This is a genomic window from Streptomyces sp. NPDC004788 (assembly GCF_053601115.1).
The window spans coordinates 1-57162 of the sequence record NZ_JBSGBF010000047.1 but is presented as its reverse complement, the minus strand read 5'-3'; the positions used below and the strand labels follow the sequence as shown (position 1 = coordinate 57162).

General features: G+C 72.3%; 49 protein-coding genes. 20 read left to right on the top strand and 29 right to left on the bottom strand.

Annotated features, from left to right (window positions below; genetic code table 11):
* Nucleotides 1-138: 138 nt before the first annotated feature.
* Nucleotides 139-537, bottom strand: coding sequence for a cytochrome c oxidase subunit 4 (locus tag ACWEJX_RS21375; protein WP_451608994.1), 399 nt, complete (start codon nucleotides 535-537; stop codon nucleotides 139-141).
* A complete protein-coding gene (gene ctaD / locus ACWEJX_RS21370; protein WP_451608993.1) occupies nucleotides 534-2273 on the bottom strand; it encodes an aa3-type cytochrome oxidase subunit I in 1740 nt (579 codons plus the stop codon). The genes ACWEJX_RS21375 and ctaD overlap by 4 nt, the downstream gene beginning before the upstream one ends.
* Nucleotides 2274-2549: 276 nt before the next feature.
* Between ctaD and ACWEJX_RS21365 the strand changes: the two genes are divergently transcribed.
* Nucleotides 2550-2825: an isoamylase early set domain-containing protein gene (locus ACWEJX_RS21365; protein ID WP_451608992.1), complete on the top strand. Its 276-nt coding sequence runs from the start codon at nucleotides 2550-2552 to the stop codon at nucleotides 2823-2825.
* 92 nt (nucleotides 2826-2917) lie between these two features.
* Here ACWEJX_RS21365 and hypE read toward each other — a convergent pair whose 3' ends face one another.
* The 16 genes from hypE to ACWEJX_RS21285 form a co-directional block, all read right to left on the bottom strand.
* A complete protein-coding gene (gene hypE / locus ACWEJX_RS21360) occupies nucleotides 2918-3958 on the bottom strand; it encodes a hydrogenase expression/formation protein HypE (protein ID WP_451608997.1) in 1041 nt (346 codons plus the stop codon).
* Between the two features lie 49 nt (nucleotides 3959-4007).
* On the bottom strand, nucleotides 4008-5192 hold the full coding sequence (gene hypD / locus ACWEJX_RS21355) for a hydrogenase formation protein HypD (protein WP_451608991.1): 1185 nt from the start codon (nucleotides 5190-5192) through the stop codon (nucleotides 4008-4010).
* Nucleotides 5189-5509: a HypC/HybG/HupF family hydrogenase formation chaperone gene (locus ACWEJX_RS21350; RefSeq protein WP_451608990.1), complete on the bottom strand. Its 321-nt coding sequence runs from the start codon at nucleotides 5507-5509 to the stop codon at nucleotides 5189-5191. Before ACWEJX_RS21350 ends, hypD begins: the two co-directional genes overlap by 4 nt.
* A 10-nt stretch (nucleotides 5510-5519) precedes the next feature.
* Nucleotides 5520-7925, bottom strand: coding sequence for a carbamoyltransferase HypF (gene hypF, locus ACWEJX_RS21345; RefSeq protein WP_451608989.1), 2406 nt, complete (start codon nucleotides 7923-7925; stop codon nucleotides 5520-5522).
* Complete coding sequence (gene hypB, locus ACWEJX_RS21340; protein ID WP_451608988.1) at nucleotides 7922-8617, bottom strand: hydrogenase nickel incorporation protein HypB; 696 nt, start codon at nucleotides 8615-8617, stop codon at nucleotides 7922-7924. The genes hypF and hypB overlap by 4 nt, the downstream gene beginning before the upstream one ends.
* Complete coding sequence (locus ACWEJX_RS21335; protein WP_451608987.1) at nucleotides 8605-9015, bottom strand: hydrogenase maturation nickel metallochaperone HypA/HybF; 411 nt, start codon at nucleotides 9013-9015, stop codon at nucleotides 8605-8607. Before ACWEJX_RS21335 ends, hypB begins: the two co-directional genes overlap by 13 nt.
* Nucleotides 9016-9217: 202 nt before the next feature.
* Nucleotides 9218-9337, bottom strand: coding sequence for a DUF6893 family small protein (locus ACWEJX_RS21330; protein ID WP_451608986.1), 120 nt, complete (start codon nucleotides 9335-9337; stop codon nucleotides 9218-9220).
* Nucleotides 9338-9356: 19 nt separating this feature from the next.
* Entirely contained in the window at nucleotides 9357-9884 is a 528-nt protein-coding gene (locus tag ACWEJX_RS21325; RefSeq protein WP_451608985.1) for a hydrogenase maturation protease, read from the bottom strand.
* The gene (locus ACWEJX_RS21320) at nucleotides 9881-11278 is read right to left on the bottom strand and encodes a hypothetical protein (RefSeq protein ID WP_451608984.1); all 1398 of its coding nucleotides are present in this window, start codon (nucleotides 11276-11278) and stop codon (nucleotides 9881-9883) included. The genes ACWEJX_RS21325 and ACWEJX_RS21320 overlap by 4 nt, the downstream gene beginning before the upstream one ends.
* A complete protein-coding gene (locus tag ACWEJX_RS21315) occupies nucleotides 11275-11913 on the bottom strand; it encodes a DUF6084 family protein (RefSeq protein WP_451608983.1) in 639 nt (212 codons plus the stop codon). The genes ACWEJX_RS21320 and ACWEJX_RS21315 overlap by 4 nt, the downstream gene beginning before the upstream one ends.
* Nucleotides 11910-12566, bottom strand: a complete 657-nt coding sequence (locus tag ACWEJX_RS21310; RefSeq protein ID WP_451608982.1) for a DUF5947 family protein — start codon at nucleotides 12564-12566, stop codon at nucleotides 11910-11912. The genes ACWEJX_RS21315 and ACWEJX_RS21310 overlap by 4 nt, the downstream gene beginning before the upstream one ends.
* Complete coding sequence (locus tag ACWEJX_RS21305) at nucleotides 12563-13123, bottom strand: hypothetical protein (protein WP_451608981.1); 561 nt, start codon at nucleotides 13121-13123, stop codon at nucleotides 12563-12565. Before ACWEJX_RS21305 ends, ACWEJX_RS21310 begins: the two co-directional genes overlap by 4 nt.
* Entirely contained in the window at nucleotides 13120-14904 is a 1785-nt protein-coding gene (locus ACWEJX_RS21300; RefSeq protein ID WP_451608980.1) for a nickel-dependent hydrogenase large subunit, read from the bottom strand. The genes ACWEJX_RS21305 and ACWEJX_RS21300 overlap by 4 nt, the downstream gene beginning before the upstream one ends.
* 96 nt (nucleotides 14905-15000) lie before the next feature.
* Nucleotides 15001-16083 (bottom strand): NADH-quinone oxidoreductase subunit B family protein, encoded by a 1083-nt coding sequence (locus ACWEJX_RS21295; protein WP_451608979.1) that lies wholly within the window; start codon nucleotides 16081-16083, stop codon nucleotides 15001-15003.
* 53 nt (nucleotides 16084-16136) lie between these two features.
* Nucleotides 16137-17861, bottom strand: coding sequence for a hydrogenase maturation protein (locus ACWEJX_RS21290; protein ID WP_451608978.1), 1725 nt, complete (start codon nucleotides 17859-17861; stop codon nucleotides 16137-16139).
* Nucleotides 17862-18146: 285 nt separating this feature from the next.
* Nucleotides 18147-18422 carry a hypothetical protein gene (locus ACWEJX_RS21285; protein ID WP_451608977.1) on the bottom strand — a complete coding sequence of 92 codons (276 nt, stop codon included), beginning with the start codon at nucleotides 18420-18422 and terminating at the stop codon, nucleotides 18147-18149.
* A gap of 379 nt (nucleotides 18423-18801) precedes the next feature.
* Between ACWEJX_RS21285 and ACWEJX_RS21280 the strand changes: the two genes are divergently transcribed.
* From ACWEJX_RS21280 to ACWEJX_RS21265, 4 genes are all read left to right on the top strand, one after another.
* On the top strand, nucleotides 18802-19317 hold the full coding sequence (locus ACWEJX_RS21280; RefSeq protein ID WP_451608976.1) for a tetratricopeptide repeat protein: 516 nt from the start codon (nucleotides 18802-18804) through the stop codon (nucleotides 19315-19317).
* 93 nt (nucleotides 19318-19410) lie between these two features.
* On the top strand, nucleotides 19411-21903 hold the full coding sequence (locus tag ACWEJX_RS21275) for a penicillin acylase family protein (protein ID WP_451608975.1): 2493 nt from the start codon (nucleotides 19411-19413) through the stop codon (nucleotides 21901-21903).
* A 165-nt stretch (nucleotides 21904-22068) separates the two neighbouring features.
* Nucleotides 22069-23112: an alpha/beta hydrolase gene (locus tag ACWEJX_RS21270; protein WP_451608996.1), complete on the top strand. Its 1044-nt coding sequence runs from the start codon at nucleotides 22069-22071 to the stop codon at nucleotides 23110-23112.
* Nucleotides 23113-23199: 87 nt separating this feature from the next.
* The gene (locus ACWEJX_RS21265; protein WP_451608974.1) at nucleotides 23200-23865 is read left to right on the top strand and encodes a cutinase family protein; all 666 of its coding nucleotides are present in this window, start codon (nucleotides 23200-23202) and stop codon (nucleotides 23863-23865) included.
* Nucleotides 23866-23987: 122 nt separating this feature from the next.
* On the opposite strand, the gene ACWEJX_RS21260 is transcribed toward ACWEJX_RS21265, so the two are convergent.
* Entirely contained in the window at nucleotides 23988-25046 is a 1059-nt protein-coding gene (locus tag ACWEJX_RS21260; protein ID WP_451608973.1) for a BTAD domain-containing putative transcriptional regulator, read from the bottom strand.
* A 494-nt stretch (nucleotides 25047-25540) separates the two neighbouring features.
* Here ACWEJX_RS21260 and ACWEJX_RS21255 point away from each other — a divergent pair, with 494 nt between their 5' ends.
* The 4 genes from ACWEJX_RS21255 (at nucleotide 25541) to ACWEJX_RS21240 (ending at nucleotide 30051) form a co-directional block, all read left to right on the top strand.
* Complete coding sequence (locus ACWEJX_RS21255; RefSeq protein ID WP_451608972.1) at nucleotides 25541-26356, top strand: serine/threonine protein kinase; 816 nt, start codon at nucleotides 25541-25543, stop codon at nucleotides 26354-26356.
* On the top strand, nucleotides 26353-27792 hold the full coding sequence (locus tag ACWEJX_RS21250; protein WP_451608971.1) for a serine/threonine-protein kinase: 1440 nt from the start codon (nucleotides 26353-26355) through the stop codon (nucleotides 27790-27792). The genes ACWEJX_RS21255 and ACWEJX_RS21250 overlap by 4 nt, the downstream gene beginning before the upstream one ends.
* Before the next feature lie 257 nt (nucleotides 27793-28049).
* The gene (locus ACWEJX_RS21245) at nucleotides 28050-29024 is read left to right on the top strand and encodes an LGFP repeat-containing protein (protein ID WP_451608970.1); all 975 of its coding nucleotides are present in this window, start codon (nucleotides 28050-28052) and stop codon (nucleotides 29022-29024) included.
* A gap of 13 nt (nucleotides 29025-29037) precedes the next feature.
* Entirely contained in the window at nucleotides 29038-30051 is a 1014-nt protein-coding gene (locus tag ACWEJX_RS21240) for an NlpC/P60 family protein (protein ID WP_451608969.1), read from the top strand.
* A gap of 73 nt (nucleotides 30052-30124) precedes the next feature.
* Here the strand turns inward: ACWEJX_RS21240 and ACWEJX_RS21235 are convergent, their stop codons facing one another.
* Entirely contained in the window at nucleotides 30125-31396 is a 1272-nt protein-coding gene (locus ACWEJX_RS21235; RefSeq protein WP_451608968.1) for a DUF4185 domain-containing protein, read from the bottom strand.
* A gap of 631 nt (nucleotides 31397-32027) precedes the next feature.
* Nucleotides 32028-32942 (bottom strand): pirin family protein, encoded by a 915-nt coding sequence (locus ACWEJX_RS21230; protein ID WP_451608967.1) that lies wholly within the window; start codon nucleotides 32940-32942, stop codon nucleotides 32028-32030.
* Between the two features lie 85 nt (nucleotides 32943-33027).
* Between ACWEJX_RS21230 and ACWEJX_RS21225 the strand changes: the two genes are divergently transcribed.
* The gene (locus ACWEJX_RS21225) at nucleotides 33028-33534 is read left to right on the top strand and encodes a carboxymuconolactone decarboxylase family protein (RefSeq protein WP_451608966.1); all 507 of its coding nucleotides are present in this window, start codon (nucleotides 33028-33030) and stop codon (nucleotides 33532-33534) included.
* 16 nt (nucleotides 33535-33550) lie between these two features.
* Here ACWEJX_RS21225 and ACWEJX_RS21220 read toward each other — a convergent pair whose 3' ends face one another.
* From ACWEJX_RS21220 to ACWEJX_RS21205, 4 genes are all read right to left on the bottom strand, one after another.
* Entirely contained in the window at nucleotides 33551-34279 is a 729-nt protein-coding gene (locus ACWEJX_RS21220) for a YoaK family protein (protein ID WP_451608965.1), read from the bottom strand.
* Nucleotides 34280-34356: 77 nt separating this feature from the next.
* Nucleotides 34357-35685, bottom strand: a complete 1329-nt coding sequence (locus ACWEJX_RS21215; RefSeq protein WP_451608964.1) for a radical SAM protein — start codon at nucleotides 35683-35685, stop codon at nucleotides 34357-34359.
* Between the two features lie 170 nt (nucleotides 35686-35855).
* Complete coding sequence (locus ACWEJX_RS21210; protein WP_451608963.1) at nucleotides 35856-36776, bottom strand: phosphatase domain-containing protein; 921 nt, start codon at nucleotides 36774-36776, stop codon at nucleotides 35856-35858.
* Nucleotides 36773-38005, bottom strand: coding sequence for a T4 RnlA family RNA ligase (locus ACWEJX_RS21205; protein ID WP_451608962.1), 1233 nt, complete (start codon nucleotides 38003-38005; stop codon nucleotides 36773-36775). The genes ACWEJX_RS21210 and ACWEJX_RS21205 overlap by 4 nt, the downstream gene beginning before the upstream one ends.
* Nucleotides 38006-38220: 215 nt before the next feature.
* On the opposite strand from ACWEJX_RS21205, the gene ACWEJX_RS21200 reads away from it, so the two are divergent.
* From ACWEJX_RS21200 to ACWEJX_RS21190, 3 genes are all read left to right on the top strand, one after another.
* Entirely contained in the window at nucleotides 38221-38508 is a 288-nt protein-coding gene (locus tag ACWEJX_RS21200) for a hypothetical protein (RefSeq protein WP_451608961.1), read from the top strand.
* A gap of 53 nt (nucleotides 38509-38561) precedes the next feature.
* A complete protein-coding gene (locus ACWEJX_RS21195; RefSeq protein ID WP_451608960.1) occupies nucleotides 38562-39230 on the top strand; it encodes a class I SAM-dependent methyltransferase in 669 nt (222 codons plus the stop codon).
* Nucleotides 39231-39342: 112 nt separating this feature from the next.
* Entirely contained in the window at nucleotides 39343-40626 is a 1284-nt protein-coding gene (locus ACWEJX_RS21190; RefSeq protein WP_451608995.1) for an amidohydrolase, read from the top strand.
* Between the two features lie 22 nt (nucleotides 40627-40648).
* Here ACWEJX_RS21190 and ACWEJX_RS21185 read toward each other — a convergent pair whose 3' ends face one another.
* Nucleotides 40649-42697, bottom strand: a complete 2049-nt coding sequence (locus ACWEJX_RS21185) for a prolyl oligopeptidase family serine peptidase (RefSeq protein ID WP_451608959.1) — start codon at nucleotides 42695-42697, stop codon at nucleotides 40649-40651.
* A gap of 235 nt (nucleotides 42698-42932) precedes the next feature.
* Here ACWEJX_RS21185 and ACWEJX_RS21180 point away from each other — a divergent pair, with 235 nt between their 5' ends.
* Nucleotides 42933-44987, top strand: a complete 2055-nt coding sequence (locus tag ACWEJX_RS21180) for a phosphocholine-specific phospholipase C (RefSeq protein ID WP_451608958.1) — start codon at nucleotides 42933-42935, stop codon at nucleotides 44985-44987.
* A 34-nt stretch (nucleotides 44988-45021) separates the two neighbouring features.
* Here ACWEJX_RS21180 and ACWEJX_RS21175 read toward each other — a convergent pair whose 3' ends face one another.
* Nucleotides 45022-45177 (bottom strand): hypothetical protein, encoded by a 156-nt coding sequence (locus ACWEJX_RS21175; protein WP_451608957.1) that lies wholly within the window; start codon nucleotides 45175-45177, stop codon nucleotides 45022-45024.
* Nucleotides 45178-45358: 181 nt separating this feature from the next.
* Here ACWEJX_RS21175 and ACWEJX_RS21170 point away from each other — a divergent pair, with 181 nt between their 5' ends.
* A complete protein-coding gene (locus ACWEJX_RS21170) occupies nucleotides 45359-46726 on the top strand; it encodes an NAD(P)/FAD-dependent oxidoreductase (RefSeq protein ID WP_451608956.1) in 1368 nt (455 codons plus the stop codon).
* A gap of 202 nt (nucleotides 46727-46928) precedes the next feature.
* On the opposite strand, the gene ACWEJX_RS21165 is transcribed toward ACWEJX_RS21170, so the two are convergent.
* On the bottom strand, nucleotides 46929-47726 hold the full coding sequence (locus tag ACWEJX_RS21165; RefSeq protein WP_451608955.1) for a hypothetical protein: 798 nt from the start codon (nucleotides 47724-47726) through the stop codon (nucleotides 46929-46931).
* Nucleotides 47727-47878: 152 nt separating this feature from the next.
* Here ACWEJX_RS21165 and ACWEJX_RS21160 point away from each other — a divergent pair, with 152 nt between their 5' ends.
* From ACWEJX_RS21160 to ACWEJX_RS21145, 4 genes are all read left to right on the top strand, one after another.
* Nucleotides 47879-48478 carry a GNAT family N-acetyltransferase gene (locus ACWEJX_RS21160; RefSeq protein WP_451608954.1) on the top strand — a complete coding sequence of 200 codons (600 nt, stop codon included), beginning with the start codon at nucleotides 47879-47881 and terminating at the stop codon, nucleotides 48476-48478.
* 84 nt (nucleotides 48479-48562) lie between these two features.
* Complete coding sequence (locus ACWEJX_RS21155) at nucleotides 48563-50308, top strand: hypothetical protein (RefSeq protein WP_451608953.1); 1746 nt, start codon at nucleotides 48563-48565, stop codon at nucleotides 50306-50308.
* A gap of 98 nt (nucleotides 50309-50406) precedes the next feature.
* Nucleotides 50407-51486, top strand: coding sequence for an NAD(P)H-dependent amine dehydrogenase family protein (locus ACWEJX_RS21150; protein ID WP_451608952.1), 1080 nt, complete (start codon nucleotides 50407-50409; stop codon nucleotides 51484-51486).
* Nucleotides 51483-51962 carry a carboxymuconolactone decarboxylase family protein gene (locus tag ACWEJX_RS21145; RefSeq protein ID WP_451608951.1) on the top strand — a complete coding sequence of 160 codons (480 nt, stop codon included), beginning with the start codon at nucleotides 51483-51485 and terminating at the stop codon, nucleotides 51960-51962. Before ACWEJX_RS21150 ends, ACWEJX_RS21145 begins: the two co-directional genes overlap by 4 nt.
* Before the next feature lie 116 nt (nucleotides 51963-52078).
* Here the strand turns inward: ACWEJX_RS21145 and ACWEJX_RS21140 are convergent, their stop codons facing one another.
* Nucleotides 52079-53677 carry a GMC oxidoreductase gene (locus ACWEJX_RS21140; RefSeq protein ID WP_451608950.1) on the bottom strand — a complete coding sequence of 533 codons (1599 nt, stop codon included), beginning with the start codon at nucleotides 53675-53677 and terminating at the stop codon, nucleotides 52079-52081.
* A 409-nt stretch (nucleotides 53678-54086) separates the two neighbouring features.
* Between ACWEJX_RS21140 and ACWEJX_RS21135 the strand changes: the two genes are divergently transcribed.
* A complete protein-coding gene (locus ACWEJX_RS21135; protein WP_451608949.1) occupies nucleotides 54087-57104 on the top strand; it encodes a protease pro-enzyme activation domain-containing protein in 3018 nt (1005 codons plus the stop codon).
* The last annotated feature ends 58 nt before the right edge of the window (nucleotides 57105-57162 follow it).

The window sequence follows — 57162 nt, the reverse complement described above, 5'->3', positions numbered from 1 at the left end:
GGACCGGTCGACACCCGGTCCGCCCGCCCCGCCCCCGCTTCCCGCCCCCGCTTCCCGCCCCCGCTTCCCGCTCCCTCGTCCGAGGCCGAGCCGAGGCCGAGCCGAGGCCGAGTCCCAGTCCGGGTCCGAGTCCGTCCGCTAGCGCCGGCCCTCGTCGCCGGCGTACTGGAACACGAAGCCCGCGACACCCGCCCCGACCAGGCCCGCCCCGATCAGGAACAGCCACAGGGCGTACACCGCACCCACGGCGAGCACGCTCGCCCCGGCGGCGATCAGCACGGGCCAGGGGCTGTGCGGGGGGAAGAAGTCCAGCGGTCCGGAGCGGTCCCGTACCTCCCCGTCCGGGCGGTCCTCGGGGCGCTGCCCGATCAGCTGGTGCCGGCGGGAGAAGAAGAAGGTCACGAGCAGTGCCATGAAGGTGGCGACGGTGAGCGCCGCCGTCCCCGCCGGCTCCGCCCCGGACCACAGCGCGTACAGCACGTCCACGACGAGGAAGAACCCCGCCACGCCCGCGAACACGACGGCCTCGGTCTTCATGCGCGCCCCTCCTTCGACGGACCCTCGGAACTGTGGAGCGTGTCGGCGGTGCCGGCCTCGGTCTCCGGATGGTTCAGGTCGAAGGCCGGGGAGTCGGAACGGACACGGGGGATCGCGGCGAAGTTGTGCCGCGGCGGAGGACAGGAGGTCGCCCACTCCAGGGAACGGCCGTACCCCCACGGGTCGTCGGTGCCGACGCGGGGCGCCCTCGTCGCGGTGCGCCACACGTTGTAGAGGAAGGGCAGGGTCGACAGCCCCAGGAGGAAGGCGCCGATGGAGGACACCGTGTTGAGGACGGTGAAGCCGTCGGCGTCGAGGTAGTCGGCGTAGCGCCGCGGCATGCCGGACTCTCCCAGCCAGTGCTGGACCAGGAAGGTCGTCTGGAAGCCGGTGAAGAGGCTCCAGAAGTGGATCCGGCCCAGCCGTTCGTCGAGCAGGCGCCCGGTCCACTTGGGCCACCAGAAGTAGAAGCCCGCGAACATCGCGAAGACCACCGTGCCGAACAGGACGTAGTGCAGGTGGGCGACGATGAAGTACGAGTCGGTGAGGTGGAAGTCGAGCGGCGGCGAGGCGATCAGCACCCCGCTCAGGCCGCCGAGCAGGAAGGTGACCAGGAAGCCGACCGAGAACAGCATCGGTGTCTCGAAGGAGAGACTGCCGTGCCACATCGTGCCGATCCAGTTGAAGAACTTGATCCCCGTGGGCACGGCGATGAGGAAGGACATGAGGGAGAAGAAGGGCAGCAGGACCGCGCCGGTGGCGAACATGTGGTGCGCCCATACGACGGCCGAGAGCATCGTGATGGTGACGGTGGCGCCCACCATGCCGACGTAGCCGAAGAGCGGTTTCCTGCTGAAGACGGGGATGATCTCGCTGATGATGCCGAAGAACGGCAGCGCGACGATGTAGACCTCCGGGTGGCCGAAGAACCAGAACAGGTGCTGCCAGAGCAACGCGCCGCCGGCTGCCGAGTCGTAGACGTGCGCGCCGAGCTTCCGCTGCGCCTCGAGGGCGAGCAGGGCGGCCGTGAGCACCGGGAAGGCGAGCAGCGCGAGGATGGAGGTGAAGAGCACGTTCCAGGTGAAGATCGGCATCCGGAACATCGTCATGCCCGGGGCGCGCAGGCAGACGATGGTGGTGATGAAGTTGACGGCGGTCAGCGTGGTGCTCACGCCGGACAGGACCAGGCCCATGGTCCACAGGTCGCCGCCCGGGCCGGGTGAGAACACCGGGCCGTTCAGCGGGGCGTAGGCGAACCAGCCGAACGACGCGGCGCCGCCGGGTACGACGAGGCCCGACACGACGACGAGTCCGCCGCCGAGGTAGAGCCAGTAGGTGAGGGCGTTCAGCCGTGGGAAGGCCATGTCCGGGGCGCCGATCTGCAGCGGCATCACCGCGTTGGCGAATCCGGCGAACATGGGCGTGGCGAACAGCAGCATCATCACCGTGCCGTGCACGGTGAACAGCTGGTTGTACTGGGCTGCGCTCACAATCTGGAGTCCTGGTCGGGCGAGCTCCGCGCGCATCAGCATGGCGAGCGTGCCGGCCAGCAGGAAGAACCCGAACGAGGTGACCATGTAGAGGTAGCCGATCACCTTGTGGTCGGTGGTCGTCAGCAGCCCCATGATGCGCACGCCCGTGCCGAGCGGGCCGCGGGGGGTCTCCTCCGGCGTCTCCGGCTCTGTCGCGCTCCACTCCGGCACTTCTCGCGGCGGTCCTGTGGCGTCCCGTTCCATGCGTTGTCCACCCCAATGCCTCGGTGTGCGGTCGGTGCACCGATCCTGGTTCCTCGACGTCTCCGAGGAGCCGACGCGGGGGGCGACACGCACCGGAATTCACCGGTTCACCGCCGCGCTCGTTGACGTGTCCGCCGCTGCGTCCGTCCACACAGCCGACGCCGCACCACCGGACCGGGTGACCACGTGCCTCGTGTCGGGCGCGTACGACGGCGGTCGGGGGCGCCGCGGCCGAGGATGCACCCGTCGCAGTCATCTCTTCCGACAGGAGCCGACATGCTCGAACGCAAGAAGGTCAAAGGCCGTACCCAGGTCACCTTCGTCCTGCCCGACCACACCCCGGAAGGCCCTGTCAGCGTCGTCGGGGACTTCAACCACTGGAACCCCCACGCCCACCCGCTGGCACCGCGTGGTGACGGCACCCGCGCCGCCACGGTCACCCTGCCCGCCCACACCAGCCATGCCTTCCGCTACCTCGCGGCGGACGACCACTGGTTCGACGAGGAGGCCGCCGACCACCACGACGGCACCAACAGCCGTCTGAACACGTGAACACGTGAACACGTGAAAATGTGACGCCTGACGCCTGACGCCGTCCCGGTGGGCGACGACACCGCGCCGTTCGCCGCCCACGGGTTCCAGGCTCAACAGATCCGCGGCAGCTGCTCCCCGAGCGGCATGTCCACCACGCGGGTGCCTCCGAGGCCGGTACGGGCGACGACCATGCCGGGGTGCTCCTCCACGGTCTCGCCGATGACGGTCGCGCCCGCCCCGAGCGGGTGGGCGCGCATCGCGGCCAGTACGGGCTCCGCGTGCTCGCGCGGTACGAACGCCACCAGCTTGCCCTCGTTCGCGACGTACATCGGGTCGAGGCCGAGGATCGCGCAGGCGTTGGCCACGGCCTCCGGCACGGGTACGGCGCGCTCCTGGAGGACCACGCCGGTGCCCGAGGCGGCCGCGATCTCGTTGAGCGAGGCGGCCAGTCCGCCGCGGGTGGGGTCGCGCAGCACGTGGAGATCCGGCGTGACCGCGAGCATCGCCTCGACGAGACCGCCCAGTGCCGCGCAGTCGCTCTCGATCTCGACGCCGAACTCCAGGCCCTCGCGCACGCTCATGACGGCCACGCCGTGGACGCCGACGGGCCCGCTGACGATCACCACGTCACCGGGGACGACGCGCTGTGGGCGGAGATCCACACCGTCGGGCACGAGGCCGATCCCGGAGGTGTTGATGTAGACGCCGTCCCCGTGGCCGGCCTCCACGACCTTGGTGTCGCCGGTGACGACCTGGACTCCGGCCGTGCGCGCGGCCGCGCCGAGGGCGTTCGCCACCCGGGCGACGACGTCCGTCCCGACGCCTTCCTCGAGGATGAAGCCGCAGGAGAGGTAGGCCGCCCTGGCCCCGCTCGTCGCGAGGTCGTTCACGGTTCCGTTGACGGCCAGGTCGCCGATGCTGCCGCCGGGGAAGAAGAGCGGACGCACCACGAAGGTGTCGGTGGAGAAGGCCAGCCGGGCGCCGCCGAGTTCGAGCGCGGCGGCGTCCGTGGTGACCGAGAGCGCCGGCCCGCCGAAGGCGGGCGCGAAGATCTGCTCGACGAGCTCGGCGGAGAGCGCGCCGCCACCCCCGTGGCCCATCACGATCTGCGCCTGGTCCCGCAGAGGTGCCGGGCAGGTCCAGGCGAGCATGTCCGGCGCCTGGTCCGGGGTGGTCGGGACGGTGGTGCCCGTGGTCGTGTCAGACAACGGAACTTCCTTCCAGGGGCGGGACGTTCGAGGACGGAGCGCCGGGGACCGGAACTCCCGGTGCCGGGGTCCGCCGCCCCGGAGAGCCGAGGTCGAGCCGCCGGTAGAGGTAGTAGGCGGCGCAGGCGCCCTCGCTGGAGACCATCGTGGCGCCCAGCGGGGAGCGGGGCGTGCACAGGGTGCCGAACGCCTCGCACTCGTGCGGCTTGAGCAGGCCCTGCAGCACCTCTCCGCTGCGGCATTCGGCCGGTTCGCGGGTGTCGATGCCCTCGACGGAGAAGCGGATCTCCGCGTCGTAGTCGCGGTAGCGCTCCGAGAGCCGCCAGCCGCTGTCCGGGATGACACCGATGCCGCGCCAGGACCGGTCGGTGACCTCGAAGACGTCGTCGAGCATGGCCCGGGCGGCCGGGTTGCCGTCGGTGCGCACGGCGCGGGGGTAGGCGTTGTCGACGGTGTGCTCCCCCCGTTCCAGTTGCAGCACCGTTCTCCGTACCCCTTCGAGGATGTCCAGGGGCTCGAAGCCGGTGACGACGATGGGCACCCGGTGGCGTGCGGCGAGTTCGGGGTACTCCGCCGTTCCCATCACGCTGCAGACGTGGCCGGCGGCGAGGAAGCCCTGTACGCGACAGTCCGGGGACCGCATGATCGCCTCGATCGCGGGCGGCACCCGGACGTGGGAGACCAGCAGGCTGAAGTTGCGGATGCCCAGCCTGCGGGCCTGATGGACCGTCATCGCGTTGGGCGGGGCGGTGGTCTCGAAGCCGATGCCGAAGAACACGACCTCGTGCCCGGGGTTCTGCTCGGCGATCCGCAGGGCGTCGAGCGGGGAGTAGACGACCCGGACGTCGCCGCCCCGCGCGCGCACCTGGAAGAGGTCCCGGCCCGTGCCGGGCACCCGCAGCATGTCCCCGAAGGAGCAGAAGATCACGCCGGGGCGTGAGGCGATCTCCAGGGCCTTGTCGATGACCTCCAGCGGTGTCACGCACACCGGACAGCCGGGGCCGTGGATCAACTCGATCTGCTCGGGCAGGAGTTGGTCGATGCCGTGCCGGATGATGCTGTGGGTCTGGCCGCCGCAGACCTCCATCAGCGCCCACGGCCGGGTCACCGTCGCATGGATCTCGTCGAGCAGCCGCCGGGCCAGCTCGGGGTCCTGGAACTCGTCGATGTACTTCACCGGTGCACCTCTCCGGCGACGCCCTCGGGCGCCTGCCGTTCGCCGTCGGTCGTCTCGGCGGCCGTCTCCCACGGGTCGCCGAACTCCTCCTGGAGCATGCCGAGGGTCTCGAACAGCTCCAGCGTCCTCCTGGCCGACTCCTCGTCCAGACGTTGCAGGGCGAATCCGACGTGGACGATCGCGTACTCGCCCACCTTCAGGTCGGGCAGGTACTCCAGGCAGACCTCCTTGACCACGCCGCCGAAGTCGACGGTGGCCATCCGGGTGCCGTCCCGGTCCTCGACGTCCAGCACCCTTCCGGGGACCGCCAGACACATGTGCGTCTCCTCACTGTCGCTGTCGTGGTCGCGCGCCGGGGGCCGGGCCGGTGGTGACACGTGCGGCCACGACCAGCTGGCCGAGGGCCAGCCCACCGTCGTTCGGTGGGACCATGCGGTGGCGGAGGACGGTGAAGCCGTCCTGGCGCAGCGCGCGGTCGCAGGCCGAGGCCAGGACCGTGTTGGCGAACACTCCCCCGGTCAACGCGACGGTGGCCACGCCGAGTTCGCTCCGGGCCGCGGCGCAGACCGTGTGCACCAGTCGGGCCACGGCGTGGTGGAACCGGGCCGCGACGAGGGCCGCCGGAGTACCGCCGCGCACGTCGTCGGCGATCGCGGCGAGCAGGGGGGCGGCGTCGGCCGGGAGCGGGCGGCCCGGCCGTGGTGGGGCCGGCAGGCAGAAGGCGTAGCGCGCGTCGTCCTGCGCGGCCGGCGCGCGGAGAGCCGCGGCCTCCAGCTCGACGGCCGCCTGCGCCTCGTGGCCGGCGAGGTGGCGGATCCCCGCGAGGGAGGCGACGGCGTCGAAGAGGCGGCCCATGCTCGATGTCGGTACGCAGTTCAGTCCCCGCGCCAACTGCTGTTCGAGGACGCGCAGTTCACCGGGCGGGCAGGCCGCCACGCAGGGCAGCGCGGGGTCGAACGGGAGGCCGGCGGCGTGCAGGTGTGCGAGGGCCATGCGGTACGGGCGCCGGACGGTCGCGTCCCCGCCGGGAAGCGGGACATAGGCGAGGTGCGCGAACCGCGAGAACCCCTGGTAGTCCGCGAGCAGGAACTCGCCGCCCCACACGGCGCCGTCGAGGCCGTATCCGGTGCCGTCGAAGGCGACCCCGAGCACGGGGTGGCTGCCGTCGAGCCCGTTCTCGGCCATGGCGGAGGCGATGTGCGCGTGGTGGTGCTGCACGCTCACGACCGGGCGCCCCGCCGCGTGCCGGGCGGCCCAGCGCGTGGACCGGTACGCGGGGTGGTGGTCCACGGCGAGCAGGCCGGGTCCGACGCCCGTGACGGATTCCAGCTGCCGCTCGGCCGAGGTGAGGGCCAGCTGTGTCGCCAGGGTGTCCATGTCGCCGATGTGTGCGGACAGCCAGGCCTGGCGGCCCTGGCCGAGGCAGAACGCGTTCTTCAGGTCCCCGCCGACGGCGAGCGCGGGGGCGACCTCGACCGGCAGGGTGAGCGGCAGCGGGGCGTAGCCGCGGGAGCGGCGCAGGACGAGCGGTTCGCCGTCACGGACGCGTACGACGGAGTCGTCGCAGGGGACGTGGATCGGGCGGTCGTGCGTCAGCCAGGCGTCCGCCAGACCGGCGAACTTGACGAGCGCGTCCGCGTCGTCCGTGACGATGGGTTCGCCGGACAGGTTTCCGCTGGTCATGACCAGGAGCCGGGGCCCCGGCTCGGGGGTGCCGACTCCCAGGAGCAGGTGGTGCACCGGGGTGTACGGGAGCATGACGCCGAGGTCCGGACTGCCGGGGGCCACCTCCGGCGCCGGGAGGGGGCCGGAAGGCGGCGGGGTGTCACGGCGTCGCAGGAGGACGACGGGGCGGACGCGCCCGGTGAGGAGTTCACGCTCCGCCGGGCCGAGGTGCACCAGGGGCTCGATGTCCGCGAGCTCCGCCGCCATCAGCGCGAAGGGTTTGGTCGGGCGGGCCTTGCGCCGGCGCAGTTCGGCGACCGCCGTCGGGTTCGTGGCGTCGCAGGCCAGGTGGTATCCGCCCAGGCCCTTGACCGCGAGGATCGCACCGGCCGCGAGCATCCGCCGGGCGACGGTCACCGGGTCGACGCGCGGGTCCGCCGCGGCCGACTGGCCCGGTCCGGCGACCAGCCGCAGCCGGGGGCCGCACCTCGGGCAGGCCACGGGCTGCGCGTGGAACCGCCGGTCCGCCGGGTCCGCGTACTCCCGCGCGCAGTCGGGGCACAGGGGGAAGCCGGCCATGGTCGTGTGGGCGCGGTCGTAGGGCAGGCCGGTGACGATGGTGAACCGGGGCCCGCAGTGGGTGCACGTGACGAAGGGGTGCAGATGTCTCCGGTCGGCGGGGTCGGCGAGTTCCGCGAGGCAGTCGTCGCAGGTGGCCGTGTCCGGCGGGACGAGGGTCCGGACGGCGCCGTCCTGGCACGAGGGGACGATGGTGAACCCGCTGTCGCCGCGTACGGTGACGCCGGTCGTCTCGACGGACTCCACCCGGGCCAGTGGCGGCGCCTCGGGCCCGACGCGCGCGCAGAACGCCGCCACGTCCTCGGGGTCTCCCTCGATCTCGGCCACGACGCCGTCGGGGGTGTTGGTGACGTGGCCGGACAGCCGCAGGCCGGTGGCGAGGGCGTAGACGTACGGCCGGAAGCCGACGCCCTGGACGACTCCGCGCACGACGACGCGGTGGCGCAGGGCGGGCGTCGGAGGCGCGGCGACCGGTCGTACGGCGGTCACGCGCCGGCCCGGGCCATCACGGGGGTGTGGGTGTCGGCGCCCTCGGCCGCGGCCAGCGCCCGGTCGAGGAGCGTCCCGGCGCCGCGCCCGTCGCGCGCGGAGGTGAGGAGGACCTCGACGCCGGGGTTGACCTGTTCCACGTTGCGGCGGAAGGCCGCCTCGTCGAACTCGGCGGCCGCGGCCAGGTCGGTCTTCGTGACGACCACCAGCTGGGCGAGGCCGAAGGCGGTGGGGTACTTCAGGGGCTTGTCCTCGCCCTCGGTGACGGAGGCGAGGACGACCCGGAGCGATTCACCGAGGTCGTAGCCGGCCGGGCAGACGAGGTTGCCCACGTTCTCCACGAACAGCAGCCGGGTGGCCTCGGGCAGCCAGTCGTGCAGGTGCCGGGCGACCATGTCGGCCTCCAGGTGGCACAGGCCGTCGGTGTGCACCTGCCTGACGGGGACGCCGGCCCGGGCCAGGCGTTCGGCGTCGTTCTCGGTGGCCAGGTCCGCGGTGAGCGCGGCGGTGCTGACGCCCTGTTCGACGGAGAGCCGCAGTGTGTGCTCCAGCAGGGCGGTCTTCCCGCTGCCGGGGCTGGAGAGCAGGTTGACCACCGTCGTGCCGCGGGCGGTCAGTTCGGCGCGCAGGATGCCCGCCGCGGCATCGTTCCTCGCGAGGATCGCCCGCTGCAGGTCGACTACTCGGCACATGATCGGCTCTTCTCCGTGGTGGGTTCGCTGCGTGGTGCGCCGGTCGCGGCGGGATCGGTCCAGCGGACCTCCCGGATCCGCAGTTCGCGTCCGGAGACGAGCTCGACGGCCGCTCCCCCGCAGCCGGGGCAGAGCAGCCGGGGCGGCATGCCGACCTCCCAGACCCGGGAGCAGGGCTCGCAGCGTGCGGTCCCCGGTACCGTCGTCGTGATCAGTTCGGCGCCCTCGACGAGGGTTCCGGCGCAGGCGAGTTCGAAGCAGAAGTGGAGCGAGTCGGCGACGATGCCGGCCAGCTCTCCCGTCTCCAGGCGGATGCTGACGACCCCGGTGGCCCCGCGGGACCGCGCGGCCGTCTCGACCTGGTCGACGACGGCCAGCGCGACGGACATCTCGTGCATCGCTCTCCGTCCGGGGCCGGGGTGGGGTGTCTCTGGGCCGCCATTACAGGACGGGAGGAGTGGGGGTTGCCGCCCGGCTCGCCGGGAGAGCCCGGGGCTGTCGTCCGTTCGGTGCAGCCGGACCGGGCAGCGGTGGTCACGATCCGACGGGGCGCGACAGTCACAACCTGCCGGTCGCATCCCGCTGGTCACATCCCGCTGGTCACATCCGGCTGATGCGCACGTAGCGCTGGATGTCGGGGAGGACGCCCTTGAGGAGGGCCAGGACGGCCAGGGTGGCGGTGACGGCGACGAAGGTGGTGCCGATGGCGTTCTTGTTCATGCTGCTCTCCGTGTCGGGCTTAGACGACGACTTCCCGGCTGACCAGTTCGGTCACCATGCGGACCGCCTCGGGCAGTGCGGCGGCGACCTGCGGGCTGAGTCCCACTCCTTCGTCGAGGCAGGCGGGTTCGCAGCCGACGACGAGGATCCTGCGCGGCGGCGTGGCGCCCGTTCCCGCGCACAGGGTGTCCAGCAGGGCGAGGACGGCGTCGGGCGCCATGCGGTGGCCGTCGAGCGGCACGGCGTGGGGGTCGGCGGGCCGCCCGTCCGGCTCCGTGGCGTCGATCAGGTAGAGCGTCCCCGGCGCGCCGCCCCGGGCGGTGGCGTCGACGAGGACGAGGGTGTCCCAGCCGTCGAGGAGCCGGTAGGCGAGGTGGACGCCGCGGATCCCGACGTCCGACACCTCGACGTGGGGCGGCAGTCGCCGTCCGGCGAGGAGGCGTACGGTCTCGACGCCGAAGCCGTCGTCGCCGAGGAAGACGTTGCCGACGCCCGCCACGAGGGTGCGCGGGGCGGAGCGGGGCTCGCGGGACTCGGGGTGGTTCACACGTCCTCCAGTGCGTGCACCTCGTCGGGCTGGAAGTAGAGGAACCGGCCCTGTTCGCGCCGGATGTCGGCGCCCGGATCGTCCTCCAGGGTCACCGCGATGTGCACGCCGCCGTCGACGTCGTGCAGCACGGCTTCGACCAGGGCGCTGCGGCCGTCCACGAACAGGTCCTGGGCGTCCGTACGGCGCAGCCGGGGGCGGAGGAGCACCCTGCTGCCCGCACGCACGGCGTGTCCGTCGACGAGGACGTGGTCGCGGGCCGGATCGACGGAGGTGTCGCCCGCCGGGTCCCACCACGGGGTGTCCGGTACGAGGAGGTCGGCACCCGGCGGGTGCTGGGGCGCGGTGACCTCCCGCAGGCTGCGTACGGCTCCGTGCAGGCGCTCCAGCACCTCCGGCGGCATGGTGTCCGCCAGATCGATCACGGCCGCGGCGCGTGCGTCGGTTCCCCGGGCCTCGCGCTTCTCCTCGTCGGTGAGGGCCGCGGTGCGCAGGGCGAGGATCTCGTCGATCTCGGTGGCGTCGTAGAGCGCTCCCGGGCTCTCGGGGGCGATGGCCGGGTGGTCGTCGAGGATGATCGGCGAGGAGAGGACGAGGTCGGCGCGGCCGGGTTCGCCCGCCAGGACGGGCCAGGTGTGCCGGTTGTCGCAGGCGGCCACCGCGCCCTTGGCCCATTCCGGCGGGTCGGTCATGGACAGGAAGGACCCGGCGTCTAGGCGGAGCAGGGTGTGTGTGGCGACGAGGGAGTGGGCGAGCGCCGCGTGCCGGTCGGCGTCCGGCAGGGGCTTCCAGTCACTGGTGTTCTGGACCGTGACGGACAGCCGCCTGACCCGGTACGGGCCGTCGAGTTCCGCCGCCGAGATCCGCACGGTGCCGCTGATCGCCTCGCGGCGGCGGACGAGCCGGCCGCGGAGGCGGCCGTCGGCGTCGGTGACCTCCTCGGTCTCCTGGGCGGCGGGGCGGGTGAAGGGCACGGTCACGCCCTCGCCGTCCAGTGCGCCGACGGGGACGGCGAGGGCGATCCGCTCCTCGACGCCTTCGTCCCACGTCGGCAGGACCCGGTCGGAAAGGCGCAGTTCGGTGACGGGAACGTGGCCGCCGTCGTCGCGGAGTTCCTCCACGGTCCGCCGCTGGACGTGCAGGAAGCGGACCTCCAGGGCGAGTTCGGCACCCTGTCGGGGCTCCATCAGGCACGCGGTGTGCTGCGCGGAGTGCTCGCCGGCGGCGTTCCAGGACGGCGGTACGAGGACGCCGAACTGCCAGCGGAACCTGTTCTTCGCGGCCGACGCCCGGTACGGGTAGAGCACGTACCCCTCGAAGAGGACGGCGTCGGCGACCTGCCGGGCGACGGCGAGTCGTGCCTCGGTGCCGGGGGTGAAGACGGTGGTGGTCATCGGGTCCGCTCCCCCGCCCCTTCGAGCAGGGCCTCGACCGTGGCCTGCCAGGACGGCAGGGCCCGGCGCGACCGGTAGGCGAGCAGGGCGTCCATCGCGTCGTTCGGGAGCCGGATCCAGCCGCAGCCCGGGAAGTGCTGGTCGATCATCTCGCGCCAGACCTTCACGGGCATCCGGTGGACGACCTCCTTGTCCCAGGGCACGGGCTCGACGTGGAAGCCGCCGGCGCCGGTGAAGGCGGTCCCGGAGAACAGCAGGAGCAGCGGCACCTCGCCGCCGGACAGCGCCCGGAAGTAGCGGGTCGCGGCGATGTCGGTGTCGTAGGTGCACGGGACGACGAGGTCGGTCTCGGTCTCGCCGGTGAAGCCGGGGACCATCACGGAGACCTGGGCGAACTGCACCGGGTGGAGGCTGCCGCCCCACCGGGAGCGTTCGCCGAACAGGTCGCCGAGCGCCTCGGCCTCCTGGTCGTCGTATCCGCGCCGGGCCGGTTCGATACGGATCTGGCAGCGCAGCGCGAGCGCGTGCACCCGGGTTCCGGGCGTCGCGCCGACGCGCAGCCGGAACACGAGCGTCGGGCCGGCCGCGTAGGCGTCGGCGCGGACGCCGGTGCAGGCGAAGGAGAACTCGGTCACGGCCGGCTCCCCTGCGTGTCGCGCGCCGCTCCGCGGACGCGGGCGAAGACGGCGTCGAGGTCGGAGCGTGCCTCCGCGCCGCCGTCGAAGCCGCGCCAGTGCAGTCGCATGCGGCCCACCAGTTCGTAGCAGACGTCGATCGGCGCCAGGAAGCATTCCGTGCTCCCCCGGTGCCGGCGCAGCAGCAGCGCCTCCACGTCGGGCCGGAGGAGGGCGGCGAGCCGGGTGGCGTCGAGCACGGACTGCCAGGCGGTGTCCTCCAGTTCGCTCTCGGTGGCGCCGGCGGGGCTCGGGTAGAGCGCCACCACCCTGTCGAGGGCGGAGTTGTGGAAGAGGAAGGCGACCGAGACCGGGATCCGCAGCGTCTCCCACACGGTGTCGTCGACACGGTGTGCCGGGTCGGCGAGACAGCGGTCCGGCACGGCCCGGAAGCGGCCTCGCGCCGCGGCCGAGTGGTCCATGAGCTGTGCGCACGCGCCGCAGGCGCAGACCAGGGTCCGCTGGTCGGTGTCGGCCAGGTGGCGGTGGCGCTCACCGGCGAGCCGGGCGCCGCACAGTTCGCACCGCTCCTCCCGGGGCGGCCGCGGCGTGGTGAAGCGCCGCAGGCCGGTGGGTGCGGTGCGCGGTCCCGTACCGGTCGGGAGCCCGGTCACGGGGCTTCGCCCGATGCGGTGCCGGCCTTGGCCGCGCCGGGCGGGCGGGCGCCGATCTGGAGCAGCGCCGGCTCCCGCGCGGCCGCCGGTCCCAGTTCGACGCCGGTGACCTCGGGGGCGAAGCACGCGAGGGCGTCCAGTGCCGCCTGCCGGGTCGCCTCCCGGGTGCTGGGGCATCCGCAGCCGGACGAGGCCTCGACGTCCAGCCGCAGCACCCCGCTCACCGTGTCGAATCCGGTGTTCCGTACGGGCTGCGGCAGGCCGGACAGCGCCCGCTCGATGCGGGTGGGCAGGTCGTCGGGGTGCAGTCCGTGCAGGTTGAGCAGGCTCGCGACGAGTTCGTCCGCGAGCAGTGCGTCCAGCGGTTCGACGGGGGGCCGGGCGCCGGGGCGGCCGAGGAGCTCGACGACGCGGGCGAGCCCGCTGCCGTAGAACTCCATCAGGACCCGCACGAGGTCCTCGGCGGCCGCGACGGCCTCGGCGTCGCCCTTCTCCGCCAGCCGGTCGAGGAGCTCCTCGACCCGCCGGCCCGCCTGTTCGGCGGTCACGGCGCTCATCCGCCCAGTCCGCTCAGGCCGGTGGGGACGTGCATCGCCTTCACCGTGCGGCCGTTGCCGGTGTACATGTGCACACCGCACGGCAGGCACGGGTCGAAGCTCCGAACGGCCCGCATGATGTCGATGCCCTTGAAGTTCTCGGGCGTGTTCTCCTCGAAGATCGGGGTGTTCTGCACCGCGTCCTCGTAGGGGCCCGGGGTGCCGAAGGTGTCGCGGGTGGAGGCGTTCCACGGCGTGGGCGGATACGGGTGGTAGTTGGCGATCTTGCCGTCCCGGATCACCATGTGGTGGGAGAGGACGCCCCGGACCGCCTCGGTGAAGCCGACACCGATGGACTCGTCGGGCACCTCGAACTTCTCCCAGGTCTGGCTGCGTCCGGCGCGGACCTCCGCCAGGCCCTTCTCGGCGCAGTGCAGGGCGACGGCCGCCGCGTACGCCTGGAAGTAGGTCCGGGCGCGGTTGCGCTCCAGGGCGTTGCTCCACTGCGGGATCTTCCACTCGAAGGTGGTCTCCGGCTTGGTGAGCGTCCGGGGCAGGTTGATGACGACGCTGTGCCCGGTGGCCTTGACGTAGCCGATGTCGACCAGTCCGGACAGGGCGGTCGACCAGAGCCGGGCGATGGGGCCGCCGCCGGTGTCGAGCGCCAGGTGGTCCGTGCCGTCGAACCAGCGGGGCGACATCACCCAGCTGTACTTGTCGTCGAAGTTCCGCTTCTGCGGGGCCGGGATGGTGTGCTGGTTCCACGGGTGACGGGGGTCGACGGGGTTGCCCAGCGGGTCGTGCGTGACGAACTGCTCCTGGCCTTCCCAGTCCTCGTAGTACGAGCTGCCGAGCAGGATGCGGATGCCGAGGTTGATCCGGGTGAGGTCGTTGGTCACGAGCTTGCCGTCGACGACGACGCCCGGGGTGACGAACATCCGCCGGCCCCAGTCGGTCATGTTGGCGTACGTGAAGTCGCAGTACTCGGGGTCGTTGAGCGCTCCCCAGCAGCCGAGCAGCACGCGACGGCGGCCGACCTCCTCGTAGCCGGGCAGGGCTTCGTAGAAGAAGTCGAAGAGGTCGTCGTGGAGCGGGACGACCCGCTTCATGAACTCCACGTACCGCATGAGCCGGCTGAGGTAGTCGGTGAAGAGCTGGACCGACGCGATGGTGCCGACGCCGCCGGGGTAGAGCGTGGAGGGGTGCACGTGGCGCCCCTCCATCAGGCAGAACATCTCCCTGGTGTAGCGGCTGACCTGCAGCGCCTCACGGTAGAACTCGCCCTCGAGGGGGTTGAGGGAGCGCATGATGTCGGCGATGGTCCGGTAGCCGTGTTCGGCGGCGTGCGGCGCCTCGGTGCGCTCGGCGAGCTCCAGGACCCCGGGGTTGGTCTCGCGGACCATCTTCTCGCAGTAGTCCACGCCGACCAGGTTCTCCTGGAAGATGTTGTGGTCGAACATGTACTCCGCGGACTCGCCGAGGTTGATGATCCACTCGCCCAGGTGCGGCGGCTTCACGCCGTACGCCATGTTCTGCGCGTACACGGAGCACGTGGCGTGGTTGTCGCCGCAGATGCCGCAGATGCGGCTGGTGATGAAGTGCGCGTCGCGCGGGTCCTTGCCGCGCATGAAGACGCTGTAGCCGCGGAAGACGGACGACGTGCTGTAGCACTCGGCGACCCGCCGCTGCTTGAAATCGATCTTGGTGTGGATGCCGAGACTGCCCACGATCCGGGTGATGGGGTCCCAGGCCATCTCCACCAGGCCGCTGCCGTCCCCCGTCGTCTTCGCCGGAGATGCCATTGTCTGTACGGTGCCCTTCGTCGGTGCTTCGACTTCACGAACAGTGCGGGGGTGCGGGGGTTCCCGGGCGACGGGCCCCCGTCACCATGGCCATCGTCACCACGGCGGCCGGTAACCGGTGGTGATCCGGTCGCCGGTGTGCCGCCACTTCGGCTCCTTGTCCACGGTCCTCGCGGTGATGTCCCGCAGCCGGCGGATCACGGAGCCGTACACGCCGCTCGCGGTGCTGGAGACCGTGGCCCCGGGGGGTTGGTCCATGAACGGCATGAACTTGTCCGGGAAGCCGGGCATCGTGCAGGCGATGCAGATGCCGCCGACGTTCGGGCATCCTCCGATGCCGTTCATCCAGCCGCGCTTGGGGACGTTGCACTTCACGACCGGACCCCAACAGCCCAGCCTGACCAGGCACTCGGGCGAGTCGTACGAGGTGGCGAACTGGCCCTGCTCGTAGTAGCCCGCGCGGTCGCACCCCTCGTGCACCGTCGCCCCGAACAGCCAGGTCGGGCGGAGTCGGTCGTCCAACGGAATCATCGGCGCGGAGCCGGCGGCCTGGTAGAGCAGGTACGTCAGGGTCTCGGCGAAGTTGTCCGGCTGGATGGGACATCCGGGTACGCACACGATGGGGATGCCGGCCCGGGACTTCCAGTCCCACCCGAGGTAGTCGGGCACGCCCATCGCCCCGGTCGGGTTGCCGGCCATGGCGTGGATGCCGCCGTACGTGGCGCAGGTGCCGATCGCGACCACCGCGAGCGCCTTGGGGGCCAGCCGGTCGATCCACTCACTGGTGGTGATGGGCTGGCCGGTCTCCGGGTCGTCGCCGAAGCCGCACCAGTAACCCTCCTGCTTGATGGCCTCGTTGGGGACCGACCCCTCGATCACCAGCACGAACGGGTCGATCTCGCCGCGTTCTCCCTTGAAGAACCACTCGATGAACGTGTCGGCGCCGCCCACCGGACCGCACTCGAAGTCGATCAGCGGCCAGTGGACCGCGATCTTCGGCAGTCCGGGCAGCCCGGCCAGGGCGATCTCCTCGATGCTGGGCTGCATGGCGGCGGTCAATGCCACCGAGTCGCCGTCGCAGCTCAGTCCCGCGTTGATCCAGAGGATGTGGATCGGCTTCTCGTCACTGCCGGGAGCGGCGCCCTGATCGTCGACCTGGGCCTGCTCGGTTGCGTTCATGGGTCGCCTCCTGCGGAGGATGGGGCGGAGGCCGTCTCAGGCCCGCGTACGTGTCAACGGTCGGCCGGACCGGCCGCGGCCGCATCCCAGGCGTCGGGAGAACCCGCGGCCCCGCCCTCCTTTCGGACGAACGCCCGGCGCAGGGAGTGGTAGGGCGCGGTGGGATCGTCGAAGATCGCCCGCATGCGGCTGAGCTCCTGCTCCCGGTGGACGGCGAGGGGTGTGAGCGACTCCCTGGCCTCGTACTCCGCCTTCTTCGCGGCCACTCGGGACGCGACGGCGGGGTGCGCTGCCAGCCGGGCGGCCAAGCGGGTGACCTCGGCGGAGAAATCGGCCGGCCCGCACTCGATGATCCGGTCGACGAGCCCCATGCCGCGGGCGGCCGCGACGGAGACGGGCCGGGCGCCCTGGGTGAGCCGTTCCGCCAGGGCGGGGCCCACCTTCCGGGGCAGGCTGCGGGTCCAGTACTCGGAGCCGTACAGGCCCATGCGCCGGTAGTGGGGGTTGAGGACGGAGCCCGACCGGCACCAGACCTCGTCGGCGGCCAGGGCCAGCATCACGCCGCCCGCGGCGGCGTTCCCGCCGATCGCGCTGACGACGAGCCGGTCGGTGGTGGTGAGCACCGCCTCGACGAGGTCGTTCATGGCGTTGATGTTGGCCCAGGACTCGGCGGCCGGGTCGGTGGCGGCCTCGATCACGTTGAGGTGGATGCCGTTGGAGAAGAAGTCGCGCTGTCCGCCGAGCACGAGGACGGAGGTGGGGCGCCGGCAGGCGGTCTCGTAGGCCCGCAGCAGGCGGCGGCAGTGGTCGGTGCTCATCGCTCCGCCGGGGAAGGCGAAGGACAGCACCCCGACGGGGCCCTGCTCCCGGTAGCGGATGTCGGACCAGGTCCGGCCCGCCTCCGCGTCGACCGGCACGCCGACCGGCGCGTCGACCGGCGCGGGCAGTTCGGGAAGGTCGGGCAGCCGTCCCGCGAGGCCGAGGGCCAGGGTGGCGGGCAGTTTGCACGCCCGCTCCTCGCCCCGTCCCGTACGGGCGCGCAGCTCCGGGATCCAGACGGCGCCGTCCCCCGTGGCGCGGCAGATCGCGCCGGTCCGGGTCGCCAGCAGCTCACCGGGCTCGCCGCGCAGGCCGTCCTCGGCGTGGCCGCCGTGCAGGAACCATTCGGCCCCGAGCAGTTCGTCCAGGACGCCCGGCTGCGAGTCGGCGGCGCGCAGGGCGCGCAGGACCGTCTCGGTGTCCTCCTCCCACGAGATCCGCCGCTGCTCCTGCCGGAACCAGGGCCTGGCCCGGACCCGCCCCGTCTGCGGCTGCGGTACGGCCCCGGCGGCGACCCGCTCGACCGCGAGGTGCACGGCGCTCATGGCGGCGTCGGACAGCTCGTTCCGGTACAGGTCGCTCTTGCCCACCGCCGGAAGCGGGAAGGCGACCGTCGCCCAGACGTCGCCCGCGTCCATCTCCTCGTCGGCCTGAAGGACGGTCACGCCCCATTCGGTGGCGCCCTCGTGGATCGCCCAGTCCAGCGAGGACGGCCCACGGTCGCCGACCGGCCCCGGGTGCACGATCAGACAGAGGCGACTCCGCCATACGTCCCGGGGCACGACCGCCTTCAGCATGGGCGCGACGACCAGATCGGGCGCGTGCCGCTCGACGGCGTCCCGCACCGCCGCCCCGTCGGGCGTGACCTCCACGGATACGGCGTGCCCGTGGTCCTGCAGCTCGGCCCGAGCCCGCTGGGTGAGACTGTTGTAGCTGCTGGCGATGAGCAGAATGCGCATGGCAGCCCTTCCGGGTCGTCGTGGAGGCCCCGCGCCGGAGCGACGGCTCGGTACGCGGCCCCAGCGATCGTCGGACCGCCCTGCGCGGGGAGCGAGGCGACGCCTCCCTCGCCTCACTCGATCGAGACCCGTTTCCCACCACTTGGCGGCGCCCGCCCCCCTCCTGGGTGGCCCACTCGCATGCGATACGGCTCGCGAGCTGCTCGACGGCGGCGGTAGAGGAGGCTCAGCGGGGGCTCGGGCGGCGGCTCAGGCGGGGGCTCAGGCGGCGGCTCAGGCGGCGGCTCAGCGGGTGAAGGCGGCGGTCACGCCGATGGAGTCGGCGCCGCCGACGGCCTGGGCCCAGGAGCTCCAGCGGCCCGTGTTGTAGTCCCCGTCGATCTCCTGGAGACGGTTGCTGCCGTCCACGGCGAAGATGTGGTTCACGTTGTTCGCGGCGGCGCTGGCGATCCGCTTGAAACCGGAGCCGGACATCTTGGTCCAGCCGTTCCACTGGCCGGTGTCGAAGTTCCCGTCGGTGTTCGACCAACCGCCGTCCAGCGCGACAGCGCTCAGGTGCACCGTGTCGCCGGAGGCGGACGCCGCGACGTCCCGCGCGGTGAAGGTGCGAGTAGTCGCCGTCGGTGTTGTGCAGGCTGCCGTCCGGTGCCAGGTTCACCAGGTGCACCGTGTCGGCCGGCCGGGGGGACTGCGCGACACCACCGGTGAACCAGCCGGCGTCGTAGGCCTGGTCGAGCGGCGCGAGGAAGTTCTGGCCCAGCAGGGCGTAGCCGACGTCGTTCGGGTGCAGCCCGTCCGACATCTGTGCGGGCTGCGTCGCCGTGCCCTGGCCGTACCAGCGCGGGGGCGGCGACGTACCGGAAGTGGTGGCCCGCCTGCAGCTCGGTGGCCTCCAGGTGCTGGAGCGCGGAGTTGTAGGCCGGAATATTCGAACCTGTCGATGGCTTACGGCGGGGACTGCCAGATCGACCAGGCACTTCACCACGCACAGGCAGCCCTCGACCTCCAGCCCCTCACCGGCACCGGCCGACGACGGCCCGCCATCCTCGTCAACTCCATGGCCGACGCGCTCCGGGAGGCGGGCCGCTACGCGGAGGCGGAACTCCACTACCGCGAAGCCCTCGCCTCCTGGCGCGAGCAGGGCGCCGCCGCCAACGTGGCCATCACCCTGTCCAATCTCGGCGACGCGCTTCGCGGGCTCGGCCGCCGGGAGGAGGCCCTCGGGGCATTCCAGGAAGCCCTCGACATCTCCGAGCGGACCGGCAATGTCGCCGACTCGTGCGACTTCCTGGTCGTCATGGCCCGCGCGCACGTCCAGTTCGGTGAGTGGGCCGAGGCCCGTGCCCGCGCCCGCCAGGCCCTCGACCTCGCCGACCGCCACCAGCTGGGCTGCCGGCTCAACGAAGCGCACGAAGTCCTCGCCACCATCGAAAGCGCCCGCGAGAAGGAGCACTGAACCCCGACGAACGCCTCATCATCGGGATTTCATCGCTTCTCCTTAGCGTGACCGGGTTCGGACAACGGCTGAACCGAGGGGAAGGACGACTCGATGGCGCGCTGGAGATTCGGAGCGAGGCTGCCGGTGGCGGCCATGGCCGCGTTGGCGGTGATCAGCACGGTGACGGCCGCCGGACCACGGGCCACCGCGGTTCCTGCCTCCGGGGTTACGGCCGCCGGGGCTGCGGCCTCCGAACAGGGGCCGGACAAGCCGACGATCCGCTACACCGAGTACGGCATACCGCACATCATCGCCTCCGACTGGGAGGGGCTGGGTACCGGCTACGGATACGCGGCGGCCAAGGACAACATCTGCACCCTGGCCCAGACGTACCTGATGGTCAACGCCCAGCTGTCCCGTTTTCTGGGGCCCGACGGCAGGGCGAGCCCCGGCGAGCACCAGAACACGACCACCAACCTCAACAGCGACATCTACTTCCAGCGGATCAACGACAACCGGGTCGTGGAACGACTGCTCGACCAGCCCGCGCCCAACGGGCCGGAGCCGGAGGTCAAGGAGGCCATTCGCGGCTACGTCCAGGGGTACAACAGGTACCTGGCCGAGACGGGCGTCGGCAACATCACGGACCCGGCCTGCCGTGGCGCGGCCTGGGTGCGGCCGATCACCGAGCTGGACGTCTACCGGCACGCGCACGCCGAGATCATCATGGGCACCGCCGACGCGCTCCTGGACGGTGAGGTGAACGCCGTGCCGCCAGGGGCGTCGGCCTCCGCCACCGCGCCGGCCGTCTCGCCCGAGCAGACCGCGAGGAAGATCCGTGACGCGATGGCCGCCGCCCGTCGGACGAGCATGGGCAGCAACGCGCTGGCGGTGGGTTCGCAGGGCGTGGCCGAGGGCACGAGCATGATGCTGGCCAACCCGCACTTCCCGTGGCAGGGCAAGAACCGGATGTGGCAGAGCCAGCTGACGATCCCGGGAAGGATCAACGTCACCGGGGCCAGTCTGCTCGGATTCCCCGCGGTCAACATCGGCCACAACGACGACGTCGCCTGGAGCCACACGGTCGCCACGGTGGCCCCGTTCGGGCTGTTCGACGTGCAGGTGGATCCGCTGAACCCCACCAGCTACCTGGTGGACGGCGCGTGGCAGAAGATGACCTCGCAGCAGGTCAGCGTGGACGTACTCAACAAGGACGGCTCCATCGGCAAGGTCACCAGGACCCTGTGGGCCACCCGCTACGGCCCGGTCACCTCGTCGGTCCAGGGCATCGCGCTGCCCTGGGTGGTGAGCGCGCACGCGGTGCGCGACGTGAACATGGACAACCTGCGGGCGCTGAACACCTGGTTCCACCTCGACCAGGCCACGGACGTCCACGACGTGGTGAACACCCTGGAGACCACGGAGGGCGTGCCCTTCTTCAACACCGTCGCCTCCGACCGCAAGGGCAACGCCCTGTACGCGGACATCCAGGCCACCCCGAACATCACCGACGAGCACGCCCAGTCGTGCCTGACCGCGACCGGCCAGCTGCTCTTCAACCAGTCGCTGCGGCTGCCGAACGTACCGCCGGTCTCGATCTTCGACGGCAAGCGCAGCGAGTGCGACTGGCCGAACGACCCGAACGCGGTCGCCCCGGGCCTGCTCGACCCGCACAAGCAGCCGCGCCTGATCCGGTCCGACTACGCGGGCAACGCCAACGACAGCGCCTGGCTGCCCAACCCCGAGCAGCCGCTGACCTTCCCCAGGGTGATGGGTGACATGGCGGCGCCCCGCTCGCTGCGCACCCAGGAGCTGCTCCTGACCGCGCAGAACCGGATCGACGGCACCGACGGCCTGCCCGGCCGGGGCTTCACGCCGGCGAACATGCGGCAGTTGCTGTTCGCCGACAACAGCAGGGCGGCCGACCTGGCGCTGGACGCCACGGTGACGGCGTGCCAGAACACCCTGTTCGGGCTCGTCGTGGTGGACGGCAACCTGGTCGACATCAGTGAGGCGTGCCCGGTCCTGGCCGCGTGGAAGAGCCACAAGTACACGTCGGACAGCAGGGGCTCCTGGCTGTTCGAGAACTTCTGGGCGTATCTGCAGAACGGACAGGCGATCGAGAAACTGCCGTGGCGGATCGGCTTCGACGCCCATGATCCGGTGCACACGCCCAATTCCCTGGACTCCGGCAACTCCGCAGTCCGCGACGCGCTCGCCCGGGCGGTCCTCGCACTGCGCAACGCGGGCGTCGCGCTGGACGCACCGCTGTCGAGCATCCAGAACGTCACCCGCAGCGGTGAGAAGATCCCGATCCACGGCTCGATCCACGAGCTGGGCGTACTGAACGTGGTCACCCCCGCCATGGTCGACGGCAAGGTGGACATCGTCTTCGGGTCCAGTTTCATCCAGCAGGTGCGGTTCACCGCCGACGGGCCGCCCGAGGCGTACTCGCTGCTGGCCTACTCCCAGTCGGCCAACCCCAACTCGCCGCACTACGCCGATCAGACCCGGCTGTTCTCGGCGGGCCAATGGGTGACCGAGCGGTACACCGAGGAGCAGATCGCGGCCTCGCCGGTGCTGGAGGTCAAGGTCCTGTCCTGAGCGGGTGCGCCGGGGACCCCGGCCAGGGTCCCCGGCGTGCCCCTGCCATCGCTTCATCGCTATTTCATCGCCGCCTCATAGGTTTCGTTCCACGCAACGACAAGGCTCAGAAGGGGGAACTCCGTGACAAAGACGTCGAGCCGTTGGCGCGTGGTACTGGCGCTGATGGTCGCCCTCGTGGGGTTCGCCGCGCCGGCCGGCGTGGCCCGGGCCGACGACGGTGGCGGCGCGCCGCCACCGCTGACGGACGGCTTCGGCCTGACCCAGGTCGACACGGCGCAAGGCACCGCGACCAACTTCTTCATCACCGTGACCACGCCCGAGGTCACCGGCAGGCACCACATCAAGATCATTCTGCCGAGCGGCTACTACGCCGACCCGGCAAGGCGTTATCCGGTGCTCTACTTCCTGCACGGTTCGCCCGACGACCCGATCCAGCAGAACTATCCGGCACTGACCACGTCGAACCAGATGATCACGGTCATCCCGGACGGCGGGGCCCGGGGCTGGTACGCCAACTGGCTCAACCAGAACACCGCGATCGGCGCGCAGAACTGGGAGAACTTCCACCTCAAGCAGGTCATCCCGTTCATCGACGCGAACCTGCGGACCGTCGCCACCAAGAAGGCCCGGGCCGTCGCCGGTGTCTCCATGGGCGGGTTCGGCGCCTTCCACTACGCGCAGGACCGCCCGGACCTGTTCGGCCAGACCGCGTCCCTGTCGGGCGACATCGACCTGTCGGCCGACTCCATGGACCTGCGGCTGGCCGCCGTCGCCACCGTCGTCGACGCGCAGGGCGCGATGTGCGCCTCGTCCTCCGGTGTCTGCGACCCCGACAACGACCCGTACAAGCCCGGTGTGGACAGCGACGCCCTGTTCGGCTCGCCCTACCCGGTGTTCAACGTCGACTGGCGGTGGAACGAGGTCGACCCGTCACAGCACATGGACAAGCTCAAGGCCGGCGGGGTCGGGGTCTCCATCTACGTGGGCAACGGGCGTGGCGACGTCACCGACCTGGAGTTCTGGGTCGAAGGCGCGTCCAAGCACGTCAAGGACCGCATGGACGCCCTGGGCATGTCGTACCACTACGTCGACTACGGCGACGGCGCCGCCTGGGGCACCAACTGCAACGGCGGCCACAACGGCTGGTGCTGGGAGAGGGACCTCCAGGACCTCGTCCCCCGGCTGGAGCGGTCCTTCGCCTCCTGACCGTACGGGAGCCTCCGGGCCTCCGGGACGGACCGCCAGCGCGACCGTCAGCACCACACCCCTTCACAGGATTTGAGGAGCAGCACCATGCGCGCGACCAGGATCACATCCGCGTTGGCCGGTCTACTGCTGGCCGTGGGAGTGTCGGCGACACAGGCGCCGACGGCCGCGGCGCAGGCGGCGGCCTCCTGCGACGGCACCTACACGATCGTCGTCGGCGGCACGGGAAGCACATGGGACAACGACGGCTTCCGGGGCAACATCCAGCAGCACGTCGGCTATCCCACCCAGATCCCCAACGGCGCGAGCACCCGCGCGGGCGTCGACGAGCTGAACCGGCTCGTCCGCAACCAGCGTGCCGCCTGCCCCGACCAGCACGTCAAGATCGGCGGATACTCGCTGGGCGCCGGGGTGGTGCACGTCTGGGTCACCGAGAACTGGCAGACCTTCGGAAACGTCAACGCCATCCTCATCGCGGACCCCAAGCGCCAGGGCCCGCCCGGAGCCAACGGCGGAGCCGTGCCCTTCGGCGGCTTCGTCGGCGCCCCGCTGGCCGGCGCCGACCGGTTCTTCGGCAACGTCCCCGTCAAGACGATCTGCAACTGGGACTACGTCTGCGACGAGTCCGCCGGCATCTGGACCTACCCGTACAACCACATGCACAACTACGACGTGGACTTCGACATGGACCACCACAACGACAGCGCCAACGAGGAGTGGTACAACGGCGCCTGGAACCCCGCCTCCTGGTAGCCCGTGTCCCCACGTCCCCGCGCGCCCGGCGGCCTCACCGGTCCCGGGCGCGCGGTGCCCGTCCCCGCCCCGGTCCCGGGCGCGCGGTGACGGTCTCGCCCACGCTCGCCGTGACGGTCCGGTCAGTTCGTGGGTCCGGGGAGGCCCAGGCCGGCTTCGTCGCCGCGCAGGATCATCTCGTACGTCCCGCGCAGCATCCGGCTCGGCGGCACCCCCAGGTCGTCGGCCAGCCGGCGACGTGCGCGGTCGAACACGGACAGCGCGTCGGCCTGCCGGCCACCGCGGTGGAGCGCGCGCATCAGCATCGCCGCGACCGGCTCGTGCAGAGGATGCGCCGCGGACAGGGCGTACAGCTCCGCGGTGGCTTCGGCGAGCCGGCCGAGCCGCATCTGCGACGCCGACTTCCGCCGCACGACGGAGATCCTGCGTTCGGTGAGCCGCAGCCGCTCCAGCTCGGCGAGCGGCCCCGGCAGGCCTGCCAGGGGTTCCCCGCGGAACAGGTCCAGGGCCTGGGAGCACAGCCGGACCGCCTCGGCCGGCTCACCCGCCCGGACGGCCGCCCCGGCCTCGACGACCAGTCCGTCCATGACCGTCACGTCCACTTCGGCGGCGCCGGGCACCAGCCGGTACCCGCACCGCTCGTGCTCGATCAGCCCGTCCGGACCGTCGCCGACGTGCAGGGCCTTGCGCAGTCGGTACACGTACACCGGGACCACGTTCGTGACGGGATGTTCCATTCCCCATACCCCGTCGAGCAGTTCCTGCCGGCTGATGGCCCGCCCGGCGCCCAACGCCAGCGCAGCCAGTACGGCCTGCTGACGCAGATGCCCCAGTTCGAGAGGCCGCCCGTCCACCCATGCCCGCAGTGGCCCGAGGACCGAGATCCGTACCCGCGGTCCGATCACCGGACCCACGTCCGTCCTGGGGACGGCCGCGCGGGGGCCGTGGCCGGGCACGACCAGACCGCAGTCGAAGGCGTGCACGATGGCGGCGGCCCGGTCGCGCAGGCCGAGTCTCGCGAGGATCCGTGCGACGTGTCCGGCCACGGTTTCCTCAGCCAGGTCGAGCGCGGCGGCGATCTCGTCGTCCCGCAGCCCGCAGCCGATCGCGTGGAGCACCTCGCGCTCCCGCTGTCCGAGCACGGCGCCCATGGGCCGGCCGATGGTCGCGGTCGTCGGCATCACGGCCCTCCGGGCTGCGGTCTCGTCGGTCTGGCGGACAGGCCGACAAGCTAGCGGCGCCGGTTCCGGGCCGGGCATCCGGAACGATCCGGGGTGACACACGACGCCTCGACCGGCAAGGGTCCGCCCCTCCGGCCGGCGGTGAGGTGGGCGGCGCGGAGCTCCGGCCACGACGGCCTCGCGTTCGCCTTCCGGGCGGACGCGGCAGCGTGACTGGCCGGAAGTTGACGCATGCTCAGCTCCGGCCGGGCCACGGCCCACGTACGGTACGAGAGCCCGTTCCACCTCGTGGAACCGTGGCCCGCGGCGCCCCGAGGACCGTCCCGGACCCCGTGGATCCGCGGGCGCCGCCCTCCCGCCTTTGTGACGGGAAACCTGATGGACCTCCCTGGTCCGACCACGCCATCCTTCAGATGTGCCGCGCCCACCAGGGAGGTTCGTCCGTGTGTGGCGGACGGGCCGGGCGTGGACGGGGTGCCGAGGCAGTAGGGGTCATGAGCGGGATTGTCATTCATCTGCCGCGAGGCGGCCGCGCCCCGCACTCGGAACCGGGCGCGGACCCCGTGACGCTGCGGCTCGGCCCCGGTGAGGTGGCCCGCTTCGGACGCGGCTCCGCGACCAGTCCGGTGGAGCTGCGCCTGGAGGACGCGGCGATCTCCCGCCTCGCCGGGGAGATCCGGGTGACGGACGATCACTGGCAGCTCAGCAACCACAGCGCCACGCAGACCTATCTGGTGGAGAACCCCGAGGGCGCCGGAGAGTACCTGAGGGTTCCGCCACGGCGGGCCGGCGCGCCCATCCCGTTCGAGTTCGCCCGTGTCGTGCTGCCCACGCGCGGCGGGACGACGGCCGCCTTCCAGGTGTTCGCACCCGACCACGTCTACCTCGACCCCGACCGCGCGGGCGGCTCGTGGGGCACTCACACCCTCATGGCGTACTCGCTGGACGAGACGGCCATCTACTTCCTCGTCCTGGTCGCGCTCTGCGAACCACGGCTGCGGGACGAGTCGCCGCTCGCCGTGCCGACCACTCCTCAGATCGTCGAACGGCTGGCGGGCCACCCCGGCTGCGTCGGCCTGACGTCACGGGCGGTCAGCTCCCACATCGACTACCTCGCCGAAGAGAAGATGCGGCTCAGCACCCCGGCCGAGCGGCACGCGCCGAGCCGGAGCGCCCGCCGCAACGGCAAGCGCGAGGCGGTCGTCTCCGTCGCGCTGCGGTTCGGTCTCGTGCGCGAGGAGCACCTCGCCCTCCTCCCGCGCCGGGGCGCCGCCGGGCCCCGGGAGCCAGAGCGGGCAACGCTGCGATGAACCCGGGTGGTGGGGCGGGGCGCGGCACGGCCGACGCCCCGGACCGCGGTGAGCGCACCGACGTGCTCCCGCGCGGCCACCGCGTCGGGCGCTGGGAGGTCAGGGAGCCGATCGGCGCCGGCGGCTGGGCGACCGTCCACGCGGGCCTGGACGCCGAGTACGACGGTGACCCTTCGGCGGGTCCGCGCGAGGTGGCCCTGAAGTTCCTGCCGACGGCCGGGCTCGCGCCGCGCCAGGCGCGGAAGGTCGCCGAAGCGGCCCGACGCGAGGTCGAACTGGCCCGCAGCGCCCGCCACCCACGGCTGATCCGCCTCCTCGACTCCGTCGTGCTCAGCGAGCCGGACCGTCCGTCCCTGGACGGTGCGATCGTCCTGGTCATGGAGCGTGCCCGGGGCAGCCTGCGGGACGAGCTCGGCACCGGGGTGACCGAGGCCGAGGCCGGCCGCCTGTTCGCCGGGATCTGCGAGGGACTGGCCCATCTGCACCGCAGCGGCTGGGTGCACGGGGACCTCAAACCGGACAACGTGCTGCTCATGCCGGACCGTTCGGTCCGGCTCTCCGACTTCGGGCTCGCCGCCGAGCTGACCGGCGCCGACGGCACCCACGGCTACGCGCCGCCCATGGGAACCATGGACTACCTCCCGCCGGAACGCTGGAAGGCCCCGCTCGGCGAGCAGGGCGTACGGATCCGGCCCACCGCCGACATCTGGGCCCTCGGCGTCATGATCCACGAGGTGTTCACCGGCGGTGCCTCCCCGTTCCCGGGCGCCACGCCCGTCTCCCGGGGTGCGGCGGCGCAGGAGTACGCGGACGGGCGCGCCCCGCTGCGCATGGACGACGCGGTGCCGCCGTTCTGGCGTGGCCTGGCCGCCGACTGTCTGGCGCCCAGCCATGCGGCGCGCGCCGGACACACGGCGGAGCGCCTGCTCGCCCGGATCACCGCCCATCTGGCCGCAGCGGGGCCGGCCGCTCCGCCCCCGCGCCGCGGGCGGCGCCGTGCCGCGCTCGTCGCCCTCAAGGCGGGTACGGCCGCCGCGCTGCTCTGGTCGGCCGCCGCCGACGAGGGGGTGGCGGCCCTGCCGGACGGCGTCGTCGACCCCGTCGCGCACGTCCGGGTGTTCAACGCCGACCTGCCGTGCCGGCTGCGGCCCACCCGGGACCCCGAGTGCAGCCTCGGCCTCGCCATCGACCCGATGCGGGCCTACACCGCGGACAACGTGGTGCCGAAGCGGGTGTGGCACGGCGATCTCCTGGACGTCGACTGCGCGTTGGCGCACGGGAAGCCCATCGTCGACGAGGCCGACGCCGTCTCCACCGAGTGGTTCCGCGTCCGTCTCGCCCCGCACACCGCTCCGCCCGTCGCCTGGCTGCCCGCCGTCCGCACCCGGGACCACCCCGCGCTCCCCGCCTGCCCCGCTCCCTCCCGCCACCCGTAGGGGTCACTCCTCAGGGGTCGCTCCTCGATCCTCCGCATGCTCGCCGCCTCTTCGCGGCGCTGTCACTCCGGAGCGTTCCGGGTGCCGCCTGCCGCGCGCCGCTGGCTACCTTGCCTGCCCGGTGCCGAGGCGTCCCGCCCGGCACGGCAACGTGGCCTGCCGCAGGGCGACTTGCGGAGCAGAGGAGCAGCAACGTGTCTGGCGAAGACCCACGTCGTACGAGCCGCGGGAGACGCGGCGCAGCGGTTCTGCTGATCATGACGGCCCTGTCGCTGCCGGGCGGCCCGGCCTGGGCCCAGGGCCCCGGCCCGGTCCCCGGCCCGCTCGCGCATCTCGCGCCGGCCGACGAGTACTGCGACATCCCGCCGGACCGGGACATCGCGGTGACGCGCAAGGTGTACGAGGTCGGGCAGCGCCGGGGCGTCTCCGACAAGGTGATGCTGGCCGGCTTCGAGACCGGCTGGATCGAGTCCCGTATGAACAATCTGGCCTGCGGGGACCGGGACTCGCTGGGCGTGTTCCAGCAGCGGCCCTCGCAGGGCTGGTGCGAGCCCGCGCAGTGCCTCGACGTCGACTACGCCGCCAACAAGTTCTTCGAAGTGGCCCAGCAGATGGAGCCCGACTGGGAGGGCAGCACCGCCGGCGAGCTGGCCCAGGCCGTGCAGCGCTCCGCCTACGGCTGGAAGTACGACACGGCCGAGGACAAGGCCCGTGCGATGCGGGACGAGGCGTTCCAGCCGTACGGCACGATCGGCGCGAAGTACGCGGCGCTGGGCGGCGACGGGGGCCCACTCGGCGCTCCGGTGCGCGCCGAGGAGGACGCGTCCCTGGGCGGCCGCTTCCAGCTGTTCCGGAACGGCATCGTGATCTGGCACCCGGACGTGGCGTACGCCGTGTACGGGGACATCCTCCAGCGCTTCTGGGCCACCGACGCCGAACGCCGCTGGGGCTTCCCCACCATGGACGAAGCCGACGCCGCCACCGCCCCCGACGGCACCCGAGGCCGCTACCAGTTCTTCGAACACGCCCTCTTCCTCTGGTCACCCCAGACCGGCACCCACATCGTCCACGACGCCATCTACGACGCCTTCCACGCCGCAGGCCACGAAGCCGCACTCGGCTACCCCACCACCGACGAGACGACCGAACCCGGCGGCGTCAAACAGGTCTTCCAGAAGGCCACCATCCACTGGAGCGCCACCGACAACCACACCTGGATCACCACCAACTGACGCGGAGGCACTGATGAGATCACGGAATCTCCAGCGCGTCCTGGGGACGTTGGCCCTGCTGCTCGCGGCGCTCGCCGCGACGCTGACCACGGCACCCGCCGCGGGCGCCTCGGTGCCGGACGGCGCGATCGGGCGCGGCGAGGTGATGGACCGCTCGTGGTCGTGGGTGGCCGAGCAGGTGCCGTACAGCTGGGACGGCTGCCACGAGAACCAGTACGGCTGTTACCGCCCCGACTGCTCCGGCTTCGTGTCGATGGCCTGGAACCTCAGCAGGGCACTGACCACCTGGGACCTGTGGAACGTCACCTACGACATCCCCGCGAGCGAACTGCAGCCCGGTGACGCCCTGCTCATGGACGTCGACGGCGGTACACACCACGTGGCGCTGTTCGTGCGGTGGGCCGATCCGGCGCACACCCAGCCGGTGGTGCGCGAGGAGTACGACTTCGGGCACGTGGCCGAGGAACGCGTGTGGGCCAACGGGCTGCGCGGTTTCTCGCCGCGCCGCTACAACCAGCTCGACGACCGGATCCCGTACGGCACGATCGCGGTGAAGTACGACAGCATGGGCGGCCCGAACGGCGTCCTGGGCGCGCCGGCCACCGGTGAGCGCGACTCCGCGCTGGGCGGCCGCTTCCAGGTGTTCCAGAACGGCATGATCATCTGGCAGCCGGACGTGGCGTACGCGGTTCGCGGCGACATCCTGCAGCGCTTCTGGGCCACCGACGCCGAACGCCGCTGGGGCTTCCCCACCATGGACGAAGCCGACGCCGCCACCGCCCCCGACGGCACCCGAGGCCGCTACCAGTTCTTCGAACACGCCCTCTTCCTCTGGTCACCCCAGACCGGCACCCACATCGTCCACGACGCCATCTACGACGCCTTCCACGCCGCAGGCCACGAAGCCGCACTCGGCTACCCCACCACCGACGAGACGACCGAACCCGGCGGCGTCAAACAGGTCTTCCAGAAGGCCACCATCCACTGGAGCGCCACCGACAACCACACCTGGATCACCACCAACTGACGCGCGGCGCGAAGGCGCGGCCCCGGTGTCCGGGGCCGCGCCTGTGTCAGGTCCGGGCCTCGTGCTCAGGGGGTCACGGGTTGATGCCGTCGTACTGGAGGACCCGGTAGGCGGTGGTCTGCTGGTTCGCGTCCGAGGACCACTGCGACACGATCAGGGTCAGCGACGTCGCACCGGCACTTCCCGGGTGGATGTACCCGCCGTACAGGAACGGCAGCTGGGGCTTGCCCCAGTGGCTGATCGGCCAGGAGCTGTTCCCGACGATCTGCACCTTGGGGGCCGACCAGACGGCGTCGGGCCGGGACGCGGTGCGGGTGCAGATCGAGTAGTCCGCCACGTCCAGATAGCTCATGCAGTACCGGCCGCCGATGCGCTTCACGGAGAACTCGCCGATGTTGTTGCCGGAGAGGATGACCGACGGGCCGACGTCCCTGGTCCACTGCCAGCGCCCGTCCAGATAGGCCCAGTTCTCCTGCGCCCCGAAGTTCCCCGCCCGGAACTCGTCCGGCGTGATCCGGAAGAGCTGGATCGCGCCGCCGTCCGCCGTGTTCTTGTGTCCGCCGTTCCAGCGCTTGGAGAAGATGTACAGATAGCCGTTGTCGATGCCCGCGAACGACCACATGCCGTACATGCTCTGGTTGGCGCCGAGGCGGTCACCGGGCCAGTGGTAGGGGTAGTCGTGCCAGGTCACGCCGTGGTCGTCGGAGTAGGCCACGCCGGACATCAGCGACCCGTCCCAGCCGGCGGGCGGGTCCCAGGTGAACACCGAGGTGTACTGGATGTAGGTGCGGCCGCCGAACTCGATGCAGTCGTTGGGGATGCGGGAGACCTCGGTGTCGCCGTAGCCGTTGTCCTCGTTGTGCCGGTAGTCGAAGAGCTGGGCCGCCGCACCACCCGTCGGCATCGCCCAGGTGAAGGAGATCGGGGTGCCGCCCGAGCTGTCGAACTCCGCCTGGTTCAGCATCACCGGGGAGCCGATCCAGTCACCGGTCTGCCGGGGCCCCGTCCAGCTGTCCCCGAAGACGTAGCCCCACGTGCCGTCGTGCTCCCGGAAGTACGGGATGCCGAGGTCGCCCGAGACCAGCCCCTGGGCGCTCGCCGAGTCCCCGGGCTGCTCGCACAGCGGCGTGCCGACCTGGCCCGCCAGGGCCGCGCCCCGGGTGCCGCGTGGCACGGCGGACGCGGTTCCGGGCGCGGCCACGGCCAGTCCCGCGCCCACGGCGAAGCCCATCCCGGCCCTCAGTGCGGTCCGCCTGCTGGGCACGTGGCCGGGCTGGGGCGGGTTCGTCATCTCTCGGTCCTCCATGGTCACGACCAGCTCCGGTTCGGTTCGCGTTCTGCGCACGGGACCCCTTCCTCGTACCGGGTCGTGGGCGCGGCGGCGTGGTCCGCCGTCGGCGACCCGCAAGGTAGCCAGGGGCGCACGGCGCGAGGCATCCGGAACGTTCCGGGTTCCGCTCCTCCTTCCCCCCCCCGGATAGGAGCTCAGGTGTGGGATGGTGGAAGGGATGGAGCGTTCTGGCAGCCCTCGCAGCTGCGCTCTTCTGTTTCCAGGGCTGGTACCCCGTCCGAGGGGGAGCCCGCTGTGAAGCCTTACACCGGCGCGATGACCCCGGCCTTCCGGGCGACGAGGCAGCGGCGGCGCATCGGCTGCGCCGGCTCGTCGTCAGGGTGCCGGGCGTGACCTCGTAGCGGTTACGGCGCCCGTTGCGCACCCGAGTGAGGTACCCGGCGCCCTCCAGCTCCGTGACGATGGCCTGCGCGGCGCTCTCGGTGAGCCGGCAGCCCTGGGCCGTGTCACGCAGCCGGATCTCCGGATCCGCGACGATCATGGCGAGGTCCGGGCGTGGTTCGTGACGAACGTCCAGTTGGTCCGAGGCTTCACCGGCCCCATGTCCGGAATTGTATGATTTGCGATTCCGGTCTGACCGTCACCGGAACCAGGGTTCCGGTGACGGTCCCGAACCGGATGCCGGTCAGCGCGGGTTGCCCCGGGCCTTGAGCGGGGTCGTGGGGAGCTCCGGGGCGGGCAGCGGGGCGCCGGGGTAGCCCTTCACCTCACCGAAGCGGTCGCCCGACATCCAGTCCTCCCGCGCCTGGCGGATCTCCTCGTCCGTGCGGGCGATGAAGTTCCACCACATGATGATCTCCTCCTCGAACGGCGTGCCGCCGAGCAGCACGGCCCGCGCGCGCTCCGCGGACTCGTTGGTGAGCGTGAGCGCGGAGCGCCCGGTGCCGGCGTAGCCCAGTTCGGCAGGGCGCAGGAGGGTGCCGTCGAGGCGTACGTCGCCCTCGTCGACGAGCAGGCCGTGCTCGAAGGCCGGGTCGACGTCGAGGGTCACGGACGCGCCGGGGTCGAGGAGGAGTTCGGCGCCGAGCAGCGGGGTGAAGGTGCGCACCGGCGAGGTGTCGCCGGCGACCGTGCCGAGGAAGACCCTGATGTCGGCGCCGTCGACGCGGAGCGGCTTGGGGGCGTGGTGCTGGAAGTCGCGGGGGGCGTGGCGGTGTGCTTCGGGGAGGGCCACCCACAGCTGGACGCCGTGCAGGACGGTGGTGTCGGGTGTGGAGACCTCGGTGTGGGCGATGCCGTGGCCGCCGGTCATGAGGTTGAGTTCGCCGGGCCGCACGAAGGCGTGGGTGCCGAGGCTGTCGCGGTGCTCGATCTCGCCACCGAAGAGCCAGCTGACCGTCTGCAGGCCGGTGTGCGGATGCGGGGCCACGTCCATGCCGCCGGAGTCGGCGACCCGGTCGGGGCCGTAGTGGTCGGCGAAGCACCAGGCTCCGATGAGCGTCCGGGACCGCTGCGGCAGTGTGCGTCGTACGGTCATCGCTCGCGGTCCGCCCAGCGGGACGTCCCGGGCGGTGAGGATCTCGACCTCCGCGTCACCCATTTCCCGACCCCTCTCACTCTCAGCTAGTTTCATTTTAAACAATCATGGACGATGATAGCCGTGAAGACGAGCGAAGGAGCAACAGGTGAGCGACGACAGCACACTGGCCCCGGCGGCCCTGCGGGCCCGGCGGATCCACCTCGACAAGCAGAGCCCCGCCGCGTACCAGGCGCTGGTGAAGACGGCCGAAACCGTCCGCACGACCGCCGCCGAGGCGGGCCTCGACCGGATCCTGGTGGAGCTGGTCAACCTGCGCGTGTCGCAGCTCAACGGCTGTGCCTCCTGCCTCGACGTGCACACCAGGGCCGCGCTGCGGGCCGGCGAGACCACCCGGCGCCTCGGCGTGCTCGCCGCCTGGCGGGACACCGAGCTGTTCACCCCGCGCGAGCGCGCGGCCCTCGCCCTGGCGGAGGCCACGACCCATCCGGCGGACGCCCTCGCCCAGGAACGGGCCTACGCCGACGCCCGCGAGGTCCTGGACGAGGACGAGATCTCCGCGGTGCTCTGGGTCGCCATCACCATCAACGCGTTCAACCGGGTCTCGATCCTCAGCAAGCACCCCGTCCGCGAGGCCACGACGGCTCCGCGCTGAGCCTCGGGACACCCTTCTAGGGCGCCGTGGCCCAGCCGGCGTCCGGCGCGGAGAGGCGCCACAGCACCACCGCGCCCGCGAGGAGCAGGCCCAGCGTCACACCCAGGGCCACCGGGATCCCGGCCTTGAGGAGCGCGGCGCCCGCCAGGGCGCCGAGGAACATCGCCAGGACGTTGAGGACGCGCCGGCCGCCCGGGCCGGGGTCCGCGGCGATTCCGGTCAGGGTCATGGTCAGCACGGTCGTGACGAGGTGGGGCACCCCGAGGCGCCGGGCCACCGCGTTCTGCAGGCCCATGGCGAGGGCCAGCAGCACGATCGGGGTGTACTCGACCCCGGTGCCCGTCCTACCGTGCGCCGCGCCCGCCGTGCCCAGCGCCACGGCGACCAGCGCCGACTGTACGGCCATGGCCGAGGCGAGCAGCCTGCCGCGGTGCGCCCCGAACCGCAGCCGCCCGCCGAACCGCAGCCCGAAGCGGCCGCCGAACGCGGCGCCCGCGAGGAAGGCCGCCAGCGCGGCGGCGGAGGCGGGCGCGGACAGCTCCGCGCCGCCGGCCAGCGCGAAGCCGAGGAACACCACGTTGCCGGTCATGTTGGCGACGAAGACGTGCCCGAGCCCGAGGAAGCTCACCGCGTCCACCAGACCCGTCACGACCGTCAGGGCCAGCAGGACCGGTGGGAGCGGCCCGTGCCGGTCCCCCTTCGGCGGGACCAGCGTGCGGGCCGCCTGCACCAGCAGCGTACGCATCCCCGGATGCTCCTTCCGCGACGACGGCGACGGCCGCGGTCCCGGGCTGTCCGGCCCCGGAGTCGGGCTCCTGACGGTCAGTCGACCGCCGGGAGGCTGTCCATGAAGGAGGACACCGAGAAGACCGCGCGGCCGGGACCCGCCGGGCCGTAGCCGGGCGGCGAGCTGAGGCCGTGGGACTCCATGGTCGCGCGGTACGCGTCCAGAAGCCGGATGTGGTACTCCAGCGGCGCGCCCGCCGGGTTGGCCTTGCCGAGCGGGGTGGTGGGCTCGGGGCACCAGGTGGTGAAGCGGGGCGTGATGCCCCGGGACATGAAGTACTCCAGGCCCTCCGTCGTCGACGCGATGGCCTCGTCGACCGTCGTGAAGCCGAACGGCTCAGCCATCTCCACGCCCGCCACGAAGTTGGGGATGACGTTGCGCGGGCCGAAGACGTCCGCGGAGTCGAGGATGCGGCGGTGCCACTCGTCGCGGCCCACGTAGCGCTCCTTGCCCGGGCAGTACAGCTCGAACAGGCGCTTGTCCCACACCTCGTAGTTGGGGTGGTAGATCTGGATGCCGTAGTCCTTGAACCGCTGTACGTCGGCCTTGGGCAGCGCCTGGGCGACGACCTTGCCGATCCAGCGGCCGGGGAAGCGCTCCTCGATGGCCTCGGCGTACTGGCCGTAGAAGTCGGCCTCGTCCTTGCCGCCGATGTGCGAGGTGACGGCGCCTCCGGTGAGGGTGTACGCGGTCGAGGCGCCGGCCGTGTCGTACCGGTCGATGATCTCCAGCGCCTCCAGGACCTCCTCGACCGGCTTCACACCGGTGTAGGGGCGTCCGGCGGCCTTGTGCTGGCGCCAGTTGTGGTTGATGTCGCAGTACTGGCACTCCTCCTTGGCGCCGAAGTACTGGCACACCCGGAAGACCGTCAGATAGACGAGGTAGCCCCACTGGATGGTGGGGGCCACCTCCATCACGGACTTCCCGTTGGCGAGCGTGTGCCGGTAGTACTCGGGCATCGGCGGCAGGCCGACGTCCGCGATCCGGCGGCCGTCGAGGTAGAGACCGAGCATCCCGTCCTCGCCCGCGGCGACCCGGTACGGCGACGCGGGGTTCACCCGGACGGAGACCACCGTGCGGCGCAGCTCGTACGGGCCGCCGGTGAGCACGATCTCCTCCGGCGGGCGGCGCAGCGCGGCCTCTCCCAGCTCGGGCAGGGTGCGGTGGTCGAAGGAGAAGATGAAGTACGACTTCGGCTTGACCTCACCGGACGCCTCGTCGCCCGAGTCGGTGAGCGCCGAGTCGTCGAACGCGATGCCACCGCGCAGCAGGTCCTCCTTGATCACCGCCTCCTTCGGGACGTGCGGGAAGCGGTGCATGAGGTCTTCGACCTCGTCGGTGCGGCGGATCATGCCTGGATACATCTCCTCGGTCGTGCGGTCGCGAGCCGTGCGTGGTCGAGCCGTGCGTGGTGGGACCACCGACCTACCCTAGGACGGCGCCGGCGGACCCGGCATCCGGCCCCGGTCGCAGAGCGGCGTACGCCCCGGGACGGAGGCCGCAGGCCCGCCCGCGCCCCCGCCCGTCCGTGCGCTCAGAAGTTGCCGTAGTTGACCTGCCAGGTCGGCAGGCCCATCCGGCGCCAGACCGCGACCACCCGGTCCCGGTCGTCGAGCGAGACCCGGACCGCGTAGCGGTGGCGGACATGGGCGTCGAACAACTCGGCCTTGACCAGGTCGTCGGAGCGGCCGTCACCCGACGCGCGCATCCACAGCTCGTCGTACGGGACCCCGTGGCGCGCGAGCCACGCCTCCGTCAGCTCCCGGTGGTCCTCGCTGCGGCCGGAGAGCAGCACGACGCGGTCGCGGTGGGAGCCCTGGAAGGCACGCAGGGCGTCGCGCACCGGGACGTTGAGCAGGTCGAGGTCGCAGCGGGTGAAGTCGTACGGGCCGCGGTCGCCGCGCAGCGCCAGGGTGCCGTCGATGTCGCAGAGGACGGCGGACGGCAGGGCCGGGTCGGGGACGTACGGGGTGACGGCCGGGCGGTCGTTGAGCCAGTCGTCGGTGAGGCGCCAGCCGCCGCGCGTGGCCTTGGCGTGCTTGTCGGCGAGGATGCGGATGATCTCCTCGCCGACCGGGCGGGCGCGCTCGGCGTCGCGGCGGACGCACTCCTCCACGGGCACGTGGGTGAAGTCGTGCACCACGAAGACGGCCTCGCGGCCGGCGACGGCGGCCTTGAGCCGCTTCGGGATGTGCGGGGTGAGATGGGTGTTGTCGACGACGACGTCGAAGCCGTCGTCGACGGCCGCACGGACCGCCGTGTCCTGGATGCCGAGCACGGTCTGCTCGTGGACGTGCGAACGACGCCCGCCGCCGGGCAGGTCGAGCATGGTGCGCAGGTCGTCGAGGTTGACGCGGCGCATCCGGCCCTCGGACTGTTCCTGCAGGGCTCGGGCGGCGGTGGTCTTGCCGGAGGCCGGCAGTCCGGTCATGACGTGGACCACGGGCACGGTCACGTTCGGTTCTCCTCGTCGGTGATGAAGGGGTCGGCGGTCTCGGGGCGCAGCGAGCGCCAGACCAGCAGGTCGGTGGGGCGCCCGTCGAGGCGCATGAAGAGGGCGGAGCGCACGTCCTTGTCGGGCAGCGCACGGACGGCGCGGGCGAACGCGCCCCGGTCGCCCGCGAGGTGAGCCACCGTCGCGTACGCCTCGTCGATGGCGCGCTCGCGCGCGGCGAACTCCTCCTCCAGGCGGGCGATCACGGATCGCACCCACGCGTCGAACTCGTCGGGCACCTGCTCCAGGAGCGCGTCGAGCGGGCGCCCGCCGTCGGAGCGGATGCCGCCGAGCTCGGCCATGGACAGACCGAGGCCCTGCGCCAGGATCTTGGCGGAGGTGCCGGCGAAGCGCTGGATGCCGTGGCCGCGCCAGATGTCGCGCTCGGTGACGCCGGTGACGACCTTGTGGAGCCGCACGTACTCGGCGATCTTCGCCTTGGCGCGGACGCCGGAGGCGAAGCGGAGGACGAAGCCCTCGGCGTCGGTGCCGGTGGCCGGGCTGCCGTCGGGCAGGGTGCTGGAGTCGGTGAGCTTGAGGAGTTCGTCGAGCGGCATGGCCGGGTGCACGGTGACGACCGAGCCGATGCCCTGCCAGTCGGCGGCGGCCTCGGCGAGCGGGACCTCCGTGCCGTCGGGGCCGAAGGCGGCGAGCAGCACGAGGTCGCGGCGGTCGCCGTAGTCGACGACGATCCGGTTCTGCGGGTAGACGATCTCCGCGAGATACGTCACACCCGGCGCGAGCCGCGAGGTGTCGGCGGCGTCGAGGCGGCGCTGCGCCCAGGTGGCCTGGGTGCTGCTGAAGGAGCCCTTGGAGGCGACGTGCCAGCGCCCCTCGTAGTGGAAGACCACGCCGAGGCTGCCGTCGACCTTCTCGTACACCTCGAACGGCTCGTCGGGCAGCGCGGGCGCGTAGGAGCGGCCGGTCCGGTGCTCGGAGACGTTGAAGAACTTGGGCAGCGGCAGGGCGACGATCCGGCCGGTGCGGTCGTCGGCGACGAGGCCGCGGCAGCGCGTGGTGACCTGGTTCCAGACGCCCTCGTACTGGCAGGCCCGGGTGTAGGTGTAGATCGACAGCGGCAGCTCGGGATGTGCCTTGCGCGTCACATGCCCGGCGGCGACGGCGGCGGCCAGCTGGTCGCGCGGCAGCAGCGCGTCGAGAGTCAGGTGCGTCTGGTACGCCTGGCTCATGGGTTCCCCTCCCGTTTTCGTGAAGGCCCATTCTTCTGCGGGGCCAGGGACCTGACCAGCGATTTAGCGTGCGGGCTCCGGAGGGCGGGCCGCGCGGGGGGCGCGAGCGTGCCTCCGGAGCGGGTGCGGGATGCGGGCCGGTGCCCGTGGGCGGGCGTCCGGCCCCGTAGACTCGCCGCCCGAGAAGACTTTGCGGAAGCCGAGGAAGCGAGCTTATGAACTACGCGGACACCACCGCCCCCATCTACGCCGAGCTCATACGCGAGCAGGGGGACGTTCCCGGCGAGGTCCGTCGGACCGCCGAGGAGGTGCTGCGTGACCTCAGCCGTGTGATCCAGATGCCGCCGGCCGGGCTCGCTCCGACCGGTGCGCCGACCGGGGCCCCGACCGGCGGGCAGATGGTACCGGCCGGCGCGCAGCTGGCGCCGATGGCCCCCTCGATGCAGCCCATGCAGCCCGTGCAGCCGTTGGCCCCGATGCAGCCGATGCACCCGCTGCAGTAGCCGCGGCCGGCGCTCCGGCGCGAAGGTGACGTGACGACCGGGGGGTTGTGAGCATGACGGGTACGGACAGCGGGGCGGGGCGGGCGGCCGCCGGGCACGAGCGGGTACGGCGCAGCTACGACGCCGTCGCGGAGGAGTACCGCGCCCGTATCGGCGACGAGCTCACCGGCAAGCCGCTCGACCGGGCACTGCTCGGCGCGCTCGTCGAGGAGGCCGGCGACGGGGCGGTGATCGCCGATCTGGGCTGCGGGCCCGGGCACATCACCGGCTGGCTGGCCGGGCGGCAGCGGCGCGTGGTCGGAGTCGACCTGTCTCCTGCCATGGTCGCGATCGGCCGCGACCGGCACCCGGAGGCCGAGTTCCGCGAGGGGGACCTGCTGCGGCTGCCGGCCCGGGACGGCGAGTTCGGCGCGGCCGTCGCGCTCTACTCCCTCATCCACCTCGCTCCTGACGAACTCTCGCCCGCCCTCGCCGAGATCCGCCGGGTGCTGCGCCCGGGCGCCCCGCTCCTGGTCGCCTTCCACATCGGCACGGAGGTGAGGAACCTCACCGAGTGGTGGGGGCACCCGGTGGACGTCGACTTCCACTACCTGGAGCCGACCGCGGTCACCGGCGCGCTGCGGGAGGCCGGCTTCCGGATCGAGGCCGAGCTGGAGCGGGCGCCCTATCCCCACGAGGCCGCGACGCGGCGCGCGTATCTGCTGGCCCGTCGGGAGGACTGAACGGGCACCGTCGGACGGGCGGCCCGAGACGGAAGACCGGGGTGGGACCGCCGGGCTGGCTGGGGACGACCGCACACCCGCGTGGTATACCAAGCAGGCGTCCCCGTTTTGTATACCAAGCTGTACGGGCAAGCCGGCGGCCGCTCCTTCCCGTCCCGCGCCCCCAGGAGACCCCGTGGCAGCCCAGCCCTCCCCCGGCCCTTCCGTCACCGTGTTCCGCGACGTCCGCCCGCTCGGCGGGGCGACCGTCGATCTCGTCGCCGTCGACGGGGTGCTGGTGGACTCGGTGCCGGCCGGCGCGCCGGCCGAGGTCGTCGACGGCGGCCGGCGGATGGCGCTGCCGACGCTGGTGGACGCGCACATCCACCCGGACAAGACGGCGTGGGGCGAGTCCTGGCGGAGCCGGAAGGCGGCGCAGGGCATCGCCGACTACGTGGCGGGCGACGTGGAGCTGGCTCGCGCGCTGCCCACCCCGGTGGGCGAGCGCGCGTACCGACTGATGGCGCACGCGGCCGCGCAGGGCACGCGCGCGATGCGGGCGCACGCGGACGTGGCTCCGGCGCTCGGACTCGCCGGACTCCAGGGGATCGCCGAGGCGCGGGAGCGGCTGCGCGGGATCGTGGACGTGGAGCTGGTCGCGTTCCCGCAGCACGGCGTCATGCGGATTCCCGGCGTGGTGGAGCTCCTGGAGGAGGCCGCGGCGAGCGGGCTGATCTCGCACGTGGGCGGGATCGACCCGGCCGGGTTCGACGCGACGGGCGGGGCGGGGGCCGTGGACGGCGACCAGCTGGACACGGTGTTCGGGCTGGCCGGGCGGCACGGCCTCGGACTCGACATCCATCTGCACGACCGGGGTGAGACCGGGCTCGTACCGCTGCGGGACATCGCCGCGCGCACCAAGGCGCTGGGCCTGCGGGGCCGGGTGAGCGTCGCCCACGCCTTCGCCGTCGCGCAGTTGTCGGGCAAGGAGCTGGACGAGACGGCGGACCTGCTCGCGGACGCCGGGGTCGCGCTGACCACGGTCGCGCTGTCCGAGGTGACGGTCCTGCCGTTCCGCCGGCTCGCCGAGCGCGGGGTACGGGTCGGGCTCGGCTCGGACGGAGTGCGGGACAACTGGAGCCCGTTCGGCAACGCCGACATGCTGCACCGGGCCTGGCTGGCCGGCTGGGCCCTCGACGCGCGCCTCGACGAGGAGCTGACGGCCTGCTTCGAGCTCGCCGCGCACGGCGGCGCCGAGCTGCTGGGACTGCCCCGGGCGGACCTGCGGCCCGGCGCCCCCGCCGACTTCATGCTCGTCGAGGGCGAGTGCGTGCCGCAGGCCGTGGTCGACGTGCCGCGCCGCGACCTGGTGGTGCGGGCGGGCCGGGTGGTCGCCCGGGACGGCGCCCTGGTCTGAACCGGCGCGCCGCCCCGTACCGTCAGGCGGTGAGGGTCCGCCACAGGAAGGTGTGCTCCAAGGCGCTGTTGTAGGCGGTCTGTTCGTGGTCGCTGGCCCCGGCGTGACCGCCCGACAGCGTCTCGTGCAGCAGCACCCGGTGGCCCAGCTCCCGCAGCCGGGCGGCGGCCTTGCGGGCGTGTCCGGGGTGGACGCGGTCGTCGCGGGTCGAGGTGGTCAGCAGCACGGGCGGGTAGGGCCGGCCGGCTTCGAGGTGGTGGTACGGGGAGAGCGCCGCCAGGTGCGGCCGGTCGGCCGGGTCGTCGGGGTCGCCGTACTCCGCGGTCCAGCTGGCGCCGGCGAGCAGTGTGTGGAAGCGCAGCATGTCGAGCAGCGGTACGTGGCCGACGATCGCGCCGAACAGTTCGGGGCTGCGGACCAGCATCGCGCCCATCAGCAGGCCGCCGTTGCTGCCGCCGCTGATGCCGAGCCGGTCGGGGGTGGTGATGCCGCGCGCGACCAGGTCGCGGGCGACGGCCTCGAAGTCCTCGTAGGCGCGCGGCCGGTCGGCCTTGAGGGCGCTGCGGTGCCACTGGGGCCCGTACTCGCCGCCCCCGCGGATGCCGGCCACCACGTACGTTCCGCCACGGGCGAGCCAGGCGCGGCCGCGCACGGTGTCGTACGCGGGGGTGAGGGAGACCTCGAAGCCGCCGTAGCCGGTGAGGAGGGTGGGGCCGGGGAGTGCGCCGTGGCGGCCGACGACGGTGTACGGGACGCGGGTGCCGTCGGCGGAGGTGGCGAAGTACTGCCGGGCGTCGAGGCCGGTCGCGTCGAAGCGGGCGGGGGCCTGTTTGATGCGCTCGCCGGGTGCGCCGATCTCGCCGCGGTGCAGGGAGGGCGGGATGAGGTGGCCGGTGATGGAGAGGAAGTACTCGTCGCCCGTGTCGGGGTCGGTGTCGGTGAGGGCGGCGGAGGCCAGCGGCGGGATGTCGGCCAGCTCCTGGCGCTTCCAGGCGCCGGGACCGGTCGGCGGGGTGAGGACGTGCATCCGGCTGGCGACGTCCTGGAGGATCTCGAGGACGAGGTGGTTGCGGGTCCAGGAGTGCCCGGCGAGGGCGGTGCGCTCGTCGGGCGTGAACAGGACCTCGGGCTCGCGCCGTCCGGCGAGGAAGTCGTCGAAGCGGAAGGCGAGCAGGGAGCCCGCGGGCTGCCCGAGCCAGGGCGCCTTGGGGGTGACGAGGAGCCAGTCGCGGTGGACGGAGCTGTCGGCGTCGTCGGGGACGTCGATGCGGCGCAGCTCGCCGTCCGCGGCCAGGAGGTGGGTCTCGTGGTGCCAGAAGTCCCGGTAGCGGGAGACGAAGTCGCGCTCGAAGCCCTCGGTCGGGTCGTGCCAGGCGGAGACGACGAGGTCGGACTCGGCGCCCTCGTGGACGAGCGCGGCCTCGGCGAGCGGGGTGCCGCGGCGCCAGCGGCGGACGGTGCGGGGGTAGCCGGAGGCGGTCAGGGAGCCGGGGCCCTGGTCGGTGCCGACGAAGACGTGGTCCTCGTCGATCCAGCCGATGTCGGTCTTGGCCTCGGGCAGCCGGAAGCCGTCCGCGACGAAGGCCCGCTCCGCGAGGTCGTACTCGCGCACCACCACGGCGTCGCCGCCGCCCCGCGCGAGGCTGATCAGCGCCCGCCGGAACGCGGGCCGCAGCACCTGCGCCCCCGCCCAGGTCCAGTCCTCGCCCTCCGCCTCGGCCAGCGCGTCGACGTCGAGCAGCACGTCCCAGGCGGGCTCGTCGGTGCGGTACTCCTCCAGCGTGGTGCGGCGCCACACACCCCGGGTGTGCCCGGCGCCCTGCCAGAAGTTGTAGAGGTGCTCGCCCCGGCGCCGGGTGTACGGAATCCGGTCCGGCGCGTCGAGCACCTCCCGCAGCTCGGCGACGAGCGCCGCGAACTCCTCCCCGCCCGCGAGCTCCGCCTCCGTCTCGGCGTTGCGCTCCCGCACCCAGTCGAGGGCGCGCTCGCCCTCGACCTCCTCCAGCCACAGATACGGGTCGCTCACCTGCGGATCGCTCACGCCGGGTCCTCCTCCTGCTCGTTTCCCCATGTGTCCCCCATGTCGACCATGGTGGACCATGCCACTGACAGCGCGCCCGCCCGACCTCGCCCGACCATCATTGGTTCGCCGATGAACCAATCCATTCCCCACCTCGGCCCCAACGCCTCACCGTCCTCCGCATGTTCACCAATCGATTACTGCACGGCCGTATACCTTTGCGCCTCGTTCCCTCATCCTGTCCTCGGCGTGCCACGAGGGCACAGCGGGACTGGAGAGGCGGGGCATGATTCCCATCAGCCGCAGAGGCTTCGTAGGGATCGGCGCGGGGCTCGTCGCGGGTGCGGCGCTGTCCGGCGGGACGGCGCAGGCGGCCGGGGAGGCGGGCGAGGCGACGTCGGCGGTCGCGGCGGCGGCCACCGGGGCGATCACGGACGTGAAGCACGTGGTGATCCTGATGCAGGAGAACCGGAGCTTCGACCACTACTTCGGCCGGCTGCGCGGTGTGCGGGGCTTCGGCGACCGGGCCGCGGGCAACATCCCGGGCGGCTGGGGCACGTTCAACCAGCCCAGCTGGGGCGGCCGGCAGTACCCGTGGAAGCTGAGCTCCACCCCGCCGGCCGGCGGGGTGGACGGCGAGACCCTCGCGCAGTGCAACGGCGACCTGCCGCACAGCTGGACGTCCCAGCACGCCGCCTGGGACAAGGGGCGGATGGACAACTGGGTCGCGGGCGTGGGCAACGTCCGCACCCTCGGCCATCTGGACCGCGGCGACATACCGTTCCACTACGCCCTCGCGGACAACTACACCGTCTGCGACGCCTACTTCTGCTCGACGCTGAGCGCGACCGGCCCGAACCGCACCTTCCTGTGGAGCGGCAAGGTCGACTCCGGCAGCAAGGACGGCGGCGACGAGTCCGGGCTGACCTGGGAGACGTACGCGGAGGCGCTGCAGCGGGCCGGGGTGAGCTGGAAGGTCTACCAGAACGCCCAGGACAACTTCGGCGACAACGGCCTCGCCTATTTCAAGAAGTTCACCGACGCCAGGCCGGGCGACCCGCTGTACGACCGGGGCATGAGCTCGGTTCCGAAGGTGACCGGCTCGACCCCGGACGACATCGCGGCCGCGATCCGCGCCGACGTCGTCGCCGGCACCCTGCCCCAGGTGTCGTGGGTGGTGGCGAGCGAGGCGTTCTCGGAGCACCCGTACGCCCCGCCGGGCGACGGCGCGCACTTCGTGAACCTGGTATACCAGGCCCTCGCCGCGAACCCCGAGGTCTTCGACTCGACCGTGCTCTTCCTCAACTACGACGAGAACGACGGCTTCTTCGACCACGTGCCGCCGCCGGTCGCGCCGCCCGGGACTCCGGGCGAGTACATCGACGGCGTGCCGATCGGCCTCGGCTTCCGGGTCCCCATGGTTGTCATGTCCCCGTGGACCCGGGGCGGCTGGGTCAGCTCCGAGGTCTTCGACCACACCTCCGTGCTGCGCTTCATGGAGGTCTGGACGGCCGCCCTCGGCACCCCCGCCACCTGCCCCAACATCAGCGACTGGCGCCGCCGGGTCAGCGGCGACCTGACCGGGGTCTTCGACTTCACCCGTCCGGTCTACGGCGTCCCGGCGGGCCTGCCGTCCACCGCGAAGGTCATCGGCCAGGCCACCTGCGGCCCGCTGCCCAACCCGGCCCCGCAGGACAACGCCCTGCCGTCGCAGGAGCCGGGCACGCGACCGGCCCGCGCCGTGCCGTACCAGGTCAACGGCAATCTGGACCGCTTCGAGTTCGGCGCCGCCGGCAAGATCCTCGCCTGGTTCTCCATGACCAACCAGGGCACCGAGGCGCGCCGCACCGCGCACTTCTCGATCCACCCGCACCAGTACCGGGACACCGCCGCCTGGCAGTACACGGTCGACCCGGGCACCACCGCCACCGACTACTTCAACATCGGTCTCGGCTCCGGCTCCGGCAAGTACGACATCTCGATGATGGGCCCCAACCGCTTCCTGCGCCGCTTCATCGGCGACGCCTCCAAGGCCGGCAAGGACATCGAGGTCGCGGCACGCTACGCGACGGAGCCGGGCACCGGGAAGACCGCGATCTACTTCAGGATGACCAACAACGCGTCCACCGCGGTCACCTTCACCATCCGCTCCGACGCCTACCGGTCGGACGGCCCCTGGACGTACACCATGCCGGCGAAGTCGTCCCGCGAGGACTACTTCAACGCGATCGCCTACACCGACGGCTGGTACGACTTCACCGTCCTGGCCGACATCGACGGCACCTGGTCGCGCCGCTACACCGGCCACATCGAGACGGGCGCCCCCAGCGTCTCCGGGTGAGCGCCGCCGCGAGGACCTGCGTGTCCTGCCGCCGTCAGCGCGGGGGCAGGACCGTCAGGACCCGCTCGACGAAGCTCTTGAAGTCGTTCATGAAGTCGGAGAGGAACTGCTGGGTGGTGGGGTCCGTGACCTCGCCGTCCTCACCGAAGAGGCCCGGCGTGAACTGGATGTACGCCTCCGGCGCGTTCATCTGCGGGGAGTTGCAGAAGCTCTAACCCGGTCGGGAGGCCCCGGCGACCGGGGCGGTTCCCCGTCCCGTGGCCCCTCTCTCACCCCTTCACCCCTTCTCCCCTTTTGCCGGATATGCTCAGCTTTCGGATGATGGGTTCGTTCAGTGAGGGTGGACAAGGCGTGGAAAGGCGGTCTTACCCGTGGCTCGACCCAGAATCCTCGTGGTGGGCGCCGGTTTCGCCGGGGTCGGGTGCGTACGGCGCCTCGAACGACGGCTGACCGGACGGGAGGCGGCGATCTCCCTGCTGTCCCCCTTCTCGTACCAGCTCTATCTCCCCCTGCTTCCGCAGGTCGCCTCCGGCGTGCTCACCCCGCAGTCGGTGGCGCTGTCCCTGCGGCGCAGCGAGCGGCACCGGACCCGGATCATCCCCGGCGGCGCGGTCGGCATCGACACCGACGCCAAGGTGTGCGTGGTGCGCACCATCACCGGCGAGCTGACGACCGAGCCGTACGACCATCTGGTCCTGTCCCCCGGCAGCGTCACCCGCACCTTCGACATCCCGGGGCTCGCCGAGCACGCGCGCGGCATGAAGACCCTCGCCGAGGCCGTCTACATCCGCGACCACGTGATCGCCCAGCTCGACCTCGCCGACGCGAGCGAGGACGAGGCCGAGCGGGCGGCGCGGCTGCAGTTCGTGGTGGTGGGCGGCGGTTACGCGGGGACCGAGACGGCGGCCTGTCTGCAGCTGCTCACCCGCAACGCGGTCAGGCGCTATCCGCGGCTCGACCCGGCGCTCATCAAGTGGCACCTTGTGGACATCGCGCCCACCCTGATGCCCGAGCTCGGGCCCAAGCTGGGCGCGGCCGCCCTCGACATCCTGCGGCGGCGCGGGATCGAGGTCTCGCTCGGCGTGTCGGTGGCGTCGGTCGACGACGAGAACGTGACGCTCACCGACGGCCGGGTGCTGCCCTGCCGGACGCTCATCTGGACGGCGGGCGTCGCCGCGAGCCCGCTGATCGGGACGCTCGGCGCGGAGACGGTGCGCGGGCGGCTCGTGGTCGACGCGGACATGAGGGTGCCGGGACTCGACGGCGTGTACGCCATGGGCGACGCGGCCGCCGTGCCGGACCTGGCCAAGGACGAGGAGGGCGCGATCTGCCCGCCGACCGCCCAGCACGCGATGCGCCAGGGCAAGGCGCTCGCGGACAACCTGGTCGCGGTCCTGCGGGGCGAGCAGACCCAGCCGTACCACCACAAGGACCTGGGCCTGGTGGTGGACCTCGGCGGGCTCGACGGCGTCTCGAAGCCGATGGGCGTCGAGCTCCACGGCATGCCGGCCCAGGCGGTGGCCCGCGGCTACCACTGGGCGGCGCTGCGCACCAACGTGGCGAAGGCCCGGGTGATGACGAACTGGCTGCTCAACGCGGTGGCCGGCGACGACTTCGTCCGCACCGGCTTCCTGGCCTCGAAGTCCGGCACCCTGAAGGACTTCGAGTACACGGACGCCTATCTGACCCCGGACCAGGTACGCGCCCACACGGCGTCGTTGCGCGCCGGCAAGTCCTGACGCCCGGCGGGGCGCTCCAGGGCTGGTCCAGCCGTCTCCCCCGCACGGCCGGACCAGCCGCCCAGCCGCCCAGCCGCCCAGCCGCCCAACCGCCCAGCCGCCCAGCCGCCCAACCGGATGAGCCGGATGGTCCGGATGAGCCCGATCGCCTTGTCAGATGTCGATCACACGGCAGGCGTTGGGCGGAACGACGCCGCTGTCCTCAGCGGCCGATGACCGGCGCCGGGCCCATGACCACGACCGGCTCGCGCGTCGGGTCGAGCGCGCGCAGCAGCTCCTCCATGTTCTCGCGGGGCAGCGACACGCACGCCTGGGTGGGGCCGCCGTGGTCGACGTGGATCCAGACGCCGCCGCCCTTCTCCGGGCCGAGCGGGCGCTCCTTGTCCAGGGGCGTGGTGCCGGGGACACGGTTGTAGTCGATGGCGACGACGTAGTCGAAGGAGCCTTCCAGGTCCTCCCCGAGGAAGCCGGTGCCCGACACGGCGAACTCCTCGTCCTGGTCGTACGGGAGGCGGGAGCCGGGGTCGGGGAGCCGGCCGCCCGCGTCGCCGAGCCGGAAGACACCGGTCGGCGAGCGCAGGTCGCCCGCCACGTGGGCCTCGGTCCAGCCGTTCAGGGCGTTGTGGCCGGTCCAGGGCCCGGCGACCCTGCGCCATCGGCCGGCCGGCTCCCGGTCGTAGAGCACCGCGGTGACCACGTTGCCGTCGGCGCTGTCCCCGCGCACCACGAGGACCTGGCCGGCGTCGCGGGGGATCCGGGCCTGGGTGACCGGGCCGACGCCCGGGACGCGGGCCGGGACGGGGGCGCGGGCAGGCCCAGGGGCAGGGGTGCGGGCCGGGGCACGGTGGGTGGCGTCGGGCCCGGCCTGTGCAGCCGGCTTCGCCGGGCCCATGGCGGGCGGGGCGGCCGGTGGTCGCTGTGCGGCGGCGCAGCCGGTGAGCGCCAGGGCCCCGGTCAGGGCGCAGGTCAGCACCGTGGCGGTGCCCTTGCGGACGGGCATGGATCGGCGACCTCCGTGGCGGGCGGGGCAGTGCGGCCATCCGTACCCGGTCCGCACGCGGGCGTGTCGCCCCGCACGTACGCCCTCACTCGTCCGGGCGACCTGGACAAAGCAGTTGACGGGGTGACACGTGCACGGGTTACCTCCCCACCATGACCGACCTGCGCATCGTTCCCGTCGACCCGGCCGACACCGCGGCCGCGCCCGCGCTGCTGGCGGACTGGCGACTGATCCACAACGCCGTCATCCCCACGGCGCCGCTCTCCGCGACCGAGGTGCGCGAGCGCGCGGGCCGCAACCGCCTGGCGGTCGCCTACGCGGACGGCGTACCGGTCGGCTGCTCCACCGTCCGCCCGCCGGACGAGGAGACGCCCGCGGCCACGGTCATCTCCCGGACCCTGCCCGGGTACCGGGGTCGGGGTTACGGGACAGCGCTGTACGAACAGGGCCTGACGCAGGCCCGGACGCTGAGCGAGGCGGGTGTGGAGACCGTGGTGCTCGCGAGCAACACGGAGGGCCTGCGGTTCGCGCTGGCACGCGGCTTCGTGGAGACGGAGCGGTATCTGCTGCCGGGCGACACGGTGCCGTTCGTGACGCTGCGCCTCGACGAAACCGCAGACGAGACCACGGACGAGGTCACGGACGAGACCACGGACAAGGTCACGCACGAGGTCACGGACGAGACCGCGGACGAGGTCACGGCCGGGACCACGCACAGGTCCGCTGGCAGGACGGCGACCGGGCGGCCGTAGCCGCGGCCGTAATTCGCTGGACCGATCACCCGGAGTGCGGCACCATCGGCACATGATCGACAGAATCGAGCACCTCTCCGCCCGGTGAGCGCCCAGGAAGAGCGCACGCCGCTCGCCTCTCGGCCCTCCTTGTACGAACGCGCCCTCCGCGCCCCGGAGGAGGACGCCCTCCCCGACGAGCCGCCCGAGCCGGAAGGCCCGGGGTTGCGCGGCCGGAAGGCCGCCGCTGCCGTACGGGCATCCCTCGGTCCGCTGCTCGCCGGGCCCGACACCCCGGCGGTGCTCGACGAGCTCCACCGCCGGCTCGCCGAACTCCCCGTCCGCACCGGCCCGCTGGTCGCCGCCGTCCTGTCCGTGCCGCTCGACGACGAGGCCACGGCCCGTGCGATCGGCCGCCGTCTGGTCCGTACGGGCACGACGCGCCGATCGGTGAGCCTGGGCGTGGCGCTCCTGCGGCGGCTCGGCGAGCCCGAGGACGTGCCGTATCTGGTGGTGCTGTCCCGGCTGCGCAGGCTTTCCCGCCTGACGGTGACGGCCCTGGAGCGGCTGGATCCGCGGACCGCGGCGCTGCGCTGGCTGGACATCCGGGTCCGCGGGCCCGAGCTCCGCCCGCTGGTGGACGCGCTGTTGTCCGACCCGGTGCCGGACGTCCGGGAGCTGCTGATCCGGCAGCCTCTGGACGCCGGGACCGTGGGGCCGGCGCCGGCCCGGCGGATCGCCGAGGCCACCGCCCTCGCCGGCCTCCTCGACCGGGACGCGGTGGATCCGCGCCTCCTCGCCCAGGCCGCACGGCTGCTCGTCCGGATGGCGAGCCAGCAGGACTACGAGGCCGAGGTCCTCCAGTACGGCGAGGCGGTGGCGGCCTGCGACGCCCTGGTCCGGCGTGCCCCGGCGCTCCCGCCGAGTGTCGGCCACGCCGCCGTGCTGCTCTCGCTCGCCGTGGACCTGCACAGCGGGCCGACCCACCTCCTGCCCTGGCGGGACGGGCAGCGCGAACAGCTCCTGGACGTGCTCGGGGCGCTGCTCGCCTCTCCCGCCTGGGCCCACACCCTGTCGGAACCCGCCGCGGACGCCCCGCCGGCCGTGCGGCGTCGCGCGGCCTGGCTGCGCCACACCGCCGAGCGGGTCTTCCGGGCGCCCGAGCCGCCCACCACCCGGCTCCGGATCGAGATCCTCTCGCGCGACCCCGCCGACGCCACGGAGCGGGTCGAGACCCGGTTCCTGATCGACGGCCGCCCGCTGGTGCCGGAGGTCTTCGGGCGCGGCTCGGGCAATTCGCCCGAGTACTTCCTCGACGGGGGCGCGCTGCGCGCCGGCGAGGAGCCGCGCGAGGTGCAGCTCGCGGAGGCGTGGTGCACCGAGGGCTGTTGCGGCGCGCTGTGGGTGACGGTCGTCCGGGAGGGTGACCAGGTGGTGTGGCGCGACTGGCGCCACCCCGGCCGGCTCCCGTCCGGCGCGCCGGCGCCCGAGCTTCCCGTGTACCGCTTCGACGCCGCCGGCTACGACGCCGAGCTCGCCCGGGCGGCCGGCGACGACCGCTGGTCGTGGCCGGCCCGCACGACCGGACGGCTGCTCGCCGCGGCGCTGCGGGATCGTCCGGAGCTGCTCACCCGCTGGGAGGCGCGGTTCGACTGGGCGGGTGCCGACTACCGGGACCCGGACACGACGGCCGTGTGGTTCAGGGGCGCGGGTTCGGCCGGCTCGGACGAGCCGGAGCCGCAGTTCGTCTGGCGGCTGCCCGAGGACGGGGCTCCCCCGGCCGAGCGGGCGGCGGCGGCGCTGCGCCGGCTCGAGCGGGAGGACCCGAGGGGGTACGCCGGCCCACCGTGAGGCCGCGGCCGGACCGGTCCCCGCCATGGCTGACGATCCGTCAGATCCATCGTGTCACGTCTCTGGGAACCTCACCGCCCCGGCGCTACCCTCCGCGCATGATTCCGACCGTGGTGTGGGGAACCGGAAATGTCGGGCGCGCGGCCATCCGGGCCGTCGACGCCCATCCGGCGCTCGAACTCTCGGCCGTCCTCGTCGCGAACCCCGCCAAGGTCGGCCGGGACGCGGGCGAGCTCGCCGGGCTCGGGCGCCGGCTCGGCGTCGCCGCCGGGGACGACGTGGCCGCCGTCCTGGCCCGGGGCCCGCGGGCCGTGGTGTACGCGGCGTCCGGGGACCTGCGCCCGGACGAGGCGCTGGCCGACGTCGTACGGGCGGTACGGGCCGGGGCCGTCGTGGTGACGCCCGCGCTGTATCCGCTGTACGACCACCGGAGCGCGCCGCCCGAGTTCCGCGAGCCGGTCCTGGCGGCGGTCGAGGAGGGCGGCGGCTCGCTGTTCGCCTCGGGCGTGGACCCCGGCTGGGGCAACGACGTGCTGCCGCTCCTGGTGAGCGGGCTGGGCTCCACCGTGGAGGCGATCCGCTGCCAGGAGATCTTCGACTACTCGACGTACGAGCAGGAGGAGTCGGTCCGCCACCTGGTCGGCATGGGCCAGCCCATGGAGTACGAGCCGCCGATGCTGCTGCCCTCCGTGCCGACCATGGTGTGGGGCGGCCAGCTGCGGCTGATGGCCCGGGCGCTCGGCGTCGAGCTCGACGAGATCCGCGAGACGCTCGAGCGGCGGCCGCTGGCGGCCACCGTGCGGACCCGGACGATGGGCGAGTTCACGGCGGGCACCCAGGGCGCGGTGCGCTTCGAGGTGCAGGGGATCGTCGACGGCGAGCCGCGCCTGGTGATCGAGCACGTGACCCGGATCCATCCGGACTGCGCCCCCGACTGGCCGGTGCCGCCGGACGGTTCGGGGGCGCACCGGGTGGTCGTGGAGGGCCGGCCGCGGATCGAGGTGACGGTCGAGGCCTCGGACGAGGGCGAGAACCGGTCCGCGGGCGGGAACGCGACCGCCGTGGGCCGTCTCGTGGGGGCCGTCGACTGGCTGGTGGAGGCGGAGCCGGGGCTGTACGACGCGCTGGACGTGCCGTTGCGCCCGGCGGTGGGGAAGCTGGGAAGGAGACCGCGGTGATCATCGACATTCCCGAGGGGCAGGAGCCGATCGGGTACGTGTGGGGCGACATGGTGCCCGGGATCGGGATGGCGGCGGCGAACTTCTCGCTGTCCGTGTACGCCCATACGACGCTCGGGCTGCGCGAGTTCGAGGCGGCGCGGCTGCGGATCGCGCAGATCAACGGGTGCCGGTTCTGCCTGGACTGGCGCACGGACCGGGACGGCGAGAAGGTCGAGGAGGCGTTCGCGGACGCGGTCCTCCAGTGGCGTACGACGGATGCCTTCGACGAGCGGACCCGGCTCGCGGCGGAGTACGCGGAGCGGTACGCCCTGGACCACCACAACCTGGACGAGGGGTTCTGGGCGCGGATGACGGCCGCGTACAGCCAGGTGGAGATCGTGGAGCTGACGATGAGTCTGGGCTCGTGGCTGGCGTTCGGCCGGCTCAACCGGGTGCTGGGGCTCGACACGGTGTGCGTGCTGCCGACGCACTGAGCCGTACGGAGCCGTACGAGCCATACGCGGCCATACGCAGCCCTACGGAGCCGTACGGAAAGGGGGCCGGCCGGGATCTCCCGGCCGGCCTCTCGTCGTGGCCCGTCCGCCCGCCCTCAGAGGTCGGTGGCGATGATCTTCTCGATGTTGCGTTCGGCGAGCGCCGTGATGGTGACGAACGGGTTGACGCTGGTGCTGCCCGGGATGAGGGCGCCGTCGATGACGTACAGCCCGTCGTATCCGTGCAGCCGGCCGTAGTTGTCGGTGGCCTCGCCGAGGACGGCGCCGCCGAGCGGGTGGTACGTGAGATGGTCGCCCCAGATCTTGTAGGCGCCGAAGAGGTCGGTCCGGTAGATCGTCCCCTCCTTGGCGTTGATGGTGTCGAAGATGGTCTTCGCCGCGTCGATGGAGGTCTGCTTCCAGGCCCGGTCCCAGCCGAGGTCGACGCGTCCGGTGGTCGGGTTCCAGCTGAACTCGGCGCGGTGCGGGGTGCGGGTGATGGAGAGGTAGAAGGACGCGTAGGTCTCGATGCCGGTGGGCAGCGGGGCCACCTCGGCGAAGGCGCCGCCGCGGTCCCAGTTGTCGATGCCGGCGGTGGGCATCGAGGACTGGAGCGTGCCGGTGGGGTCCCACATGTGGTTGGCCCGGCCGCACATGACGTTGCCGTTGTCGCCCCAGTTCTTGCCGACCCGGTCGTTGAGCGCGGGCAGCGCGCCGGTCGCCCTGAGCCGGGTGAGCAGCTTGCTGGTGCCGACGCTGCCGGCGGCGAAGAACACCCGGTCGGCGGTGACGCTCTTCGTCTCGACGACGGTCCCGGTGGTGTCGAGGCGCTCGATGGTGACGGTGTAGCCGCCGCCGGCCGCCGGCGTGACGCCGGTGACCTTGTGCAGCGGCGAGACGGCGACCCGGCCGGTCTCGGCGCAGCGCGCGAGATAGGTCTTCTGCAGGCTCTTCTTGCCGTGGTTGTTGCCGTAGATGACCTCGGCGTCGAGGGCGGACTTCGGTACGGCCCCGACGGCCTCCTGCTTCATGTAGTCCCAGTCGTAGACGTTGGGCACGAAGACGAAGGGGAAGCCGGAGCGCTCGGCGTGCTTGCGGCCGACCCGCGCGTACTGGTAGCAGTCGGCGTTCTCCCACCAGGTCCGGTCGACGGAGGTGACGCCGAGGCCCTCGTTGGCGCGCGGGTAGTAGACCCCGTACATCTCGCCGGGGTCCACGGTCGGGAGCAGGCTGGGGAACACCTCCTGGCGCGGGGTGACGGCCATGCCGCCGTTGACGAGCGATCCGCCGCCGACGCCCCGCCCCTGGTAGACGGTGATGCCGGCGAAGTCCTCGGCGTCGAGGATGCCGGTGTAGAGGGGCACGTCCTTGTCGAGCGGATAGCCGAGGAACTGGCTGATCGGCTGCTTGGTGCGGGTGCGCAGCCAGAACGAGCGGTAGTCGGGCCTGGTGGTGTTGGCGAAGATCTTCCCGTCGGACCCTGCCGTGTCCCAGGCCATCCCCATCTCGACCATGTGCACGTCCACCCCGGCCTGCGCGAGCCGCAGCGCCGCGACGGACCCGCCGTACCCGGTCCCGACGACGAGCGCGGGCACCCGCGCGCCGTCCGGAATGGGCGCGCAGAGCCCGGCGGGGGTGGTGGCGGTGGTGTCCGCGCTCGCCGTACCGGCGTGGCCGGCGAGCGCGAGACCGCCCAGCAGAGAACCGGTTCCCATGACGAACCGACGACGTGTCAGACCTCTGGATGCCGAGGCCGGAAAGGATCTGTCACTCACGTGATGTTCCTCACTCTGGAGTGAATGGGAACATGTTCTACTGGCGGGTTCTTGGGAAGTCACGAGAAACCAACGGGTAACTTAGGCCGGATTGCACCCCCCGCGATCACATACCTGACACAAAATCGCACCCCCGCGCGACGAACATCCATGCGGGCCTGATAGATGTTCACCCCTGGTCGTCGATCTGCCGCCTGAAGGTGTGCGCGGACGGCGCCGGGGGGGTTTCACGCAACACGGGTCCGGGCGCTGGCGCCCTGCCCGGAGTACCACTGCTCCGTCTCTCCTTCCCGGGCCGCTCCCTGCCTCACGGGCGCGCACGACGCGGAACGTGAAAGGGAGCGTGTGCATGGGCCGAACCGCCCGTGAGAAGGCATTGAGATGGGGTGCGGCCGCCGTCGCCGCCCTGGCGGTCAGCACGGCCGCCGTCCCGGCTTCGGCCGTGGCCGCCGCCCCGGCGGACGACCCGGGTCCGCAGCGGGTCGGCTCGGCGCCGAAGGTGCCGCGGGGCGCCGTCCGCACGGCGGACCCGGCCCCCGGGCAGAAGCTCGAACTGAGCGTCGTCCTGGAGCCCCGTGACCCGGCCGCGCTGCGACGCTTCGTCACCGAGGTGTCCACGCCCGGCTCGCCGCGCTACCGCCAGTACCTCGGTACGGGCGAGTTCGCCAAGGTCTTCGGCGCCGAGCCGCAGGCCGTGGAGAAGGTGCGCGCCGAGCTCACGGCGAAGGGCCTGACCGTCGGCGCGCTGGACTCGGACGGGCTCACGCTGCCCGTCACCACGACCGTCGCCGGCGCGTCGAAGGCGTTCGGTACCGAGTTCGACGGGTACCGGCTGAACGGCCGGTCCGGCGTCCTCAACACCGCCGCCCCGGCCTTCGACGGCCGGGTCGCGGACGAGGTGCGCACCGTCGTCGGCCTGAACACCCTGTCGTCGTACCAGCCGCGCAACACCGGCACCAAGGGCCACGGCGTCGTCCAGGGGTCGGACTCCGACGGCACCGGCGCGACCGGCCCCCAGCCGCGGCTGACCGGCACCACCCCGGCCCTGTGCTCCGACGTCAAGACCCTGTTCTCCGACAACGGATGGACCGACGGTCAGGACTACTGGAGCGCCAAGTCGCTGGCGACGCAGTACAACATGGCGAACCAGCCGAACGTGCAGACCGGCACGACCGTCGCCGTGTACTCGCTGGAGAACTACGACCCCAAGGACATCGCGTCCTACCAGGCCTGCCACGGCACCAAGGCCTCGGTGACCGCGGTACGGGTCAACGGCGGCCCGACCGAGCCGGCGGACCTCAACACCCAGGTCGGCCTGGAGACCGCGCTGGACATCGAGACCATCATCGGTCTCGCCCCGCAGGCCAAGATCCTCGTCTACCAGGGCCAGAACACCTGGACCGAGGGCACGGCCACCTACCGCAAGATCGTCGCCGAGAACCGCGCCAAGGTCGTCTCGGTCAGCTGGGGCCTGTGCGAGATGAACACCCCGGCGGACGTCATGGCAGCCGAGGACCTGGTCTTCCAGCAGGCCGCGGCGCAGGGCCAGAGCATCGTCGCCGCCTCCGGCGACAGCGGCTCGACCGGCTGCTACACGCCCGGTGACGCCAACGGCAACCCGGACCCGACCGTCCCCAACCAGAACCAGCTGGTGACGGACTACCCGGCCTCCTCGCCGTACGTCCTCGGCGTCGGCGGCACCACCATGCGCACCTCGGTCTCCAGCCAGACCACCTGGACCGGCTCCGGCGGCGGCGTCTCGCGCCGCTCCACCCTGGCCGCCGACGGCTTCCAGGCCGGCCGCACCGGCGCCGGCTACGCGGACCTGTGCTCCGCGGCCGCCGGCACCACCTGCCGCCAGGTCCCGGACGTCTCCGCGGTCGGCGACGGCGCCACCGGCTACCCCGTCGCCTTCGGCCAGAACAACGGCCAGGTCTGGTGGATCATCGGCGGCACCAGCGGCGCCGCGCCCGTCTGGGCCGCGCTCCTCGCCCAGGCGGACCAGGACCTGGCCTGCCAGGCCAACGGCGCCGTCGGCTACGTCCACCCCGCGCTGTACAAGCTGGCGTCCACGGCCTTCCGTGACGTCACCACCGGCAACAACAACGAGACGCTGTCCGGCTACTCCGGCGGTCTCTACCAGGCGGGTACGGGCTACGACCTGGCCACCGGCCTCGGCGCGCCCAACGGGCGCGAGGTCGTCACCGGTCTGTGCAAGGCCGTCGCACCGTCCCCGGCCTCCCGGTTCAACGCGCTGCCGCCGGCCCGCATCCTCGACACCCGCGCGGGCATCGGCCGCACCGGCACCACGCCGGTCGCCTCCTACGGCACCGTGAAGCTGAAGGTCACCGGCGTGGGCGGCGTCCCGGCGACCGGCGTCAGCTCGGTCGTCATGAACGTCACCGCGGTCTCGCCGACCGCGGGAGGCTTCCTCACCGCGTACCCGACCGGCAGCACCCGCCCGAACTCGTCCAACATGAACTGGCTGAAGGGCCAGATCGTCCCGAACCTGGTGACCGTCCCGGTCGGCAAGGACGGCTCGGTCGACCTCTACAACGCCAGCAGCGGCACGACGCACTTCATCGCCGACATCTCGGGCTACTACTCCACCCAGGCCGGCGGCGGCACGTACCTGCCCACGGGCCCGGCCCGCATCCTCGACACCCGCGCGGGCATCGGCTGGACCGGCACCTCCCCGGTGGCCGGCAAGGGCACCGTCTCGCTGACGGTCGCGGGCGCCGGCGGCGTCCCGGCCACGGGCGCCACCGCGGTGGTGCTCAACGTCACGGCGACGGCGCCGACCTCGGGCGGCTACCTCATCGCGTACCCGAGCGGCACCACCCGCCCGAACGCGTCGAACATCAACTGGCTGACCGGCCAGACCCGGCCGAACATGGTCGTCCTGCCGATCGGCCCGGACGGCAAGGTGAACCTGTACAACGCCGGCTCCGGCACCGTGCACTTCATCGCCGACGTGTTCGGCTACTTCACCGACGGCACGCAGGGTGCGACCTTCCACTCGGCGGGCCCGGCCCGGCTGCTCGACACCCGGTCCGCCCTGGGCACGTCCACGACCACCCCGCTGCAGAGCGGCACCAACCTGGTGCTCAGCCTGAACGACGGTCACACGCTGTCCAACGCCAAGGCCGTCGTCCTCAACGTCACGGCCACGGCCCCGACCGCGGGCGGCTTCCTGACCGTGTGGCCCGACGGCACCACCCTGCCGAACGCGTCCAACCTCAACTGGACCACCGGGCAGACGGTCGCCAACCTCGTCACGGTCCCGGTCGTCAACGGAAAGATCGATTTCCGGCCGAAGGGCGGCACGGTGCACGTGATCGCCGACCTCTTCGGCTACTACTCCTGATCGACCGCTGAACCTCTGGTCGACGGAGTCCCCAGGGCCCCGTCCCCGCCGCGCGAGC

Excerpts from the sequence above, each read along its gene's own strand:
- ACWEJX_RS21205 (WP_451608962.1), bottom strand. The coding sequence starts at position 38,005 with ATGAGCCAGGCGTACCAGACGCACCTGACTCTCGACGCGCTGCTGCCG.
- hypE (WP_451608997.1), bottom strand. The coding sequence starts at position 3,958 with ATGCTCGCCTGGACCTGCCCGGCACCTCTGCGGGACCAGGCGCAGATC.
- ctaD (WP_451608993.1), bottom strand. The coding sequence starts at position 2,273 with ATGGAACGGGACGCCACAGGACCGCCGCGAGAAGTGCCGGAGTGGAGC.
- ACWEJX_RS21165 (WP_451608955.1), bottom strand. The coding sequence starts at position 47,726 with ATGCCCGTCCGCAAGGGCACCGCCACGGTGCTGACCTGCGCCCTGACC.
- ACWEJX_RS21265 (WP_451608974.1), top strand. The coding sequence starts at position 23,200 with ATGCGCGCGACCAGGATCACATCCGCGTTGGCCGGTCTACTGCTGGCC.
- ACWEJX_RS21365 (WP_451608992.1), top strand. The coding sequence starts at position 2,550 with ATGCTCGAACGCAAGAAGGTCAAAGGCCGTACCCAGGTCACCTTCGTC.
- ACWEJX_RS21275 (WP_451608975.1), top strand. The coding sequence starts at position 19,411 with ATGGCGCGCTGGAGATTCGGAGCGAGGCTGCCGGTGGCGGCCATGGCC.
- ACWEJX_RS21305 (WP_451608981.1), bottom strand. The coding sequence starts at position 13,123 with ATGAGCGCCGTGACCGCCGAACAGGCGGGCCGGCGGGTCGAGGAGCTC.
- ACWEJX_RS21140 (WP_451608950.1), bottom strand. The coding sequence starts at position 53,677 with ATGGGAACCGGTTCTCTGCTGGGCGGTCTCGCGCTCGCCGGCCACGCC.
- ACWEJX_RS21195 (WP_451608960.1), top strand. The coding sequence starts at position 38,562 with ATGACGGGTACGGACAGCGGGGCGGGGCGGGCGGCCGCCGGGCACGAG.
- ACWEJX_RS21250 (WP_451608971.1), top strand. The coding sequence starts at position 26,353 with ATGAACCCGGGTGGTGGGGCGGGGCGCGGCACGGCCGACGCCCCGGAC.
- ACWEJX_RS21260 (WP_451608973.1), bottom strand. The coding sequence starts at position 25,046 with ATGCCGACGACCGCGACCATCGGCCGGCCCATGGGCGCCGTGCTCGGA.
- ACWEJX_RS21135 (WP_451608949.1), top strand. The coding sequence starts at position 54,087 with ATGGGCCGAACCGCCCGTGAGAAGGCATTGAGATGGGGTGCGGCCGCC.
- ACWEJX_RS21290 (WP_451608978.1), bottom strand. The coding sequence starts at position 17,861 with ATGCGCATTCTGCTCATCGCCAGCAGCTACAACAGTCTCACCCAGCGG.
- ACWEJX_RS21320 (WP_451608984.1), bottom strand. The coding sequence starts at position 11,278 with ATGACCACCACCGTCTTCACCCCCGGCACCGAGGCACGACTCGCCGTC.
- ACWEJX_RS21160 (WP_451608954.1), top strand. The coding sequence starts at position 47,879 with ATGACCGACCTGCGCATCGTTCCCGTCGACCCGGCCGACACCGCGGCC.
- ACWEJX_RS21220 (WP_451608965.1), bottom strand. The coding sequence starts at position 34,279 with ATGCGTACGCTGCTGGTGCAGGCGGCCCGCACGCTGGTCCCGCCGAAG.
- ACWEJX_RS21150 (WP_451608952.1), top strand. The coding sequence starts at position 50,407 with ATGATTCCGACCGTGGTGTGGGGAACCGGAAATGTCGGGCGCGCGGCC.
- ACWEJX_RS21180 (WP_451608958.1), top strand. The coding sequence starts at position 42,933 with ATGATTCCCATCAGCCGCAGAGGCTTCGTAGGGATCGGCGCGGGGCTC.
- ACWEJX_RS21335 (WP_451608987.1), bottom strand. The coding sequence starts at position 9,015 with ATGCACGAGATGTCCGTCGCGCTGGCCGTCGTCGACCAGGTCGAGACG.
- ACWEJX_RS21245 (WP_451608970.1), top strand. The coding sequence starts at position 28,050 with ATGACGGCCCTGTCGCTGCCGGGCGGCCCGGCCTGGGCCCAGGGCCCC.
- ACWEJX_RS21215 (WP_451608964.1), bottom strand. The coding sequence starts at position 35,685 with ATGTATCCAGGCATGATCCGCCGCACCGACGAGGTCGAAGACCTCATG.
- hypB (WP_451608988.1), bottom strand. The coding sequence starts at position 8,617 with ATGTGCCGAGTAGTCGACCTGCAGCGGGCGATCCTCGCGAGGAACGAT.
- ACWEJX_RS21230 (WP_451608967.1), bottom strand. The coding sequence starts at position 32,942 with ATGGGTGACGCGGAGGTCGAGATCCTCACCGCCCGGGACGTCCCGCTG.
- ACWEJX_RS21185 (WP_451608959.1), bottom strand. The coding sequence starts at position 42,697 with ATGGGGAAACGAGCAGGAGGAGGACCCGGCGTGAGCGATCCGCAGGTG.
- ACWEJX_RS21270 (WP_451608996.1), top strand. The coding sequence starts at position 22,069 with ATGGTCGCCCTCGTGGGGTTCGCCGCGCCGGCCGGCGTGGCCCGGGCC.
- ACWEJX_RS21240 (WP_451608969.1), top strand. The coding sequence starts at position 29,038 with ATGAGATCACGGAATCTCCAGCGCGTCCTGGGGACGTTGGCCCTGCTG.
- ACWEJX_RS21350 (WP_451608990.1), bottom strand. The coding sequence starts at position 5,509 with ATGTGTCTGGCGGTCCCCGGAAGGGTGCTGGACGTCGAGGACCGGGAC.
- ACWEJX_RS21175 (WP_451608957.1), bottom strand. The coding sequence starts at position 45,177 with ATGAACGCGCCGGAGGCGTACATCCAGTTCACGCCGGGCCTCTTCGGT.
- ACWEJX_RS21280 (WP_451608976.1), top strand. The coding sequence starts at position 18,802 with ATGGCTTACGGCGGGGACTGCCAGATCGACCAGGCACTTCACCACGCA.
- ACWEJX_RS21375 (WP_451608994.1), bottom strand. The coding sequence starts at position 537 with ATGAAGACCGAGGCCGTCGTGTTCGCGGGCGTGGCGGGGTTCTTCCTC.
- ACWEJX_RS21330 (WP_451608986.1), bottom strand. The coding sequence starts at position 9,337 with ATGAACAAGAACGCCATCGGCACCACCTTCGTCGCCGTCACCGCCACC.
- ACWEJX_RS21255 (WP_451608972.1), top strand. The coding sequence starts at position 25,541 with ATGAGCGGGATTGTCATTCATCTGCCGCGAGGCGGCCGCGCCCCGCAC.
- ACWEJX_RS21295 (WP_451608979.1), bottom strand. The coding sequence starts at position 16,083 with ATGAACGCAACCGAGCAGGCCCAGGTCGACGATCAGGGCGCCGCTCCC.
- ACWEJX_RS21200 (WP_451608961.1), top strand. The coding sequence starts at position 38,221 with ATGAACTACGCGGACACCACCGCCCCCATCTACGCCGAGCTCATACGC.
- ACWEJX_RS21300 (WP_451608980.1), bottom strand. The coding sequence starts at position 14,904 with ATGGCATCTCCGGCGAAGACGACGGGGGACGGCAGCGGCCTGGTGGAG.